Source organism: Paraburkholderia sp. RL18-085-BIA-A, from assembly GCF_046027075.1.
GTDB lineage: Bacteria > Pseudomonadota > Gammaproteobacteria > Burkholderiales > Burkholderiaceae > Paraburkholderia.
In genome coordinates this window covers 173015-230204 of the sequence record NZ_JARESU010000001.1, presented here as the reverse complement: position 1 = coordinate 230204, position 57190 = coordinate 173015, and the positions used below count along the sequence as shown (strand labels likewise).

At 64.1% G+C, this 57190-nt stretch carries 52 protein-coding genes and 1 pseudogene (2 of these 53 cut by a window edge); 40 read left to right on the top strand and 13 right to left on the bottom strand.

Annotated features, from left to right (window positions below; all coding sequences use genetic code 11):
• On the bottom strand, nucleotides 1–978 hold the start of the coding sequence (fixL, locus tag P0D89_RS01015) for an oxygen sensor histidine kinase FixL (RefSeq protein ID WP_408357856.1). Its footprint begins 1539 nt before the window's first position; the window shows 978 of its 2517 coding nt (coding positions 1–978); the start codon lies at nucleotides 976–978; the stop codon falls past the left edge of the window.
• Nucleotides 979–1253: 275 nt separating this feature from the next.
• Between fixL and aceE the strand changes: the two genes are divergently transcribed.
• The 3 genes from aceE to lpdA all read left to right on the top strand — a co-directional run bounded on the left by aceE (nucleotide 1254) and on the right by lpdA (nucleotide 7756).
• Entirely contained in the window at nucleotides 1254–3950 is a 2697-nt protein-coding gene (aceE, locus tag P0D89_RS01010) for a pyruvate dehydrogenase (acetyl-transferring), homodimeric type (protein WP_408357855.1), read from the top strand.
• A gap of 86 nt (nucleotides 3951–4036) precedes the next feature.
• Nucleotides 4037–5701 (top strand): dihydrolipoyllysine-residue acetyltransferase, encoded by a 1665-nt coding sequence (gene aceF / locus P0D89_RS01005; protein ID WP_408376033.1) that lies wholly within the window; start codon nucleotides 4037–4039, stop codon nucleotides 5699–5701.
• 279 nt (nucleotides 5702–5980) lie between these two features.
• Entirely contained in the window at nucleotides 5981–7756 is a 1776-nt protein-coding gene (lpdA, locus tag P0D89_RS01000; RefSeq protein ID WP_408376032.1) for a dihydrolipoyl dehydrogenase, read from the top strand.
• Between the two features lie 298 nt (nucleotides 7757–8054).
• On the opposite strand, the gene P0D89_RS00995 is transcribed toward lpdA, so the two are convergent.
• A complete protein-coding gene (locus P0D89_RS00995; RefSeq protein ID WP_095418901.1) occupies nucleotides 8055–8627 on the bottom strand; it encodes a phasin family protein in 573 nt (190 codons plus the stop codon).
• A gap of 774 nt (nucleotides 8628–9401) precedes the next feature.
• On the opposite strand from P0D89_RS00995, the gene pbpG reads away from it, so the two are divergent.
• Complete coding sequence (pbpG, locus tag P0D89_RS00990) at nucleotides 9402–10595, top strand: D-alanyl-D-alanine endopeptidase (RefSeq protein WP_408376031.1); 1194 nt, start codon at nucleotides 9402–9404, stop codon at nucleotides 10593–10595.
• Between the two features lie 108 nt (nucleotides 10596–10703).
• Here the strand turns inward: pbpG and P0D89_RS00985 are convergent, their stop codons facing one another.
• Complete coding sequence (locus P0D89_RS00985; RefSeq protein ID WP_408376030.1) at nucleotides 10704–11510, bottom strand: IclR family transcriptional regulator; 807 nt, start codon at nucleotides 11508–11510, stop codon at nucleotides 10704–10706.
• A gap of 179 nt (nucleotides 11511–11689) precedes the next feature.
• On the opposite strand from P0D89_RS00985, the gene P0D89_RS00980 reads away from it, so the two are divergent.
• Nucleotides 11690–12418 (top strand): (Fe-S)-binding protein, encoded by a 729-nt coding sequence (locus P0D89_RS00980; RefSeq protein ID WP_408376029.1) that lies wholly within the window; start codon nucleotides 11690–11692, stop codon nucleotides 12416–12418.
• A 122-nt stretch (nucleotides 12419–12540) separates the two neighbouring features.
• Nucleotides 12541–13955 (top strand): annotated as a pseudogene (locus P0D89_RS00975) (lactate utilization protein B).
• A 243-nt stretch (nucleotides 13956–14198) separates the two neighbouring features.
• Here P0D89_RS00975 and P0D89_RS00970 read toward each other — a convergent pair.
• Entirely contained in the window at nucleotides 14199–14732 is a 534-nt protein-coding gene (locus tag P0D89_RS00970) for a hypothetical protein (RefSeq protein ID WP_408376028.1), read from the bottom strand.
• Nucleotides 14733–14996: 264 nt separating this feature from the next.
• Between P0D89_RS00970 and P0D89_RS00965 the strand changes: the two genes are divergently transcribed.
• From P0D89_RS00965 to iscX, 10 genes are all read left to right on the top strand, one after another.
• Nucleotides 14997–15236: a hypothetical protein gene (locus P0D89_RS00965; protein ID WP_408376027.1), complete on the top strand. Its 240-nt coding sequence runs from the start codon at nucleotides 14997–14999 to the stop codon at nucleotides 15234–15236.
• Nucleotides 15237–15428: 192 nt separating this feature from the next.
• Nucleotides 15429–15962: a low molecular weight protein-tyrosine-phosphatase gene (locus tag P0D89_RS00960; RefSeq protein WP_408376026.1), complete on the top strand. Its 534-nt coding sequence runs from the start codon at nucleotides 15429–15431 to the stop codon at nucleotides 15960–15962.
• A gap of 95 nt (nucleotides 15963–16057) precedes the next feature.
• Nucleotides 16058–16588, top strand: coding sequence for a Fe-S cluster assembly transcriptional regulator IscR (iscR, locus tag P0D89_RS00955; RefSeq protein WP_149668166.1), 531 nt, complete (start codon nucleotides 16058–16060; stop codon nucleotides 16586–16588).
• A 74-nt stretch (nucleotides 16589–16662) separates the two neighbouring features.
• A complete protein-coding gene (locus P0D89_RS00950; protein WP_408376025.1) occupies nucleotides 16663–17886 on the top strand; it encodes an IscS subfamily cysteine desulfurase in 1224 nt (407 codons plus the stop codon).
• A 64-nt stretch (nucleotides 17887–17950) separates the two neighbouring features.
• Nucleotides 17951–18364, top strand: coding sequence for a Fe-S cluster assembly scaffold IscU (gene iscU, locus P0D89_RS00945; RefSeq protein WP_408376024.1), 414 nt, complete (start codon nucleotides 17951–17953; stop codon nucleotides 18362–18364).
• A gap of 150 nt (nucleotides 18365–18514) precedes the next feature.
• Entirely contained in the window at nucleotides 18515–18838 is a 324-nt protein-coding gene (iscA, locus tag P0D89_RS00940; protein ID WP_408376023.1) for an iron-sulfur cluster assembly protein IscA, read from the top strand.
• Between the two features lie 137 nt (nucleotides 18839–18975).
• Nucleotides 18976–19503, top strand: coding sequence for a Fe-S protein assembly co-chaperone HscB (gene hscB, locus P0D89_RS00935; RefSeq protein ID WP_408376042.1), 528 nt, complete (start codon nucleotides 18976–18978; stop codon nucleotides 19501–19503).
• Nucleotides 19504–19620: 117 nt separating this feature from the next.
• Complete coding sequence (gene hscA / locus P0D89_RS00930) at nucleotides 19621–21492, top strand: Fe-S protein assembly chaperone HscA (RefSeq protein ID WP_408376022.1); 1872 nt, start codon at nucleotides 19621–19623, stop codon at nucleotides 21490–21492.
• Between the two features lie 133 nt (nucleotides 21493–21625).
• Nucleotides 21626–21967 carry an ISC system 2Fe-2S type ferredoxin gene (fdx, locus tag P0D89_RS00925; RefSeq protein ID WP_408376021.1) on the top strand — a complete coding sequence of 114 codons (342 nt, stop codon included), beginning with the start codon at nucleotides 21626–21628 and terminating at the stop codon, nucleotides 21965–21967.
• Nucleotides 21968–21984: 17 nt separating this feature from the next.
• On the top strand, nucleotides 21985–22182 hold the full coding sequence (gene iscX / locus P0D89_RS00920; RefSeq protein ID WP_013588918.1) for a Fe-S cluster assembly protein IscX: 198 nt from the start codon (nucleotides 21985–21987) through the stop codon (nucleotides 22180–22182).
• A 136-nt stretch (nucleotides 22183–22318) separates the two neighbouring features.
• Here iscX and P0D89_RS00915 read toward each other — a convergent pair whose 3' ends face one another.
• The 5 genes from P0D89_RS00915 to P0D89_RS00895 form a co-directional block, all read right to left on the bottom strand.
• The gene (locus P0D89_RS00915; RefSeq protein ID WP_408376020.1) at nucleotides 22319–23059 is read right to left on the bottom strand and encodes a glycine zipper 2TM domain-containing protein; all 741 of its coding nucleotides are present in this window, start codon (nucleotides 23057–23059) and stop codon (nucleotides 22319–22321) included.
• 309 nt (nucleotides 23060–23368) lie between these two features.
• Nucleotides 23369–24925 (bottom strand): lysine--tRNA ligase, encoded by a 1557-nt coding sequence (gene lysS / locus P0D89_RS00910; RefSeq protein WP_408376019.1) that lies wholly within the window; start codon nucleotides 24923–24925, stop codon nucleotides 23369–23371.
• A gap of 140 nt (nucleotides 24926–25065) precedes the next feature.
• Nucleotides 25066–26170, bottom strand: a protein-coding gene (gene prfB, locus P0D89_RS00905; protein ID WP_408376018.1) for a peptide chain release factor 2 whose coding sequence is annotated in 2 segments (ribosomal slippage) — nucleotides 25066–26088 and nucleotides 26090–26170 — 1104 coding nt in all. Because the reading frame shifts where the segments join, the coding sequence is not laid out codon by codon here.
• Between the two features lie 160 nt (nucleotides 26171–26330).
• Entirely contained in the window at nucleotides 26331–28037 is a 1707-nt protein-coding gene (recJ, locus tag P0D89_RS00900; protein ID WP_408376017.1) for a single-stranded-DNA-specific exonuclease RecJ, read from the bottom strand.
• 28 nt (nucleotides 28038–28065) lie between these two features.
• A complete protein-coding gene (locus P0D89_RS00895) occupies nucleotides 28066–29199 on the bottom strand; it encodes a regulator (protein WP_408376016.1) in 1134 nt (377 codons plus the stop codon).
• 145 nt (nucleotides 29200–29344) lie between these two features.
• Between P0D89_RS00895 and P0D89_RS00890 the strand changes: the two genes are divergently transcribed.
• From P0D89_RS00890 to ftsB, 11 genes are all read left to right on the top strand, one after another.
• Nucleotides 29345–29590: a hypothetical protein gene (locus tag P0D89_RS00890; protein ID WP_408376015.1), complete on the top strand. Its 246-nt coding sequence runs from the start codon at nucleotides 29345–29347 to the stop codon at nucleotides 29588–29590.
• A 501-nt stretch (nucleotides 29591–30091) separates the two neighbouring features.
• Nucleotides 30092–31345: a lipoprotein-releasing ABC transporter permease subunit gene (locus tag P0D89_RS00885; protein ID WP_408376014.1), complete on the top strand. Its 1254-nt coding sequence runs from the start codon at nucleotides 30092–30094 to the stop codon at nucleotides 31343–31345.
• Entirely contained in the window at nucleotides 31338–32081 is a 744-nt protein-coding gene (gene lolD / locus P0D89_RS00880; RefSeq protein ID WP_408376013.1) for a lipoprotein-releasing ABC transporter ATP-binding protein LolD, read from the top strand. Before P0D89_RS00885 ends, lolD begins: the two co-directional genes overlap by 8 nt.
• A 50-nt stretch (nucleotides 32082–32131) precedes the next feature.
• Nucleotides 32132–32920, top strand: a complete 789-nt coding sequence (locus tag P0D89_RS00875; RefSeq protein ID WP_408376012.1) for a TatD family hydrolase — start codon at nucleotides 32132–32134, stop codon at nucleotides 32918–32920.
• A 112-nt stretch (nucleotides 32921–33032) separates the two neighbouring features.
• Nucleotides 33033–33182, top strand: coding sequence for a hypothetical protein (locus tag P0D89_RS00870; protein ID WP_408376011.1), 150 nt, complete (start codon nucleotides 33033–33035; stop codon nucleotides 33180–33182).
• Nucleotides 33183–33259: 77 nt separating this feature from the next.
• Complete coding sequence (locus tag P0D89_RS00865; RefSeq protein WP_408376041.1) at nucleotides 33260–36088, top strand: ComEC/Rec2 family competence protein; 2829 nt, start codon at nucleotides 33260–33262, stop codon at nucleotides 36086–36088.
• A 166-nt stretch (nucleotides 36089–36254) separates the two neighbouring features.
• Entirely contained in the window at nucleotides 36255–37058 is an 804-nt protein-coding gene (locus tag P0D89_RS00860; RefSeq protein WP_408376010.1) for an alpha/beta fold hydrolase, read from the top strand.
• Between the two features lie 292 nt (nucleotides 37059–37350).
• Nucleotides 37351–39030, top strand: a complete 1680-nt coding sequence (gene pyrG, locus P0D89_RS00855; protein WP_408376009.1) for a CTP synthase — start codon at nucleotides 37351–37353, stop codon at nucleotides 39028–39030.
• The gene (gene kdsA, locus P0D89_RS00850) at nucleotides 39027–39881 is read left to right on the top strand and encodes a 3-deoxy-8-phosphooctulonate synthase (protein WP_149668182.1); all 855 of its coding nucleotides are present in this window, start codon (nucleotides 39027–39029) and stop codon (nucleotides 39879–39881) included. Before pyrG ends, kdsA begins: the two co-directional genes overlap by 4 nt.
• A gap of 330 nt (nucleotides 39882–40211) precedes the next feature.
• Complete coding sequence (gene eno / locus P0D89_RS00845; RefSeq protein WP_121317352.1) at nucleotides 40212–41495, top strand: phosphopyruvate hydratase; 1284 nt, start codon at nucleotides 40212–40214, stop codon at nucleotides 41493–41495.
• A 115-nt stretch (nucleotides 41496–41610) separates the two neighbouring features.
• Entirely contained in the window at nucleotides 41611–42045 is a 435-nt protein-coding gene (ftsB, locus tag P0D89_RS00840; protein WP_408376008.1) for a cell division protein FtsB, read from the top strand.
• 104 nt (nucleotides 42046–42149) lie between these two features.
• Here the strand turns inward: ftsB and P0D89_RS00835 are convergent, their stop codons facing one another.
• The 3 genes from P0D89_RS00835 to P0D89_RS00825 form a co-directional block, all read right to left on the bottom strand.
• A complete protein-coding gene (locus tag P0D89_RS00835; protein ID WP_408376007.1) occupies nucleotides 42150–42533 on the bottom strand; it encodes a hypothetical protein in 384 nt (127 codons plus the stop codon).
• A 203-nt stretch (nucleotides 42534–42736) separates the two neighbouring features.
• Entirely contained in the window at nucleotides 42737–43687 is a 951-nt protein-coding gene (gene hslO / locus P0D89_RS00830; RefSeq protein WP_408376006.1) for an Hsp33 family molecular chaperone HslO, read from the bottom strand.
• A gap of 63 nt (nucleotides 43688–43750) precedes the next feature.
• Nucleotides 43751–44275: a gamma carbonic anhydrase family protein gene (locus P0D89_RS00825; RefSeq protein WP_408376005.1), complete on the bottom strand. Its 525-nt coding sequence runs from the start codon at nucleotides 44273–44275 to the stop codon at nucleotides 43751–43753.
• A 315-nt stretch (nucleotides 44276–44590) separates the two neighbouring features.
• On the opposite strand from P0D89_RS00825, the gene P0D89_RS00820 reads away from it, so the two are divergent.
• The 10 genes from P0D89_RS00820 (at nucleotide 44591) to P0D89_RS00775 (ending at nucleotide 53740) form a co-directional block, all read left to right on the top strand.
• Nucleotides 44591–45499 (top strand): ferritin-like domain-containing protein, encoded by a 909-nt coding sequence (locus P0D89_RS00820; RefSeq protein ID WP_408376004.1) that lies wholly within the window; start codon nucleotides 44591–44593, stop codon nucleotides 45497–45499.
• Between the two features lie 81 nt (nucleotides 45500–45580).
• A complete protein-coding gene (locus P0D89_RS00815) occupies nucleotides 45581–46465 on the top strand; it encodes an alpha/beta fold hydrolase (protein ID WP_408376003.1) in 885 nt (294 codons plus the stop codon).
• A gap of 100 nt (nucleotides 46466–46565) precedes the next feature.
• The gene (locus tag P0D89_RS00810; protein ID WP_408376002.1) at nucleotides 46566–47396 is read left to right on the top strand and encodes a 3',5'-nucleoside bisphosphate phosphatase; all 831 of its coding nucleotides are present in this window, start codon (nucleotides 46566–46568) and stop codon (nucleotides 47394–47396) included.
• 163 nt (nucleotides 47397–47559) lie between these two features.
• A complete protein-coding gene (locus P0D89_RS00805; RefSeq protein WP_408376001.1) occupies nucleotides 47560–48195 on the top strand; it encodes an L-threonylcarbamoyladenylate synthase in 636 nt (211 codons plus the stop codon).
• A 47-nt stretch (nucleotides 48196–48242) separates the two neighbouring features.
• Nucleotides 48243–48905 (top strand): site-2 protease family protein, encoded by a 663-nt coding sequence (locus P0D89_RS00800; RefSeq protein WP_408376000.1) that lies wholly within the window; start codon nucleotides 48243–48245, stop codon nucleotides 48903–48905.
• A 6-nt stretch (nucleotides 48906–48911) separates the two neighbouring features.
• Nucleotides 48912–50114, top strand: a complete 1203-nt coding sequence (locus tag P0D89_RS00795) for a tryptophan--tRNA ligase (RefSeq protein WP_408237113.1) — start codon at nucleotides 48912–48914, stop codon at nucleotides 50112–50114.
• A gap of 17 nt (nucleotides 50115–50131) precedes the next feature.
• A complete protein-coding gene (locus P0D89_RS00790; protein ID WP_408375999.1) occupies nucleotides 50132–50728 on the top strand; it encodes a class I SAM-dependent methyltransferase in 597 nt (198 codons plus the stop codon).
• Nucleotides 50729–50771: 43 nt separating this feature from the next.
• The gene (gene dapA / locus P0D89_RS00785; protein ID WP_408375998.1) at nucleotides 50772–51689 is read left to right on the top strand and encodes a 4-hydroxy-tetrahydrodipicolinate synthase; all 918 of its coding nucleotides are present in this window, start codon (nucleotides 50772–50774) and stop codon (nucleotides 51687–51689) included.
• 130 nt (nucleotides 51690–51819) lie between these two features.
• Nucleotides 51820–52959 carry an NlpB/DapX family lipoprotein gene (gene bamC / locus P0D89_RS00780; protein WP_408375997.1) on the top strand — a complete coding sequence of 380 codons (1140 nt, stop codon included), beginning with the start codon at nucleotides 51820–51822 and terminating at the stop codon, nucleotides 52957–52959.
• 7 nt (nucleotides 52960–52966) lie between these two features.
• Nucleotides 52967–53740 carry an MBL fold metallo-hydrolase gene (locus P0D89_RS00775; protein WP_408375996.1) on the top strand — a complete coding sequence of 258 codons (774 nt, stop codon included), beginning with the start codon at nucleotides 52967–52969 and terminating at the stop codon, nucleotides 53738–53740.
• A 139-nt stretch (nucleotides 53741–53879) separates the two neighbouring features.
• Here the strand turns inward: P0D89_RS00775 and P0D89_RS00770 are convergent, their stop codons facing one another.
• Entirely contained in the window at nucleotides 53880–54578 is a 699-nt protein-coding gene (locus P0D89_RS00770) for a Bax inhibitor-1/YccA family protein (protein WP_408375995.1), read from the bottom strand.
• Between the two features lie 287 nt (nucleotides 54579–54865).
• Here P0D89_RS00770 and ndk point away from each other — a divergent pair, with 287 nt between their 5' ends.
• The 3 genes from ndk to P0D89_RS00755 form a co-directional block, all read left to right on the top strand.
• Nucleotides 54866–55291 (top strand): nucleoside-diphosphate kinase, encoded by a 426-nt coding sequence (gene ndk / locus P0D89_RS00765; RefSeq protein WP_408375994.1) that lies wholly within the window; start codon nucleotides 54866–54868, stop codon nucleotides 55289–55291.
• 170 nt (nucleotides 55292–55461) lie between these two features.
• Nucleotides 55462–56613 (top strand): dual-specificity RNA methyltransferase RlmN, encoded by a 1152-nt coding sequence (gene rlmN, locus P0D89_RS00760; RefSeq protein ID WP_408375993.1) that lies wholly within the window; start codon nucleotides 55462–55464, stop codon nucleotides 56611–56613.
• A gap of 216 nt (nucleotides 56614–56829) precedes the next feature.
• A protein-coding gene (locus P0D89_RS00755) for a helix-turn-helix domain-containing protein (protein WP_408375992.1) crosses the window boundary here: on the top strand, nucleotides 56830–57190 show its beginning. Its footprint extends 746 nt past the window's final position; the window shows 361 of its 1107 coding nt (coding positions 1–361); its start codon is at nucleotides 56830–56832; the stop codon falls past the right edge of the window.

Below are 57190 nucleotides of genomic sequence, written 5' to 3'. Positions count from 1 at the left end.
TTCCATCGCGCGGCGGAAAAACGCTTCCGCATACAGCGCCTGTTGCGCCTCGAAACGTTGCCGCGTGTGCTTCCACAGACTCCACAGGCTCCACAGCACGAAACACGACAGGCCGGCCACCAGCCACACCAGTGTGTTGTTGGTGAAGTTGGTCATCTGCGGGAACGCGTAGACGCGCACCGAGATGCCCTGGCCGGGCGGATCGAGCGGCAGGTCGTAGAACATGTCGCGCGGCAGGCGCGGGCGGGTCGACGTGGTGGTCAACTCGCGGTTGTTCACGTCGATGATCGAGATCTTGTACTTGGCCGACAACTCAGGCGGAATGTCGCGCTTCAGGATGCCTTCCACCGAGAACACCGCGGCGATCGAGCCGAGAAATTCGCGGTCGCGGAACACGGGCGTTTGCAGCGTGATGTAGCCGTTGCCGAGGTCGTCGTAGATCAGCGGCGAGTACACCTGGCGGCGCGTGTTGCGCGCCTCGGCAAAGGCGGCCTTGACGGCTTCGTCCATCTGCGCGTCGTTGGGCCGCGCGAGGCGCTGGCCGAAGACCGGCAGGGCGGTGTTCGGCCAGCGCGGCTGTTGCGCGCTCGTGTACCAGTTCATGTAGAGGATCTCGGGATGCCCCTGCATGATGTCCGTGGTGGACACCTGGAACGAATGCGGATCGGAGTGGCCGGTGGCCAGATCGCGCGCGAGCGCCTGGATCTGCTCCTGCGCACCCGTCATGGACAGACGGATCTGCTGCTGCGCCCACGCGACGTTGCGATACAGCGTGTCTTCCTGCTGTTGCTGTTCGCGCCGGTTCAGACTCCACAGGATCAGGCTCATGACGACCAGAAACACCAGGATCGACAGGAGCGGCGTCAGCAAATAGGAATTCGACCACCATGGTCCATGGTGCCAGCGGGAGGACGGCGTCGAATCCGCCGGCGAACCGGCGGTGCGCGCCGAGCGAGTGAAAAGCCGTTCGGTCAACATGCGTGGCATTGTAGCGCAGCACGTCCCTGACAAAACGCGCAAAAAAGCACGGAAAGTGCCGTTAATCGGCGCAAACTAGCCGAGGTATTCGTCGAACGGCAGTCAAATCAGGTTGCGCCGCAGCAATTTTCCGCATTGTGAGAACTGATCTCGCAATTTGAAAATTTTGTTGCGCGGACGTCGGGACCCTTATTACAATCGGCCGAAGCTGCCGCGGTCGTGCCTCGCCCGCGCCGTGTGTTCAAAGAGCGTTCCTCTACATCCAGGAGACGAGCATGTCCGCTGTACCCGACGAAGTCATGAAATATGTCGCCGCCGAAAAAGACGACGATCCCCAGGAAACCGGCGAATGGCTGGAAGCGCTGGATGGCGTGATTTCTGCTGTGGGCCCAGACCGCGCCCACTACCTGATCGAGAAACAGATCGAATTCGCGCGCGTGCATGGCGAACATCTGCCGTTCTCGGCCAACACCCCGTACATCAACACGATTCCGGTCGCGCGCCAGGCGAAGATCCCCGGCGACCAGGACCTCGAACACCGCATCCGCTCGTATACCCGCTGGAACGCCATCGCGATGGTGCTGCGCGCCGGCAAGGAAACCAACGTCGGCGGTCACATCGCGTCGTTCGCTTCGGCGGCCACGCTGTACGACGTCGGCTACAACCATTTCTGGCATGCGCCGTCGGCCGAACATGGCGGCGATCTCGTGTTCGTGCAGGGCCACTCGTCGCCGGGCGTCTACTCGCGCGCGTTCCTGCTCGGCCGCCTGACCGAAAACCAGCTCGACAACTTCCGTCAGGAAGTAGGCGGCGAGGGCATTTCGTCGTACCCGCACCCGTGGCTGATGCCGGACTTCTGGCAGTTCCCGACCGTGTCGATGGGCCTCGGCCCGATCATGGCGATTTACCAGGCGCGCTTCATGAAGTACATGCAGGCGCGCGGCGTCGCGAAGACCGACGGCCGCAAGGTCTGGGCCTTCCTCGGCGACGGTGAAACGGACGAGCCGGAATCGCTCGGCGCGATCGGCATGGCCGGCCGCGAACGCCTCGACAACCTGGTATTCGTGATCAACTGCAACCTGCAGCGTCTCGACGGCCCGGTGCGGGGCAACGGCAAGATCATCCAGGAGCTGGAAAGCGAATTCCGCGGCGCAGGCTGGAACGTGATCAAGGTCATCTGGGGCAGCCGCTGGGATGCCCTGTTCCAACGCGACAAGTCGGGCGCGCTGATGCGCCGGATGATGGACGTCGTCGACGGCGAATACCAGACGTACAAGTCGGAGTCGGGCGCCTTTGTGCGCGAGCACTTCTTCAATACGCCGGAGCTGAAGGCGCTGGTCGCCGAATGGTCCGACGACGAAATCTGGAATCTGAATCGCGGCGGCCACGATCCGCACAAGATCTACGCAGCGTTCCAGGAAGCGTCGAATTCGAAGGGCCAGCCGACCGTCATTCTCGCGAAGACGATCAAGGGCTACGGCATGGGCGAAGCCGGCCAGGCCATGAACATCACCCACCAGCAGAAGAAGATGCAGGTGGAGCAGCTGAAGAAATTCCGCGACCAGTTCCGTCTGCCGATCGCCGACGAAGATCTCGTCAACGTGCCGTACCTCAAGTTCGAAGAAGGTTCGAAGGAACTCGAGTACATGCGCGCCCGCCGCCAGGACCTCGGCGGCTATCTGCCGGCGCGTCGCCAGAAGGCCGAGTCGCTCCCGGTGCCGGAACTGTCGGCATTCGAGCCGCTGTTGAAGGGCACGGGCGAAGGCCGCGAGATCTCCACGACGATGGCGTTCGTGCGGATCCTGAACATCCTGCTGAAGGACAAGGCGTTGGGCAAGCGCGTCGTGCCGATCGTGCCGGACGAATCGCGTACCTTCGGCATGGAAGGCCTGTTCCGCCAGATCGGCATCTGGAATCAGGACGGCCAGAAGTACGTGCCGGAAGATTCCGACCAGCTGATGTTCTACCGTGAGTCGGAAACCGGTCAGATCCTCCAGGAAGGCATCAACGAAGCCGGCGGCATGGCCGACTGGATCGCAGCCGCGACGTCGTACTCGACGCACGGCGAAATCATGATCCCGTTCTACATCTTCTACTCGATGTTCGGCTTCCAGCGTATCGGCGACCTCGCATGGGCGGCGGGCGACATGCGCTCGCGCGGCTTCCTGCTGGGCGGCACGGCGGGCCGCACGACGCTGAACGGCGAAGGTCTGCAACACGAAGACGGCCACTCGCTGCTATGGGCCGCTTCGGTGCCGAACTGCATCAGCTACGACCCGACGTTCGGTTACGAACTGGCGGTCATCATGCAGGACGGTCTGCGCCGCATGGTGGCCGACCAGGAAGACGTGTACTACTACATCACGGTGATGAACGAGAACTACGAGCACCCGGCGATGCCGCAGGGCGATGCTGTAGCGGCCGACATCATCAAGGGCATGTACGCGTTCCGCAAGGCCGAGGCCGACAAGAAGGCGCCGCGCGTTCAACTGATGGGTGCAGGCACGATCTTCAACGAAGTGATCGCCGCCGCCGACCTGCTGAAGAACGACTGGGGCGTCGCCGCCGACCTGTGGAGCGTGCCGAGCTTCACCGAACTCGCGCGCGAAGGCCACGAAGTGCAGCGCTGGAACCTGCTGCACCCGGCCGAAGAAAAGAAGCTCTCGCACGTCGAGAAGCTGCTCAAGGACGCACAAGGTCCGGTCATCGCATCGACCGACTACGTGCGCGCGCTGACCGAGCAGATCCGCGCGTTCGTGCCGCAGAAGTTCGTCGTGCTGGGCACGGACGGCTATGGCCGTTCGGACACCCGCGAGAAGCTGCGCCACTTCTTCGAAGTCGACCGCTACTGGGTCACGGTTGCCGCGTTGAATGCACTGGCAGACGAGGGCGCGATCGAACGCAAGGTCGTCGCCGAGGCGCTCAAGAAATACAACCTTGATCCCGCCAAACCCAACCCGATGACCGTCTAAGGCATCATTCCCCGTGTGCCATGGCGTGCGCGCCCGCCTCTGATCGACAGAGGCCGGGCGCGTGCGCGGCCCAGGAGACACTAACAATGAGTCAAGCGATCGAAGTCAAGGTGCCGGACATCGGCGATTACAAGGACATCCCTGTGATCGAGGTGCTGGTGAAGGCGGGTGACACCGTCGAGAAAGAGCAATCGCTCGTCACGCTGGAATCCGACAAGGCGACCATGGACGTGCCGAGCTCGGCCGCCGGCGTCGTCAAGGAAGTGAAGGTCAAGGTCGGCGACAACGTGTCGGAAGGTTCGCTGATCGTCGTGCTGGATGGCGCTGCAGATGGCGCGGCCGCTGCGGCGCCTGCAGCCGCGCCGGCGCCCGCGCCTGCTGCTGCGCCGGCTCCCGCCGCTGCGCCGGCACCCGCTGCGGCTGCGGCGCCCGCTGCTAGCGGCGGCCTGCAGGAAGTCAAGGTGCCGGATATCGGCGACTACAAAGACATTCCCGTGATCGAAGTCGCGGTGAAGGTCGGCGATCGCGTCGAGAAAGAGCAGTCGCTGGTGACGCTCGAATCCGACAAGGCGACCATGGACGTGCCGAGCTCGGCCGCCGGCGTCGTCAAGGAAGTGAAGGTCAAGGTCGGCGATACGGTCTCGGAAGGTTCGGTGATCGTGGTGGTGGAAGCCGAAGGCGGCGCGGCCGCTGCGGCGCCCGCACCCGCCGCGAAGCAGGCGTCGGCCGAAAAGCCGTCCGACGCGCCGGCGACGCCATCGCCCGCACCGGCGGCTCCGTCAGCGCTCGCGCAAGCGCCGCTGATTCCGGCAGGCGAGGGCGGCACACGTCGCGCGAGCCATGCGTCGCCGTCAGTGCGTAAGTTCGCGCGCGAACTCGGCGTCGACGTGACGCAAGTGCAGGGCACGGGTCCGAAGGGCCGTATCACGCAAGCCGACGTGACCGCCTTCATCAAGGGCGTGATGACCGGCCAGCGTGCTGCGCCCGCAGGTGCACCCGCAGCCGCAGGCGGCGGCGAGCTGAATCTGCTGCCGTGGCCGAAGATCGACTTCACGAAGTTCGGTCCGATCGATCCGAAGCCGCTGTCGCGCATCAAGAAGATTTCGGGCGCGAATCTGCATCGCAACTGGGTCATGATCCCGCACGTCACGAACAACGACGAAGCGGACATCACCGAACTCGAAGCGCTGCGCGTGCAGTTGAACAAGGAAAACGAAAAGGCCGGCGTGAAGATCACGATGCTGGCGTTCGTGATCAAGGCCGTGGTGTCGGCCCTGAAGAAATTCCCAACCTTCAACGCAAGCCTCGACGGCGACAACCTCGTGTTCAAGCAGTACTACCACGTGGGTTTTGCCGCCGACACGCCGAACGGTCTGGTGGTTCCGGTGATTCGCGACGCGGACAAGAAGGGCCTCGTCGAGATCGCGAAGGAAATGACCGATCTGTCGAAGGCCGCACGCGAAGGCAAGCTGAAGCCGGATCAGATGCAAGGCGGCTGCTTCTCGATTTCGTCGCTGGGCGGGATCGGCGGCACGAACTTCACGCCGATCATCAATGCGCCTGAAGTCGCGATTCTCGGCCTGTCGCGCGGTGCGATGAAGCCGGTGTGGGACGGCAAGCAATTCGTGCCGCGCCTGACGCTGCCGCTGTCGCTGTCGTATGACCATCGCGTGATCGACGGGGCGGAAGCGGCGCGCTTCAATGCTTACCTGAGTGCGATTCTTGCCGATTTCCGGCGTGTGATTCTTTGATTTGATGACCTCGCGGTAACGCTGGGAGCGTGGGTTTTGTCGGTGATCCACGTTCCCCATTGAACTTGTTTTCATGGCGGTCCACTAGCGTCGCCCCTGTGCGGGGCGGCACCTGCTTTTCTTTGTCCTCCAAAGAAAAGCAGGCAAAAGAAAGGCGCGTCCCGGCCGGACAGCAAAGGCTGATTCTGTCCTGTGCGCTGCCAGCTTTTGCGCTGAGTGAGGCTGCCTTGCCCTGTTCACGCTGCCTCATCGTCACGATCAACAAGAGAAGGGGACACCATGAGTCTCGTCGAAGTAAAAGTGCCGGACATCGGTGACTTCAAGGACGTCGATGTCATCGAAGTCAACATCAAGCCGGGCGATGCGATCGAAAAAGAACAGTCGCTGCTGACGCTCGAATCCGATAAGGCTTCCATGGAAGTGCCGAGCGATACCGCCGGCACCGTCAAGGAAATCCGCATCAAGGCCGGCGACAAGGTTTCGCAAGGCACGGTCATCGCGCTCGTCGAAACGTCGGCGGACGCGGCGCCCGCGAAGGACGCGCCCAAGGAAGCCGAGAAAGCGCCGGCGCAAGCTGCCGCTCCCGCCGCCGCGCCCAAGGCGGCGGCGCCCGCGCCACAAGCCGGCAGTTTTTCCGGTAGTGCGGATATCGAGTGCGACATGCTCGTGCTCGGGTCGGGCCCGGGCGGTTATTCGGCCGCGTTCCGCTCGGCCGATCTCGGCATGAAGACGGTGCTGGTCGAGCGTTATTCGACACTCGGCGGCGTCTGTCTGAACGTCGGCTGTATTCCGTCGAAGGCGCTCTTGCACACCGCGCTCGTGATCGACGAAGCCGAAGAACTCGGCGCGCACGGCATCACGTTCGGGAAGCCGCAGATCGATCTCGACAAGCTGCGTGATTTCAAGTCGGGCGTCGTCAAGAAGCTGACCGGCGGTCTCGCCGGCATGGCCAAGGCGCGCAAGGTCGAAGTGGTGACGGGCACCGGCGCGTTTGTCGATCCGAACCACATGGAAGTGCAGACCGAAGGCGGCAAGAAAGTCGTCAAGTTCAAGCAGGCGATCATCGCCGCCGGCTCCGAAGCGGTGAAGCTGCCGTTCATTCCGGAAGATCCGCGGGTGGTCGATTCAACCGGCGCGCTCGAATTGCGGCAGATTCCGCAGCGCATGCTGGTGATCGGCGGCGGCATTATCGGTCTGGAAATGGCGACTGTGTACGCGACGCTCGGCGCGAAAATCGACGTGGTCGAAATGCTCGACATCCTGATGGCCGGCGCGGACCGCGACCTGGTCAAGGTCTGGGACAAGTACAACAGCAAGCGTTTCGCAAACGTCATGCTGAAGACCAAGACCACCGCGGCCGAAGCGAAGGACGACGGCATCTACGTGTCGTTCAAAGGCGAGCAGGCGCCGGCCGAAGCGCAGCGCTATGACCTCGTGCTGGTCGCGGTCGGCCGTACGCCGAATGGCAAGAGGATCGGCGCGGACAAGGCCGGCGTCGCGGTGACGGATCGTGGCTTCATCGACGTCGACAAGCAGATGCGCACCAACGTGCCGCACATCTTCGCGATTGGCGATATCGTCGGACAGCCGATGCTCGCGCACAAGGCGGTGCACGAAGGCCACGTCGCCGCGGAAGCCGCGCATGGCGAGAAGGCGTACTTCGACGCGCTGCAGATTCCGTCGGTGGCCTACACCGATCCGGAAGTGGCTTGGGCCGGCAAGACGGAAGACCAGTTGAAGGCCGAGGGCGTCAAGTACGGCAAGGCGGTGTTCCCGTGGGCCGCTTCGGGCCGCGCGATCGCCAATGGCCGCGACGAAGGCTTCACGAAGCTGCTGTTCGACGAGGAAACGCACCGTGTGATCGGCGGCGGGATCGTCGGTCTGAATGCTGGCGACCTGATCAGCGAAGTTTGTCTCGCGATCGAAATGGGTGCGGATGCAACGGATATCGGCAAGACGATTCATCCGCATCCGACGCTCGGCGAATCGATCGGCATGGCCGCCGAGTTGTATGAAGGCGTCTGTACCGACCTGCCGCCGCAAAAGAAGAAGTAACGCCGCTCGTTTGGGGGCCGTCCGCTTGCGGGCGGGCCCGGCGAAGCAAAGAAAAAACGGCGCGTCCTGTGAAGGACGCGCCGTTTTTTTGACCCCGGACAGGGCAGAGCAAGCACGAAGACCGGCAAAAAAATCCCGGCCTTACGCCGGGCAAACGATACGCTGTTCAACGTATCGGAGCGTTCGGCCAATCGAACCGTGTGAGCGGCAACGGCGCGACGCTGTTGTTTGCGATAACGCCGGCCCAGCGAGTGCGCTGGGCCGGCGTGGGGTGCTGCGTCAAAGCGAAGGCTGAAGCTTAGACTGCCTTCTTGGCCGAGCGCGATGCTTGTGCGGCGGCTTGCGAAGCTGCCTTCGATGCGGCCGTAGCGGCTGCATTGAAGTTGCTTTCTGCGATCTCGACGGCTTGCTTGGTTGCCTTGTGGACCGTTTCGTACGTGGTGTTGGCGGCGGTGATCGCCGACTTCATCACGGCAACTGCGGTTTCCGAACCGGCCGGTGCGTTCTTCGCGACGTTTTCGACGAGCGACTGAACCTTGCGGTTTTGTTCTTCGAACTGGGCTTCAGCGACGCGGGTGAATTCACCTTGCGTTGCCGAGACGATTTCATACACGTGGCGGCCGTACGACAGCGCCTTTTCAGCCACCGGCTGCGCGAGGCTTGCCTGCAGCGCCAGCAATTCCTGCGCGTCCTTCACCGACAACGCGCGTTGGGCATTTTCCTGGCTTTCCGCGAGGGTCGACTTCACGACTTGCAGGTTCAGCTCAACCAGCTTTTCGACGCCTTCAAATGCTTTGGTCGTCAGACCGAACAGCGTTTCGAAGTTGGCTTTCTGGGCTGCGGCGAATTGCTCGGGGGTCAGCAGAGTCATGGTTTACGCTCCTGGGTAGCGGTCTGTCTGTGCGGACCGCATTGGGTGGGTGGCGAGACGCGTTAGGTCGTCTCACCGGACCGCGATGTATTGTGCATCGCAGCAATGGTTCCCATTTTAAGATAGGCGCAACGAATGTCAAGTACTTTTTGTGCGTCGCACAATATTAAGAAATTGTTGATAAAACAATACCTTATGCAGTAAGCATGACATTCAGATGACGGCGGTCGATTCGTCGGCGCACTGCACTGGTGCGGCAAAAAAGCGGCTACTGTTATCGATTTGTCAGCTAATTTCCGCAGGAATGTCGCGGTGGATCGCTTGGTGGTAACGTCTTGCATCTTGAAAAATCTGGGCATTTGCCAGCTTCCGTGTAAACCGCAAACTGTCACGGAACGTTAATGACCTAAGCCGGTCGAACGCGCGTCGGATGATCTCCAGCAGGCGTTTAAGAGTTTGGACGCGAGGCCCCGACGACGTTCAACGGCATTGGCGCCGCCGCATCTGCCAGTGCCGACCGTATTTCCCCTGATCAAGGTTGTCTCGAACTTGCCGTTATGCTGCAAGAATCCCCTCGATTCGCGCTGAGACGGCAATGGTGAGACGCGGTGCGCCTCGATCGTTTTTTTCGATCGAGGCCCGGCACTTATTCGTGTTTTTGCGATCGGAGCTTAGAAGCCGGTTTAAGGAGTGCTCATAAGTGCTTCAAATTGCTAATTTTTCGTTGTTTTACTACACTTGCGGAAACCTCTCGCCGCTCCCTATAGAACACCCATGAAAACCGACATGTTTTCGTCGCTAAAAGTGATCCACGGCGCGGCCCGCAGCACCGCTCTGTCGGTGGCCGTCTCCCTGGTCGTCGCAGCGGCGTTCGCCGCGCCCGTCAGCACTTTTGCCGCCACGCCTGCTGAAACTACAAAAACCTCCAAACACGCAAAAGCCGCGAAGAAGCCGGCCGCCGCCACTGCCGCCGCGAAGGAGTCGGGCAAGTCGGCGAAGGCCGGCAAAGGCGCGGCTGCGAAGACCGTGGCCGCCGCGGACGACGATGCGCCGCGCGCCAGCGTCAAGCGCAAGCGCGTGAGCTTCACGTCGAACGGCCGTCATCACTCGGTGGTGCGCCGCGTCGCGTACGAGCCACGCCAGCCGACCGTCGGGCAGGCTTTCGGTCTGCACGAAACGCCGGACGCGCTGATGCTGCGCTCGAGCGTGGCGTATGTGATCGACCAGAATACCGGCGAGTCGCTGTTCGACAAGAACTCGCGCGCCGTGGTGCCGATCGCGTCGATCACCAAGCTGATGACGGCGATGGTGGTGCTCGATTCGAAAGAGCCGATGACCGACCAGATCGAAGTCACCGACGAAGACCGCGACTACGAGAAGAACACTGGCTCGCGCCTGTCGGTGGGCTCGGTGCTGTCGCGAGAGGACATGCTGCACATCGCGCTGATGGCCTCGGAAAACCGTGCCGCCGCGGCGCTGTCGCGTTACTTCCCGGGCGGCCGCCCGGCGTTCCTCGCGGCGATGAACGCCAAGGCGAAGCAACTCGGCATGACCGACACGCATTTCGAAAATCCGACGGGTTTGACGAGCCAGAACGTGTCGAGCGCGCGTGACCTCGTGAAGATGGTCAACGCGGCGTACCAGTATCCGGTGATTCGCCGGTTCTCGACCGACCACAGCTACGACGTGTACACCGGCAAGCGCACGCTGGCGTACAACAGCACCAATGCGCTGGTGCGTAACCCGACGTGGGACATCGGCCTGCAGAAGACCGGTTTCATCAACGAAGCGGGCGAGTGCCTCGTGATGCAGGCCACCATTCATGGTCGTCCGATGATCATGGTGCTGCTCGATTCGTCGGGTAAGTACTCGCGTTTCGCGGACGCCTCGCGTTTGCGCACCTGGCTGGATAACGGCGGCGATCAGGCGCGCATTACCAGCGCGGACGCTGGCGGTCCGGGCACCTGACTGGGTGCGGCGGCCGACCGGCTTTTCCGGATCGGCCGGTTCGAAAAAAAAGCCTCGCGAATGCGGGGCTTTTTTGTGCCGAATGCCGACGGAAAAGTTGCCGTGGCCCTAGCTGTGCTGACCGCGCGAATGGTCGTGCGGCGCTTGCGGCCGATAGCCGAGCGATTCGGAAATCATCAGCGCCGTCTGGCTGAGCTGCCCCAGCCAGGAGTCCTGCAAGCGGTCCGCCGGCGCCGACAACGACAGGCCCGCGACCAGCTTGCCGGTGTCATCGTAGATTCCTGCTGCAATACAACGAACACCGAGTTCCAGTTCCTCGTTGTCGCGCGCGCAAGCCTGCTGCCGCACGTGCGACAGTTCGCGCTCCAGCTTGGTCAGGTCGGTGATGCTGTTCTGCGTGTGCCCCGACAGCCCGGTGCGCGTCGCGTAAGCCCGCACGCGGGTCGATTCGTCGGCGGCGAGGAACAGCTTGCCCACCGAGGTCAGGTGCAACGGCGCCCGCCCGCCGATGGCCCGCACCACCTGCATGCCGGAGCGTTCGGAGTACGCGCGTTCGATATACACGATCTCGTCGCCCTGGCGCACCGACAGATTCACGGTCTGGCCCGTCTGGCGGTGCAGGTCGCGCATTGGCGTGAGCGCCGCGTCGCGTACCGAGAGGCGCGCCTTCACCAGATTGCCCAGTTCGAGCAGGCGCATGCCGAGACGGTAAGTGCCGGGGTCCGAGCGGTCGACCAGCCGGCACATCACCATATCGTTCAGGATGCGGTGCGCGGTGGACGGATGCAGCTCCGTGCGGATAGCGAGTTCTTTCAGGCTGACCGGGTCGCTATGCGCCGCGAGTGCATCGAGCAATCGCATCATGCGTTCGATCACCTGGATCGAAGTTTTGGGATCCGGGTTCGTATCGCTCATGGGAGGAATCGGGTGGCGCGTCAAACAGCGGAAATTGATTGTATCTCGTATTGTGAAAAAAGCGAACGCGCTTCGAAGGGCTGCTCCGATTTCGTCCCACGTTCGTCCTATGCCTTCTGGCCGTTGGTATTGTGCGCCAAACAGCGGATAATCAGGGACGTTTTCCCGAAGGAGGGCTCATGCGAGTCGGATTGTTCGTCACCTGCCTGATCGACCTGATGCGTCCCGAAATCGGTTTTTCGGTCATCAAACTGATCGAAGGCGCCGGTTTCGAGGTGGTGGTGCCCCCCGCGCAGACCTGTTGCGGTCAGCCCGCGTACAACTCGGGAGAGCGGCGCATCGCACGCGATCTCGCCGAAAAAACCTTGCGCGAGTTCGAACAGTTCGATTACGTGGTGGTGCCGTCGGGGTCGTGCGGCGGCATGATCCGCGCGCACTATGGCGACCTGTTCGCGGACGATCCCGAGCTGATGAACCGCTTCGGGCGGTTGCGCGCGAAGGTGTTCGAGCTGACCGATTTCCTGGTCAATGTCGCCAAGGTGCAATTGCGGCCGGGCGAGTTGGCGGGCCAGGGTCAGGTGACGTATCACGACTCCTGCTCGGGCTTGCGCGAACTCGGCGTCAAGAGCCAGCCGCGCGCGTTGCTCGCGCAAGTCGGCGTGGCGGTGAAGGAGATGAAGGACTGCGAGCATTGCTGCGGGTTCGGCGGCATGTTCGCAGTCAAGTACGGCGATATTTCGACGGCGATCGTCGACGAGAAATGCGCGAATATCAGCGCGAGCGGCACTGGGACTGTGGTGCTCGGCGATCTTGGCTGCATGCTCAATATCGAAGGCCGTCTGCGGCGGACCGGAGACTACACGACGCGGGTGCTGCACATCGCGCAGGTGCTGGCCGGCGACGTATGAGGGCATCGCCCGTTCGCCACGCGCCATCTCGCACCACCCGCGCCACCCGCGCCATTCATTTCACGCTAGTCGTTCCGCGCGTATGTTCTGCGCGTTTCGCTTCGATTCCGCCTAAGGCCGTCATGCAAGTTCAATCGATGCAGTTCAAGGCTCGCGCTGGTCAGAAGCTCGCCGACCAGCGTTTGCAGCAGAACCTGACCAAGCTGTCCACCAAGTTCGTGTCGGCCCGCGCCAGGCGATGACTGCGATCGACTTTCCGGCGACCCGCGCCGCGCTCAAGGAGCGCCGTAATCGCGCGCTGGAGAATCTCGACGTGTGGCTGGAGAGCTTCGAGCGCGAGGCGACCCGGCGCGGCGTGACGGTGCTGTTCGCCGAGACGACCCAGGAGGCCGCGCGGATCGTCGGCGATATCGCGCGCAAGCACGGCGTGAAGAAGGTGATCAAGACCAAGTCGATGGTCACCGAGGAAATGCGCCTGAACGAAGTGCTCGGGCAGATGGGCGTGCAGTCGATCGAAACCGATCTCGGCGAGTACATTTTGCAGATCAACGACAACGAGCCGCCGAGCCACATCATCGCGCCGGTCGTCCATAAGGATAAGGACGAGATCGCCGACCTGTTCGCGAAAATACACGGCCGGCCGCGTCTGACCGAGATTCCCGAGATGACGCGCGAAGCGCGCGAGATGCTGCGGCCGCATTTTCTGAGCGCGGACATGGGTGTGACGGGCGGCAACTTCGTCGTTGCGGAAACGGGCTCGGTCGCACTCGTCACGAACGAGGGCAACGAAGGCATGTGCACGGTAATGCCGCGCGTTCATGTTGCCGTGACCGGCATCGAGAAGGTGCTGCCGACGCTGGAGGATCTCGCGACGGCGATGCGTCTGTTGCCGCGCTCGGCGACCGGTCAGGCCACGTCGAATTATTTTTCCGTGTTGACCGGACCGCGCGGCGCGGGCGATCAGGATGGTCCCGAACATATGTATGTGGTGCTGGTCGACGGCGGGCGCACGGGGCTGATCGGCGGCGATTTCCAGGAGATGCTCAGGTGCATCCGCTGTGGTGCGTGCATGAACCATTGCCCGGTTTATCAGAAGGTGGGCGGCCATGCGTATGGGTGGGTATATCCGGGACCTATGGGCTCTGTGTTGACGCCGAGCTATGTCGGGATCGACAAGGCGCTGGATTTGCCGCAAGCCGCGACGCTGTGCGGCGAGTGCAATAGCGTTTGCCCGGTGGGAATTCCGCTCTCCGATCTGTTGCGCAAGCTGCGCGAAAAACAGGTGGAGCGGCGTCTGCGGCCCTGGAAGGAGCGCGTGGGTCTTGCCGTGTGGGGTTTTCTGGCGCTGCATCCTGATGCTTATGCGCTCTTTACCAAACTGGCCGTGCGGGTGCTTGAGCGCATGGGCGGGCGCAACCGTTCGATCGCCAAACTGCCAATGGGTGGCGCTGGCTGGACCAATACGCGCGAGATGCCGGCGCCGGTCGGCCGGACGTTCAGGGAGTTGTATGCCGCCCAGCGCAGCCATATCGGCTGAGATGCACGGCATCGACTAAAGGCGCTTCGGTGCTGGTGGGGACGCGAGCTGCCAACCTTGTATCGCGTCGTCGGGCAAATGAGGCTTACGCGCAGTCATGCAACCCGTGTTATCGCGCCGCCGCGCTGACGGTGCGGTGCCTCTGCATTTCCGTGCGTGATGCAACTAGACGCCGGATGAAGCCATGAAGCGACGCGAGGCGGAGAAGGCCTCGAAACAAGCGGCCCCCTCGAAACACATCGCCTAATGATTAGTCGGCTGTCCAGGCTCACGGCCGTTGGAGCCTCTCGATTGCCCGCCACCACCGCCATTACCGCGTCCGCCTCCATTGCCGGCTTGCTGCTGTGGCGACGCCGGCGGCGGACCTCCCGCGCCGGGGTGCGGCCCGCTTGACCCGCTGGGGCCGCGCGGCCCGCCGACCGCGCCCTGAGGCGGTGGCCCACCGTTCGGCGGTCCATGTCGGCCACCGTTGTCGCCGTGGTTGTCATGGTTACCGTCATTGCCGTTGTGCGGGCGGTCGCGGTCGGGGTAGCCCCGATAACCCGGCCCCGGCCCGTAATAGCGGCCCGGGGCACCGTAATAGCCCGGACCGGAATAATTGCTGTACCCCATATAGACGTTGGTTTGCGGCATGGCCGGGCCGCCGGCGGCGTAGCCGTCATAACCTTCATAGGCGCCGTAACCGTTGCCGTACATCGGCGTACCGTCCGGGTAGACTGCGCAGCCGGCAAGCAGGGCAGCGACGACGAGGCCGGCGAGTGGTGCAAAACGTTTCATTTCAACGACCAGTGCGTGAGGATTACTTTTGTAAGACCGCCATTATCCCCATCCGTTAGTTCGCGTTTGTATATGTTTGTAAGGATTTCTTTTTCATGCCAGCACGCTGGTGCGTGAAGCAGCGAAACTGTCTGGTGACTGTTCCACTTGGAGCAACGCTGTATCTCGTGGCAGTGGGTTTTCCCCGATTGTGAATTCCTATAGGATTTGTGCCGGGCATAGTGGGTCACAAGCTCATGCGTCCCCTAATCGGAAAACGACATCATGAAAAAGACAATATCGGTGTACTGGCCCCTCGCCATTGTTGTGCCGCTCGCAGCGCTCGCTTTTTTGCACATTAGCGGCAATGCCGCTTCGCGCGCGCCGCAGGCTCCCCTCGATGCGGATCAACTGACCGCCGAACTGGCGCGCGCGGTTTCGTACGGCATGATCGATGCCGCGGCGGCGCTGCCGGCTAAACCGATCCGCGCGGCTGCCGCGATGCCGCTCGCCGAAGCATCCTAAGGGTGCCAGGCGCGAGGCGGAATACGGCGGAGCGGCCAGCGCGCGCCGGCTACACATCGCGCCCGCTGGCTCCGTCGTAGCGCTTGACCCCGCCGGAGCGGCCTCGGGCGAAATTCTGCCTCGCTTTGTATAATCGCGGCACCGTTTGCTAACTGTCGGTCTTACCCTCGCGCGAAAGCGCCCGAACCCCAGATGAAAACCGTGTCCGTCTGTTTCGTGTGCCTCGGGAACATCTGCCGTTCGCCCACTGCGGAGGGCGTGATGCGTCATCTGGTCGAAGAAGCGAAGCTTGCGGAGCGCATTCTGATCGACTCCGCCGGCACGGGTGACTGGCACATCGGTAGCGCGCCCGACGAACGCGCGCAGCATGCGGCCGGACAGCGGGGCTACAAGCTGGCCGCGTTGCGCGGCCGGCAGATCAGCGCAGCTGACTTCGAGCGCTTCGACCTGCTGATCGCGATGGACGACAAGAACGTCGCCGCGCTCCGGCAGATCTGCCCGCCCCGGATGCGCGACAAGATCCGCCTGCTGATGGAGTTCGTGCCGGAAGCGGACAGCCGTTGGGGCGGCACCCGCGAAGTCGCCGATCCGTACTTCGGCGGCGCGGAAGGTTTCGAGCAGGTGCTGGATCAGTGCGAAGCCGCCTGCCGCGGCCTGATCGCCGCCTTGCGTCCGCAATTGCTAACGGTTTCAGCCGGCAAAGCACCGGGCGGCGGCAGCAATTAAGCAAAGGACACAAAATTGAAGGGGGTATACTTGACTAAATCGCTCATGTATTTATACTTGACCAAACTTGTCGAGAATAGCGGTTCCCACACCATATGAGACTCACCACGAAAGGCCGTTTCGCCGTCACGGCGATGATTGACCTGGCGCTGCGCCAGGAGCAGGGCCCGGTGACGCTTGCGGGTATCAGCCAGCGCCAACATATCTCCCTGTCCTATCTCGAGCAGCTGTTTGGCAAGCTGCGTCGTCACGAAATCGTCGAGTCCGTGCGCGGCCCCGGCGGCGGCTACAATCTGGCCCGCCGCGCCGAAGACGTCACGGTGGCCGACATCATCATCGCGGTCGACGAGCCGCTCGACGCCACCCAGTGCGGCGGCAAGGGCTCGTGCGAGGGCACCAAGCAGCACGACGGCCACTGCATGACGCATGAATTGTGGTCGACGCTGAACCAGAAAATGGTCGAGTACCTCGATTCGGTGTCCCTGAAGGATCTGGTCGATCAGCAGCGTTCGCGCGAAGGCGCGCCGACGGTGTTGCGCGACAGGCGCAACGAAGCGCCGCCGGTCGAGCCGGTCCGCGTCGCGCCGAAAGGTCCCAATTCCGTTTTCAACATGGCCGGTTCCTGAGGCGCGGTATCGACTACGCCGCAGCCTGACAAAGAACCCAGAAGCCAGAGCACATGACGTCCCCGGAGCAATTGATGAACAACGACTCTCTCCATCTGCCCATCTACATGGACTACAGCGCCACGACCCCGGTCGATCCGCGCGTGGTGGACAAGATGATTCCGTATCTGCGCGAGCAGTTCGGCAACCCCGCATCGCGCAGCCACTCGTATGGCTGGGACGCGGAGCGCGCAGTCGAAGAAGCGCGTGAGAACGTCGCCGCGCTGGTGAACGCCGACCCGCGCGAAATCATCTGGACCTCGGGCGCAACGGAGTCGGACAACCTTGCGATCAAGGGTGCGGCGCACTTCTACAAGAGCAAGGGCAAGCACATCGTCACGGTGAAGACCGAGCACAAGGCCGTGCTCGACACCTGCCGCGAACTCGAACGCGAAGGCTTCGAAGTCACGTATCTGGACGTCAAGGACGACGGCCTGATCGACCTCGAGAAGTTCAAGGCCGCGCTGCGTCCGGACACGATCCTGGTGTCGGTGATGTCGGTGAACAACGAAATCGGCGTGGTCCAGGACATCGAGGCGATCGGCGAAATCACCCGGGAGAAGGGCATCATTTTCCACGTCGACGCAGCGCAAGCCACCGGCAAGATCGCGATCGACCTGCAAAAGCAGAAGGTCGACCTGATGTCGTTCTCGGCGCACAAGACCTACGGTCCGAAGGGCATCGGTGCGCTGTACGTGCGTCGCAAGCCGCGTATCCGCATCGAGGCGCAGATGCACGGCGGCGGTCACGAGCGCGGCATGCGCTCGGGCACGCTGGCCACGCACCAGATCGTGGGCATGGGCGAAGCGTTCCGTATCGCGCGCGAAGAAATGGCGACGGAAAACGAGCGCGTGCGCATGCTGCGCGACCGTCTGCTGGCTGGTCTGTCGGAAATGGAAGAAGTGTATGTGAACGGCGACATGGAAAAGCGTGTGCCGCACAACCTGAACATCAGCTTCAACTTCGTTGAAGGCGAGTCGCTGATCATGGCGGTGAAGGACGTCGCGGTGTCGTCGGGCTCGGCCTGTACATCAGCGTCGCTGGAGCCGTCGTACGTGCTGCGCGCACTGGGCCGCAACGACGAGCTCGCGCACAGCTCGATCCGCTTCACGGTGGGCCGCTTCACGACCGAGCAGGATGTCGACTACGTGATCAACCTGCTGAAGGGCAAGATTTCCAAGCTGCGCGACCTGTCGCCGCTGTGGGAAATGCACCAGGACGGGATAGATATTTCGACCATCCAGTGGGCAGCGCACTGACGCGCCGTGTGGACGACGTCGAATTCATCGAATTGCAGGTTGAAACGAATCAAGGAGTGTAATCATGGCTTATAGCGACAAGGTTCTGGACCACTACGAAAACCCGCGCAACGTCGGTTCCTTCGCGAAGGACGACGATGCGGTCGGCACTGGCATGGTCGGCGCGCCGGCCTGCGGCGACGTGATGAAGCTGCAGATCCGCGTGGGCGCGGACGGCGTGATCGAAGACGCGAAGTTCAAGACGTATGGCTGCGGTTCGGCGATCGCGTCGAGTTCGCTCGTCACCGAATGGGTGAAGGGCAAGACACTCGACGAGGCAATGTCGATCAAAAACACGCAGATCGCCGAAGAACTGGCGCTGCCGCCGGTGAAGATCCACTGCTCGATCCTCGCGGAAGACGCGATCAAGGCAGCGGTCGCCGACTACAAGCAGCGTCACGGCGAAGCGGTGGTCGAAGGCGACCAGCAGCACGCCTGAGCAGCGAGTGAATGGAAGCGGACGGCGCGCGGTATCAAAGCGCCGCCCAGCATGAGCGATATTTGATGCAGGCAGGGTAGCAGCGCACAAGCAGTCACATGGGTGATCGACACCCGGGTGACGGCCACGCACTGCGCAATGAGAAACGCTATGGCAATTACGTTGACCGAAAAGGCAGCACAACACGTCCAGAAGTATCTGACCCGTCGCGGCAAAGGCGTCGGACTGCGTGTCGGCGTGCGCACCACCGGTTGCTCCGGCTTGGCCTACAAGCTCGAGTACGTGGATGACCTCGCGCCCGAAGATGAAGTGTTCGAATGCAACGGCGTGAAGATCATTGTGGACCCGAAGAGCCTCGCCTATATCGACGGCACGGAACTCGACTTCGCGCGTGAAGGGCTGAACGAAGGCTTCAAGTTCAACAACCCGAACGTGAAGGATGAATGTGGCTGCGGCGAATCGTTCCGCGTGTAGATTCGAGGCTTTTCCGCGTGCAGCGGATCAAAGGCGGCGCGGGCCGCCTTTTTAGTTTGATCCGCGTTTTCGAGTTTCGCGCCGCGTTTATAGACCAGCACTCCGGTGCGCTTTCCTGAATGGACTCCTTCTATCCGATGGCCTCGCTGAAAGACAGCCACTTCGACCTGTTCGATCTGCCGGCGCAATTCGCGCTCGACGCGGCAACGCTCGATCACGCCTACCGCACGGTGCAGGCGCAAGTGCATCCGGACCGCTTCGCGGCAGCCGGCGATGCGCAAAAGCGCGTTGCCATGCAATGGGCGACGCGCGCCAACGAGGCGTATCAGACGCTGCGGGATCCGCTCAGACGCGCGCGGTATCTGCTGTTGCTGCGCGGCATCGACGTCGGCGTGGAGAACAATACGGCGATGGAGCCGGCGTTCCTGATGCAGCAGATGGAGTGGCGCGAGAGCATCGAAGACGCCGCCGCGGCGAAGAACGTCGACGCGCTCGACGCGTTGCTCACCGAACTGCGCAACGAGGAGCGCATGCGTTTCGACAAGCTCGGCGCATCGCTCGACAGCGGCGCGAATCAGGCGGGGGGCGAGGCGGTGCGGCAGTTGATGTTCATCGAGCGGGTGGCGTCGGAAATCGGCGCGCAGATCGAGCGGCTCGAGAACTAGCGTTTTAGCGCGGCGCGTCGTCGGCATGAGGCGAGGAGCCAACAGCCAGCAGCCGTAGCATTACATCCAGCAACGCGAAAATTCAGGACGGGGCACAGCGGCCCCGAGAAGATCCAGATGGCCTTACTGCAAATCTCCGAACCCGGCATGGCGCCGGCGCCTCACCAGCGGCGTCTGGCGGTCGGCATAGATCTCGGCACCACCAACTCCCTCGTCGCCGCCGTGCGCAGCGGCGTGCCCGACGTGCTGCCCGACGCGGACGGCCACGTGCTGCTGCCGTCGGTGGTGCGCTACCTGGAAAAAGGCGGCCGCCGCATCGGCCGCAAGGCGAAGGCCGAAGCGGTGAGCGATCCGCGCAACACGATCGTCTCGGTCAAGCGCTTCATGGGCCGCGGCAAGGCGGAAGTGGAGGGCGCCGAAAACGCGCCGTACGAATTCATCGACGCGCCCGGCATGGTGCAGATCCGCACGGTCGACGGCGTGAAGAGTCCGGTCGAAGTGTCGGCCGAAATTCTCGCGACGTTGCGCCAGCGCGCCGAAGACACGCTCGGTGACGAGCTGGTCGGCGCGGTCATCACGGTGCCCGCGTATTTCGACGAAGCCCAGCGCCAGGCGACCAAGGACGCCGCGCGTCTGGCCGGCCTGAACGTGCTGCGGCTGCTGAACGAACCGACCGCGGCGGCGATCGCCTACGGCCTCGACAACGGCTCCGAAGGGCTGTACGCGGTGTACGACCTCGGCGGCGGCACCTTCGACCTGTCGATTCTCAAGCTCACCAAGGGCGTGTTCGAAGTGCTCGCGGCGGGCGGCGATTCCGCGCTCGGCGGCGACGATTTCGATCACGCGCTGTATCGCCACGTGCTGGAGCAGGCGGGCATCGCGCGGCAATCGCTCGCAGCCGAAGACGTGCGCCTGCTGCTCGACAGCGTGCGCGAGGCCAAGGAGGCGTTGTCCGATGCGCCTGAGGCTACCCTTGCGGCGACGCTGTCGAACGGCACCAGGCTCGATCTGGCGATCACTGAGGCCACTTTCGAGGCGATCACTCAGGCGCTGGTCCAGCGCACGCTCGGCCCGACCAAAAAGGCGCTGCGCGACGCCAAAGTGACGACGAAGGAAATCAAAGGTGTAGTGCTGGTCGGCGGCGCGACGCGCATGCCGGTGATCCGCCGCGCGGTCGAGGCGTTTTTCGGCCAGCCGCCGCTCGTCAACCTCGACCCGGATCAGGTCGTCGCGCTCGGCGCGGCGATCCAGGCCGATCTGCTCGCGGGCAACCGTAGTGCGGACGGCGACGACTGGCTGTTGCTCGACGTGATCCCGCTGTCGCTCGGGGTCGAGACGATGGGCGGGCTCACCGAGAAGATCATCCCGCGCAACTCGACCATCCCGGTTGCCCGCGCGCAGGATTTCACGACCTTCAAGGACGGCCAGACCGCGATGGCGATCCACGTCGTGCAAGGCGAGCGCGAGCTCGTCAGCGACTGCCGTTCGCTCGCTCGTTTCGAGCTGCGCGGCATTCCGCCGATGGCCGCCGGCGCGGCGCGCATCCGCGTGACCTATCAGGTGGACGCCGACGGCCTGCTGTCGGTGTTCGCGCGTGAGCAGGGCTCGGGCGTGGAAGCGTCGGTGGTGGTCAAGCCGTCGTACGGTCTCGCCGACGACGACATCGCCCGCATGCTCGAAGACAGCTTCTCGACCGCCGAAGTCGACATGCGCGCGCGTGCGCTGCGCGAGGCGCAGGTCGAAGCGCGGCGTCTGGTGGAAGCCACCGACGCGGCGCTCGCCGCCGACGCTGAACTGCTCGACGACAGCGAGCGTGCCGCGCTCGACGCGCTGCTCACCGCGCTGCGCAGCATCGCACAAAGCGACGCCGCCGATGCGATCGAAGCCGCGACCAAGGCGCTCGCCGAAGGCACCGACGAATTTGCCGCTCGCCGCATGAACAAGGGCATTCGCCGCGCGCTCGCCGGCCGCAAGCTCGACGAGATCTGAGTGTGGCGGGCCGGCCGGTGCGCCGGCCATAAACTCGAGCGCGCCGTGCGGACTTAAAAAGTCCCCACGGCGCCAGTAAAATGGTGCGGAGCCCGTTGGCGGCCGCCGCACCTCAGACCGAAACGGAAAATGTATGCCTCAAATCGTTGTGCTGCCCCACGTCGAACTGTGCCCGGAAGGCGCGGTGATCGACGCCGTGCCCGGCAAGAGCATTTGCGACAACCTGCTCGATAACGGCATCGAAATCGAGCATGCGTGCGAGAAGTCCTGCGCGTGCACGACCTGTCACGTGATCGTGCGTGAGGGTTTCGCCGCCTTGACGCCTTCCGAGGAAGACGAGGACGATCTGCTGGACAAGGCATGGGGGCTCGAACCAGCCTCGCGTCTGTCGTGCCAGGCATTGGCGCCGGCAGAGCAGGATCTGGTCGTCGAAATTCCGCGTTATTCGATCAATCACGCGAAGGAAAACCACTAACAAAGGAGGATGCAGCCATGAAGTGGACCGACACGCAAGACATTGCGATGGCTCTGACTGACAAGCATCAGGACGTCGATCCGCAGCAGGTGCGCTTCACCGACCTGCACCGCTGGGTCACCGAACTCGAAGGGTTCGACGACGATCCCAACCGTTCCAACGAAAAGATCCTCGAAGCGATTCAGGCTGCATGGATTGAAGACGCGGATTACTGAAACGCGTTCTCCTGTGCGCCCGTTGTTCGTTCGCCGGCTGCATCGCGACAAAGAAAAAGGCGATTCCATCGGAATCGCTTTTTTAACGCCCGCGCAAAGCCGCGCTGCCTCCCTGGGTCTTCGCGTTTGCGTCGGCCTAGCCAGCGACCAGTGTGCCGTTTTCGACCCGCACGTGCTGGCCTTGCTGGAACGGCGGCGCTTCGTGGTACGTGAAGTAGCGCGTCTTGCCGTTTTCCATCCGCACGCGCACTGAATACGACGTCGAGCTGCGGATATGCTTTTCGACCGAGTTGCCGGCCAGACCGCCGCCGAGCGCGCCGAGCAGCGTCATCGCCGTGCGGCCGCCGCCGGAGCCGAACTGATTGCCGACCACGCCCCCGGCCACCGCGCCGCCGACCGCGCCGATCCCAGTGCCGTGACCTTCCTGATGCACCGCCGAGATCGCGACGACCGTGCCGCAAGTCGAGCAGTACGCAGGTTGAGGCGCCGGCTGTTGCGCGTACTGCGGCGCGGGCTGCGCTTGCTGCTGCTGGGTGAGTTGTTGCTGCTGCGGTGCCGGTGCTGGTGGTGCCGGCGCTGGCTCGGGCGGCGCGGCTTGCTGAACTTGCTGCGGCTGCTGCTGCGCGAGCTGTTGCTGCTGTGCCGCGCCATTGGCAGGTGCCGCCGAATCGATGACGGGTGGTTGGCCCTGTTGCTGGGCGGTCACTTGCGCGGCCTGGGTCTGATCGGTCTGCGCACCTGTGCCCGACGCCTTCGAAAACAGACCCGTAACTGCCGCGGTCCCGGCGAGACTCGCGATGATCACTGCGCCCGCCGCGGTCGCGATCAGCGGATGAAGCCGGCGTGGCTGTGTGATTCGGTTATCGGGATTGTCCATGTTGACCTCCGTCTCTGGCAGAGTCGACTGTATTGAGACTGAGTGTCCGGGAATTCGATCCCGGCGGCGTTTCATTTTGTAACCGCTCGCGGGCAGCCCCACGCAGCGATGCCGCGGCAACCTGCGCGCAGCGGCTTGGTCTTTGCAACGTTCGAAAAAGTTGCTCAGCACGACAGCGCGACCGCGTTTTGCTCAGCTTTTACCGATGGTTACAAACGTCGTCCGACGCCAACGCTATCTTGCATGCGCCGCAAGAAAAAACGCCCGGCTACGACCCGGGCGTTTGCTTAGATGCGAACCGCGTAACGATCAGTCTTCGCGGCGCAGATGCGGGAACAGAATTACGTCGCGAATGCTTGGGCTGTCGGTCAGCATCATCACCAGACGGTCGATGCCGATTCCGCAACCGCCGGCGGGCGGCATCCCGTATTCGAGCGCGCGGATGTAGTCGGCGTCATAGAACATCGCTTCCTCGTCGCCGGCGTCTTTCTGGTCGACCTGCTTCTTGAAGCGGGCCGCCTGATCTTCCGGATCGTTCAGCTCCGAGAAGCCGTTGGCGATTTCACGACCCGTGATGAACAGCTCGAAACGCTCGGTGATGCCGTTGACCTTGTCCGACGCGCGCGCGAGCGGCGACACCTCGATCGGGTAGTCGATGATGTAAGTCGGCTCCCACAATTGCGACTCGGCGGTCTCTTCGAACAGCGCCAGCTGCAGCGAGCCCACGCCCGCATTCAGGAACTGCGGTTGCGACGCGTCGATGCCGAACTTCTTCAGCTCGGTGCGCAGGAACCCGCTGTCCGCCAGTTGTTCGTTCGTGTACTGCGGCGCGTACTTCTGGATCGCCTGGGTGATGGTCAGCCGATGGAACGGCTTGGCCAGATCGAGTTCGCGGCCCTGATACGTGATCGTGGCCGTGCCCAATGCGTCGATCGCGGCCTGGCGGATCAACTGCTCGGTGAAATCCATCACCCACTTGTAATCGGTGTACGCAGCGTAGAACTCGATCATCGTGAATTCCGGATTGTGGCGCACGGACACGCCCTCATTGCGGAAGTTACGGTTGATCTCGAACACACGCTCGAAGCCGCCGACCACCAGCCGCTTCAGATACAGTTCCGGCGCGATGCGCAGGAACATCTGCATGTCGAGCGCGTTGTGATGCGTGGTGAACGGCTTGGCCGCCGCGCCGCCCGGAATCGGGTGCAGCATCGGCGTTTCGACTTCCATGAAGGCGGCGTCGGCCATGAACTTGCGGATCGACGAAATGGCCTTGGTGCGCGCGACGAAAGTCTTGCGCGTTTCCGGCGTGACAATCAGATCGACGTAGCGCTGGCGATACTTCATCTCCTGGTCCGACAGACCATGGAACTTGTCCGGCAGCGGACGCAGCGACTTCGACAGCAGACGCAATTCGGTGCAGCGCACCGACAGCTCGCCCTTGTTGGTGCGGAACAGCACGCCACGCGCCGCCACGATGTCGCCCATGTCCCACTTCTTGAACGCGTCGTACGTTTCCTGACCGACGTCGGCCGGCGTGATGAAGAACTGGATCTGACCCGAGCCGTCACGCACGGTCGCGAAGCTCGCCTTGCCCATCACGCGCTTGAGCATCATGCGGCCGGCGATCGCGACTTCGAGCGGATTCGCTTCGAGCGCTTCCTTGTCGGCATGCTCGTACTGTTCCTGCAGATCTTCGGCGTGGTGCGTGGGACGGAAGTCGTTCGGATAGGCGATGCCTTGTTCACGCAACTCGCGCAGCTTTTCGCGGCGCTCGGCGATGATCTTGTTGTCGTCCACTTCGGGCGCGACATTCGGCTGGGCCGCATTAGGCTGGGCCGCATTCGGCTGGGTCGGTTCAGTCATGATGATTTGGTATTCGGTGGGCCGCCGCGGAGTGCCCCGCAGGCGGGAGGCCAGTCAGTGTAAAAACCTCAGGCGGTATAAAGAAACAGCGAAGCAACAGCGAAGATGCCGCGCGGCCTGGCTGGCCGCGCCGGCTGCGCTTAAACGCCCTGTTTCAGGCTGGCGCTGATGAACGGATCGAGGTCGCCGTCGAGCACGCTCTTGGTGTTACTGATTTCGACGTTGGTGCGCAGATCCTTGATACGGCTATTGTCCAGCACGTACGAGCGGATCTGATGACCCCAGCCCACATCGGTCTTGCCGGCTTCGAGCTTGTCCTGCTCGGCCTGACGCTTGCGGATTTCCGCTTCGTACAGGCGCGATTTCAGCATCGCCATGGCTTCGGCGCGGTTGCGGTGCTGCGAACGGTCGTTCTGACACTGCACGACGATGCCCGACGGCATGTGCGTGATACGCACCGCGGAGTCGGTCTTGTTGATGTGCTGACCGCCCGCGCCGGACGCGCGGTACGTGTCGATACGCAAATCGGCCGGATTGATGTCCACTTCGATCGAGTCGTCGATTTCCGGGTACACGAACACCGACGAGAACGACGTATGACGGCCGCCCGACGAGTCGAACGGCGACTTGCGCACGAGCCGGTGCACGCCGGTTTCGGTGCGCAGGAAGCCGTAAGCGTATTCGCCTTCGATCTTGAGCGTGGCGTTCTTGATGCCCGCGACGTCGCCGTCGGTTTGCTCCAGCACTTCGGTCTTGAAGCCCTTGCGCTCGCAGTAGCGCAGATACTGACGCAGCAGCATCGACGCCCAGTCGCACGCCTCGGTGCCGCCGGCGCCGGCCTGGATGTCGAGGAACGCGTTGTTCGGGTCGGCCGGGTTCGCGAACATCCGGCGGAATTCCATGTCGGCCACGCGCGCTTCGAGCGCTTGCGCATCGGTTTCGCAGGCGATCAGCGTTTCGTCGTCACCTTCTTCACGGGCCATCTCGAACAGGTCCTGGGCGTCGCGCAGGTCGTTGTGCAGCGACGTGAGCTTGCCGACCGTGTCGTCGAGCAGCTTCTTTTCCCGGCCGAGCGCCTGGGCATGCTTCGAGTCGTTCCAGATGTCCGGATCTTCGAGTTCCCGGTTGACTTCGATTAGACGCAGTGCTTTGTCGTCGTAGTCAAAGATACCCCCGTAGGTCGGCCGCGCGCGTGCGCAGGTCCGCCAGAGAGGCTTCGATCGCGTTGAGACGTTCCGCTTCCATGTCGATCTTTTATAGCTTCGTAAAAAGGGGAAATTATAGCCGATCGGCGCGGCGCGCCGGAGGCTCTTGAGCGCTCCGGCGCGTGTTTGGACTTGATTTTGTGGAGATTTTCAGCGATTGACGGGCGCGACGCGACGGCTCGCCAGCCCAGCCGACCGGTTCAGCTCACCGCATGCTCGACGATCAGTTGCACGCGCGACACGCCGTTCCACGTGTCGCTCGCCAGCCGGTAAGCGACGGTGGTGTGCGCGGGCAGCGTGTCGGTGTGATTGAACCAGATCGCGTTGAAGCGCTGGCGGCCGCGCACGAGCTGCAGCTTCAGGTGCTTGTCCTTGACCAGCGCCTGCGACGCGATGTCGAATTCGCCCGAAAACACCGGCGCTGGAAAGCCCTGGCCCCATACGGCCGCATCGAGCATTTCGACGAATTGCGGCGTGAAGTATGCGTCCTCGAGTTCGCCGTCGGTTTCCACGGTGCGCGACAGCGCGTCCGCGGACAGCCACTCGCGGCCGACCGCTTCGAACGCGGCGCTGAAACGCGGCACGTCGGCGGCGGCGAGCGTCAGGCCCGCGGCCATCGCGTGGCCGCCGAACTTGGCGATCAGGTTGGGTTCGCGCTTCGAGATCAGATCGAGCGCGTCGCGCAGATGGAAGCCCGCGATCGAGCGGCCCGAGCCTTTGACGGTCTGGCCGCTGTCGTCGGCGAGCGCGAAGGTGAACGAGGGCCGGTGGAATTTTTCCTTCAGCCGGCCGGCGACGATCCCGATCACGCCCTGATGCCAGCCCGGATTGAACAGCGTGATGGTGGTCGCGCCGTCGGGGTCGATCGTCGAGAGGTCGTCGAGCGCTTGTTGCTGCATGCCGGCTTCGATCTCGCGGCGTTCGCGGTTCATCGTGTCGAGCTGCTGCGCAAGCTCCCACGCGCGGCCGACGTCGTCGGTGGTCAGACATTCGATCCCGAGTGACATGTCCGACAGCCGCCCGGCCGCATTCAGCCGGGGCCCAAGCGCGAAGCCGAGGTCGAAGCCCGACGCGCTGCGGGCGTCGCGCGCGGCGGCGCGAAAGAGGGCGGCGATGCCCGGCTGCATCCGGCCTTTGCGGATGCGCTGCAAACCCTGCGCGACCAGCACGCGGTTGTTGCCGTCGAGCTTGACCACGTCGGCAACCGTGCCAAGCGCGACCAGGTCGAGCAGGCCGTCCAGACGCGGTTCGGGCAACGCGTCACCGAACGCGCCGCGGCGGCGCAATTCCGCGCGCAACGCGAGCAGCACATAAAACATCACGCCGACCCCCGCGATGCACTTGCTCGGAAACGTGCAGCCCGGCTGGTTCGGATTGACGATCGCGCGGGCGGCGGGCAATTCGTCGCCCGGCAGGTGGTGATCGGTCACCAGCACGTCGATGCCGAGCGCGTTGGCCGCCGCGACCCCGTCGACGCTGGCGATGCCGTTATCTACCGTGATCAGCAGGTCCGGCTTGCCCGACGCGCCGCGCGCGGCCAGTGCGACGATCTCCGGCGTGAGACCGTAGCCGTACTCGAAGCGGTTCGGCACCAGGTAGTCGATCCGGGCGCCGAACATGCGCAGCCCGCGCACCGCGACCGCGCAGGCGGTGGCGCCGTCGCAGTCGTAGTCGGCGACCACCAGCACGCGGCGCTTGTGCTGGATCGCATCGGCGAGCAACGCGGCGGCGTCTTCGCAGCCTTTGAGCCCGGCGGGCGGTACGAGCCGCGCGAGGCCGGTTTCGATTTCATCGGGCAGGCACACACCGCGCGCCGCGTACAGACGCGCGAGCACCGGATGCAGGCCGTGGCGGGTGAGGATTTCGGCGTCGACCGGGGAGCAGGTGCGCGTAACGATTCGAGTCATTCGGAGAGGCCGTGGATCAGGCGATGAGTCATTCGATCAGAAGCGAGGCCAGCACGCGCCGCCGCCAGAATTTGCGCAGGTCGCCGCGCGTGACGGTGAGCGTCACCGAGCCGGTGTCGCCGCACAGGGTCAGGCCGAGTTCGTCGAGCCGGCCGGATTGCAGCGCGGCCAGCGCGGGTTCGAACCAGTCGGTTTGCACGGTGGCGAACGCGTGGTTCCAGCGCGCCCAGTCCTGCTCGATGTAGGGTGCGGAGAACGGGTCGAGTTCGACCAGCGTGCCGGTTGCATTGGCGCTCGCGGTTGCAGCGGATGAATTTCCATTTGCGTCGCCAGCTCGGCTTGCCAGCGCGCCGAACGACGCCGGCGGCGCGCCGGTTTCGACGCCGGCGCTCATTGCGAGGCCACGCGTCGCGGCGGCGTCGGAGAACACTCGCGCAAACGGGCTGCGCACCGGCTGCGCCGCGCCTTGCGCGTGAAACCAGATCGAGTTGACGGCCGGCAGCCCGCGCGCCTCGCGCGCTTCGTTGACTGGATGCTCGAACCACGCCATCTGCACTTCGTTCTGCAGCTTCATCCACGCGCGCGAACGCTCGCCGGAATGCGCTTCGTGCGGCAGCCAGATTTCGATGTTGCGGCCGCTCGCGCGCAACGGCGACGCGCCCGCCAGCATGCCGAAGCCGTCGCCCGACAGATACCAGCGCGCGGGCTTGGGCGCCTCGATGCGCACGCCGAGTTCCTCGATCAGCGGCCGGGCGACCGCTAGCAGCGCGCGGGCTTCGTCGTCGGACAGTTCGAGCGACGCGGGATCGATCAGCACCAGGTGATCATGCGCGATGCGCACATGCACCGGCTGCACGCAGCCCCACGTCGCGCTGCCGGGCTCGCCACCGTCGGCGCGCAGCATGTAGGGGGCGAGCGGCGCTTCGTCGGCGGCCGCCGCGCCGACCGGCAGCGCGCCGAACTGCCGGGCCACCCAGCGCTCGTGCGGCAGCGTGCGCTGAAAATCCTCGCCGACCACCCGTTCGACCAGCGTCGCGCGCGCGATCAACCGGTCGAGGGCCGGGCTCTGGATGTCGTGAAGGGCGGTGGAGGCGTCCGCTGCGGCGGGCAGCGCGAAGGGCAGGAGCAGATGGATACGGTTGGCGAGCATGATGCTGCGCATTGTAGGGCAAAGAGTGCGAGTATTCCGACCACAAGCTTCCCGCTCGACGACTCGCGGCGACGCCCGGCCCACCGGTTGGCCGCCGGCCGCGCGGACGTCGCAGCAGCCGCGCGCGGCGGCACCGCGCGTCACGATGGAGACCGGCATGTCGCGTGAACTCAAAACCGAGCGGGAACTGCTCGAACTGGTCGTGCAGGCGCTTGATGCGAACCCGGTTACGGCCGGCTGGATTCCGACCGGTTTCCACGAGACGGTCGAGGACGAGGACGGCTGCAACTGGGACATCAGCCATCTGCACCGCGACCGCAAGGATGCGGATGCGCGCGAGGAGGCGAGCAGGGCTGCCGCAGGGGTTATTAATGAGCTGCGCGGGCGTTATAACTTGCGTTAGCGGTGTTGGATGCGGATTGCGGCACGCCGGATGCCGAACGAAGCGCGGCCCGGCGACCCGACGACGACTACGCTTCGAACCCGTCGCCGCGGAGCGAACGCGTGCCCGTATGGCCAGCTTTTGCGCTAGCGGATCGGGCCCGGCCCAGGACCGCCGGGCCTGCTTCCCCGGTCCTTTCCTGTACGGCCTTTGCGCGAGCCGGCGGCATTGTATGGCAAACTTCGCGCTTGATCGGCGGTGGCGCCGGCGGTTGCTGCGGTGACAACAACGGCGGCGCGGCTCCCAAAGCGCACAGTGGATCGCAGCGGCGCGCGTCTTGCCATCACAAACGCCACACAGCGAACGCCCCACGGCGCGGCGCCACCGGAACCATCGGCGCCGCCGCGACACCAATGATCACGACGCTCGGGCCGCGCGACAGACGTTTCACGTCCTTCGCGCGCAGCATAAAGGTGAAGCGCAGCCGAACGGCCGGGCCGAACAACGCAGAAAAGGATTCGCTTGAAATTTCCCTACGAATGGCAGATTGGCTGGCGCTACACGCGCGCCGGCAAACGCACGACCGGCAACGGCTTCATTTCTTTCATCGCGCTGGTGTCGATGTCGGGCATCGCGCTCGGCGTCGCGGCGCTGATCGTCGTGTTGTCGGTGATGAACGGCTTTCAGAAAGAGGTGCGCGACCGGATGCTGTCGGTGCTCGCGCATGTTGAAATCTTTTCACCGACCGGGTCGATGCCCAACTGGCAACTGACCGCCCAGGAAGCGCGCCAGAACAAGGAGGTGATCGGCGCGGCGCCGTACGTCGAAGCGCAGGCGCTCCTCACGCGCCAGGACGCTGTGAGCGGCGTCGCGCTGCGCGGCGTCGAGCCGACGCTCGAGCCTGAAGTGTCCGACATCGGCAAGGAAATGAAAGGCGGCAGGCTGGCCGATCTCGTGCCGGGCGACTTCGGCATCGTGCTGGGCGCGGACCTCGCCACCAATCTCGGCGTGCAGCTGAACGACAAGATCACGCTGGTCGCGCCCGAAGGCACGATCACGCCGGCCGGCATGCTGCCGCGCCTGAAGCAGTTCACGGTGGTGGGCATCTTCGAGTCGGGGCATTACGAGTACGACAGCACGCTCGCGCTGATCAACATCAAGGACGCGCAGGCGCTGTTCCGCCTGCCCGCGCCGACCGGCGTGCGGCTGCGTCTGACCGACATGCAGCGCGCGCCGGAAGTCGCGCATCAGCTTGCGCGCAGCCTGTCGGGCGATCTCTACATCCGCGACTGGACTCAGCAGAACAAGACCTGGTTCTCGGCGGTGCAGATCGAAAAGCGCATGATGTTCATCATCCTCACGCTGATCATCGCGGTGGCCGCGTTCAATCTCGTCTCCTCGCTGGTAATGACGGTGACCAACAAGCAGGCCGACATCGCGATCCTGCGCACGCTCGGCGCGCAGCCCGGCTCGATCATGAAGATCTTCGTCGTGCAGGGCGTGACGATCGGCTTCATCGGTACGGCGACCGGCGTCGCGCTCGGCTGCCTGATCGCGTGGAGCATTCCCTGGCTCGTGCCGATGATCGAGCATCTGCTCGGCGTGCAGTTCTTGCCGCCGTCGGTGTACTTCATCAGCGAGCTGCCGTCGGAGCTGATTCCAGCCGACGTCGCGCGCATCGGCATCATCGCGTTCCTGATGTCGGCGGTGGCGACCCTTTACCCGAGCTGGCGCGGCGCGAAAGTCCGTCCGGCGGAGGCGCTGCGCTATGAATGACCGTTCCGCCAACTTATCCATGCCCACTCAGGACACCGCGCAGCATCCGTACGTGCTCGAAGCCACCGGCATTTCCAAATCGTTCGTGCAGGGCGGTCTGAACGTGCAGGTGCTCAACAATACCGAACTGAACGTGCGGCGCGGCGAGAAGCTGGCGATCGTCGGCGCGTCGGGCTCCGGCAAGAGCACGCTGCTGCACGTGCTCGGCGGCCTCGACGATCCGAGCGCCGGTCATGTGTCGGTGATGGGCAAGCCGTTCACGCAGCTCTCCGAGCGCGAACGCAACGACTTGCGCAATCGCGCGCTCGGTTTCGTCTACCAGTTCCATCATCTGCTGCCGGAGTTTTCCGCGCTCGACAACGTCGCGATGCCGCTGCGGATTCGCCGCATGACGACCGAAGCCGCGCGCCGCGAAGCGCTCCAGGTGCTGGAGCGGGTCGGCATGGGGCATCGCGCGAAGCATCGTCCGGGTGAGCTTTCGGGCGGCGAGCGTCAGCGCGTGGCGATCGCGCGGGCACTGGTCACCAGGCCGGCGTGCGTGCTCGCCGACGAACCCACCGGCAACCTCGACGGCGGCACCGCCGATACCGTGTTCAACCTGATGCTCGAACTGTCGCAAACGCTCGAAACGAGTTTCGTGATCGTCACGCACGACCCGGAACTGGCCGGCCGCTGCGACCGCATCATGCGGCTGCGCGACGGCGTGCTGCACGAAGAGCCGCCGGTGCCGGTCTGACGGCAGGCCACTTGCCGTGAGCCGCTGCCGTTAGTCTGACGAGGTCTGTCATGTGGATCGATACGCACTGCCATCTCGACGCTGCGGAGTTCGACGCCGACCGCGACGCGGTCGCGGCGGCGGCACGCGGCGCGGGTGTCACGCGCATTGTGATTCCGGCGATCGGCAAGCAGAATTTCGCCGCGGTGCGCGAGCTTGCGCGTCGGGTCGACGGCGGCGCCTATGCGCTCGGGATTCATCCGCTCTTCACGCCGGGCGCCGACGAGCGCGATCTCGACCTGCTGCGCATGGAGATCGAGGCGAGTCTCGACGATCCGCTGTTCGTCGGCATTGGCGAGATCGGGCTCGACTATTTCGTCGACGGTCTCGACGATGCGCGCCAGCAATTCTTCTACAACGGTCAACTGCAGCTTGCGCGCGAATTCGACCTGCCGGTGATCTGCCATGTGCGCAAATCGCAGGATCAGGTGATCAAGGGACTGCGGCGGCATCAGATCCATCGCGGCATCGCGCACGCGTTCAACGGTAGTTTCCAGCAGGCCCAGGCCTACATCGATCAGGGCATGCATCTGGGCTTCGGCGGCAACCTGACGTTCGAGCGCGCACGGCAAATCCGTCGTCTTGCCGAGCAGTTGCCGTTCGACGCGCTGGTCGTCGAAACCGATGCGCCGGACATTGCCCCTTCGTGGATGTACAAGCAGCGCAACTCGCCGGAGCAGATCCCGGGCATCGGAGCGGGCCTCGCGCAACTGCGCGGCATGAGCGCCGACGAAACCGCCCTAGGCACAACGGCTAACGCGCTCGCCGCGCTGCCTCGGCTCGCACTTTCCTCTGCATAATCGAACTCGTTGGTCTGAGTGGTTCGCGCCGGGCGATACCCACGCCCGGCGGGCTCGCTGACGCCCGTTCGCCGGATGTTGTGTCGTTCGGCGTTTGCTGGACGGAGGGCGAATGCGGGCAGGGTGGTGCGGGTTTGCGTTAGGGGTGATCTGGCTGCAACGGCAGGCGGCGTTGCCGGATTGGGCGGGCTGGTGCGGATTGATTGTGCTGGGCGGGGTGGCGCTTGCCTTCGCGGTTTGGGGGGGCGTGCTGATGCGATGATGGTCGCGCATTGGCGGACGACGGCTGCAGCGGATGCGACGGTGCGGCGCTTACGGCTCGATAGGCATGTGCGGTTGCTGATCGGCTGGGCTGCGATTTCGAGCGCGCTGGCCAGGCGCTTGCGGTGCGATGCGCGTGTGCGGTCGTTCATCGGGTGGACCGCGCTGTGGTGTGCGACAGCGTGCGCGGGCTTCGGCTACGCCGCCGTGCGCGCGGAATTGCGGCTCGCGGCGAGCTTGCCTTCTGCATGGGAGGGGCGCGACATCGAGGTCGTCGGCAGCATCAAGGGCCTGCCGTCACGCGACGACAACGGTGTGCGGTTTTTGTTCGAAGTTGAAGCAGCCACGGCGCCCGTTGTTGCACTTGCAACTGCGGCTGTCGCTGCGCCGTCCGTTCGTTTTCCGCGCGTAATCCAACTGTCCTGGATCGATGCCGACGCCTCCGCGCCACGGCTTGAACCGGGTGATCGCTGGCGGTTGACCGTGCGGCTCAAACGCCCGCACGGCAACGCGAACTTCGGCGTGCGCGATGCTGAAGCAAATCTGCTCGCGCGCAATGTGCGGGCCACCGGTTACGTGAGCGGCCCGGTTCGCGCGCTGCGTTTGCCAGGCCGGGCGCGGGGCCTGAGCGTGCTCATGGACCGCTGGCGGGCCGCGCTGCGCGCGCGGATCGACGCGGTGTTGGCGGACGCGCCGCATCGCGGGATTGTCGTCGCGCTGGCGATCGGCGCTCAGGACGAAGTCAGCGCCGCCGACTGGCTGCTGATGCGCGCCACCGGCACGAGTCATCTGGTGGCGATTTCGGGCTTGCATATCGGCTTCGTCGCGGGGGTGGCCGGATGGCTGGCGGGCGCGGTGTGGCGGCGTTCCGGATGGATTGGGCGCAACTGGCCGTTGCGGTTGCCCGCGCAAATCGTCGCGGTGACGGCGGGCGCCGGCTTCGCCGCGCTGCATGCCGCGCTGGCCGGCTTCAATGTGCCGGCGCAGCGCGCGCTGTGGATGGCGGGCGTCGTCGCGCTGGCGTTCGTCAGCGGGCGCGATCTGGCGCGCTCGGTGGTGCTGGCGTGGGCGCTGGGGCTCGTGCTGTTGGTCGATCCGTGGGCGGTGGTGTCGGCGGGATTCTGGCTGTCGTTCTGCGCGGTGGCTGCGATTCTGTTCGCGGTGGCGGGGCGGCCGCGGGTGCGGGGTCGCTGGCAAGGTCGCGATGGCGAGGATGGCGACCGTGGCGATGGCGAGGACGGCGAGCGTGAAGGTGAAGGTGACGGCGAGGACGAGGACGAGCGAGGCGGGAGAGGCGGGAGAGGCGGGAGAGGCGGGAGAGGCGGGAGAGGCGGGAGAGGCGGGCCGGGCAGAACGGGCGGGACGGGCGACAGTACCGGAAGCGGCGGAAGCGGCAAAAGCAGCAAGAGTGGCACCAGTAGAGGCGAGCCTCGCCGAATCCCGAAGCTGTGCGCCGCCCTATGCCGCCGTATCCGCGCCCTCGCCGAACGGCTGCACAGCGCCGCGCATGTGCAGATCGCGGTAACGCTCGCCCTCGCGCCGCTGACCGTCTACTGGTTTGCGCAGATTCCGCTGATTGGTCCGCTCGCGAACGCGTTCGCGATTCCGTGGGTCAGTCTGCTGGTCACGCCGGCGGTGTTGGCCGGCGTGGCATTGCCCGCGCCGCTCGATGCATGGCTGTGGCACACCGCGCATGCGCTGCTCGATCTGCTGGCCGTCGGCTTGCACATGTTGTCCGGTCCCGCCTGGGCGCTCTGGCGGCTGCCGCAACCGGACGCATGGACGCTTGCCGCGGCCGCGCTCGGCGTGTTCTGGTGTCTCGCGCCGCGTGGCTGGCCGTTGCGCTGGGCCGCACCGCTCACGTGGCTGCCGCTGCTGATGCCGGCGCCGCCTGGTCCGCCGCCCGGCAGTTTCCGTCTGACCGCGCTGGACGTTGGGCAGGGCAGCTCGGTGCTGGTCGAAACCGCGCATCACGCATTGCTGTTCGATGCGGGACCGGGCCCGGAGTCGACCCATGCGGGCGAGCGAGTGGTCGTGCCGTTCCTGCAGGCACATGGCGTCGCGGCACTCGACACGCTGATCATCAGCCACGCCGACTCCGACCATTCGGGTGGCGCGCCCGCCGTACTCGACGCGATCGACGTGCATCAGTTGGTGGCGGCACTGGCGCCGGACAACACGCTGTGGCCGAGCGCGCGGCAGCACGGCGCCCAGACGGTGCCATGTGCGGCGGGACAGCGCTGGCAGTGGGACGGCGTCGAGTTCGCGATGCTGTGGCCGGATGCCGGCCCGTTGCAGGGCAAGCCGAACTCGCATTGCTGCGTGTTGCGGGTCAGCACGATGCCAGGCGCCGCGAGCGGGGCAGGAGCGCTTTCTAAAACGGCGACGTCTGCGCAAACGGGAGCCCATCGGCAAGCGGCAGCGTCTCTTGAAACCGCACCGCTACCGCAAACGGCACCGCAAACGCTACCTCAACCAGCACCGCCGTCGCAAACGGCAGCGCTTCCGCAAATGGAATCGCCTGCTCAACCAGCATCGCCGCGCGTCGCAGCCTTGCTGACCGCGGGCATCGAGGCACCGGCCGAACGCGTGCTGCTAGCGCGCGATCGCGGCGCATTGCGCGCGCAGGTGCTGGTCGTGCCGCATCACGGCAGCAAGACCTCGTCGACTGAGCCGTTCCTCGACTCTATCGAGCCGTCCATCGCGTTATTTCAGGTAGGCTATCGCAACCGCTTCCAGCATCCGAACGCAGGGGTGTTCGAGCGCTACAAGGCGCGCCGTATCGAGCTGGGGCGCAGCGATACGGACGGGGCGGTGCGGGTCGACGTGAGCCCGGGCCCGCAAGGCACCACGCTGACACTCGAGCGCTATCGCGATACGCAGCGCCGCTACTGGATGGATCGCTGACGGCCCGGCGAATGGATCGCCGCCTGTACATGCAACACGCAGAAGAAACGCGCGACCACGCCGCAGTGGCTGCATGAGGGCATGCGCGAAGCACTCACGAAAAAGCAATTGCGAAAAAGCGCACGCGCAAATCCGCGCGCAAAAATCAGAACGGAGATAGCCGCAGTTGAAAAACATCATTCATTTTTCGCACGCCAACGGCTTCCCAGCGTCGACCTATCGGACCATCTTTGCCGAACTCGCCGACGACTACGACCTGCGCTCGATCGAGCGGATCGGCCACGACGCCCGTTTCCCGGTGACACAGGACTGGCCGCATCTGGTCGAACAGCTGCTCGACGACATCGGCCGCGCTTACGAGCATCCGGTCTGGCTGCTCGGGCATTCGCTCGGCGGTTATCTATCGCTGATGGCGGCGCTGAAAAAGCCGCAATGGGTGAGGGGCGTGGTGATGCTCGATTCGCCGGTGATCGCCGGCTGGCGCAGCAGCATGCTGCGCGTGTCGCAATGGACCGGGCTCGACGAGCGCCTCTCGCCCGCGGCCGCCACGCGCACGCGCCGCACCCACTGGGCGAGCCGCGACGAAGCGTGGCGCCACTTTCATTCGAAGCCGGCGTTCGCGCGCTGGGACGAGCGCATGCTGTCCGACTATATCGACTTCGGCATTCCGCAGAGTTCGCCCGACGGCGGCCGCTCCCTCGCCTTCGACCGCCGCATCGAATATCAGATCTACAGGACTCTGCCGCACACGCTCGGCGCGCGGCTCGCCCGCGGCGCGCCGGTGCCGGTCGGGTTCATCGCCGGCACGCGCTCGAAGGAAATCCGCCAGGCCGGACTCGATGCCACCCGTCGCGCCACCGGCGGCCATCTGGAATGGATCGAGGGCAGTCATCTTTATCCGATGGAAAAGCCGCTCGAAACCGCGCGCGCGGTGCAGCGGATGTTGAACGAACTGGAGCGGCGCACCTGACGCCGCGCGGCGGGAGGCGGCGCATCGGATAGAGCGCCGCCCGGCGAAGGCAGCCGTCACTTTCGGCTGATGTCCCGGCGCGCGCGGCCAGGGTTGCGGCAGTTGGCGGCGGGGTGTGCAACCGCACTCGCAACTGCGCATGACAACAGAACCGCGTCACGAAAAACAGCGTATGACTGATGCGCCGCGACTGCCGCCACCACGACAGACGAGCGTGCAGGTGTCGGTCGGATTTTGCTGGGTCGGGCCCTTGCTTTACGGTATAATCCGTTTTTCCCGCGAGCATCCAGCGATGACCAAATATGTTTTCGTCACCGGCGGCGTAGTATCTTCCCTCGGCAAGGGTATTGCCGCCGCTTCCCTCGCCGCGATCCTCGAATCGCGCGGTCTTAAAGTCACCCTCCTCAAGCTCGATCCGTACATCAACGTCGACCCCGGCACGATGAGCCCGTTCCAACACGGCGAAGTGTTCGTGACGGAAGACGGAGCTGAAACCGACCTCGACCTCGGCCACTATGAGCGCTTCATCAGCACGAAGATGCGCAAGGCCAACAACTTCACCACGGGCCAGATTTACGAATCGGTGATCCGCAAGGAACGCCGTGGCGATTATCTCGGCAAGACGGTGCAGGTCATCCCGCACATCACGAACGAAATTCAGGCATTCATCGAGCGCGGCGCAGCTTCCGCGACGTGCGGCGAGCCGGATGTCGCGATCGTCGAAGTGGGCGGCACGGTGGGCGATATCGAATCGCTGCCGTTCCTCGAAGCCGCGCGTCAGATGAGCCTGCGCATGGGCCGTAACAGCGCGTGCTTCGTGCACCTCACGCTGGTGCCGTGGGTTGCCACGGCCGGCGAACTCAAGACCAAGCCTACCCAGCACAGCGTGCAGAAGCTGCGCGAAATCGGTATCTCGCCGCACGTGCTGCTGTGCCGCGCCGACCGCCGCATTCCGGACGACGAGCGCGCGAAGATCTCGATGTTCTCGAACGTGCCGGAAGACGCGGTGATCTCCGTGTGGGACGCGGACAGCATCTACAAGATTCCGCAGATGCTGCACGACCAGGATCTGGACGCGATCATCTGCGAAGAGCTCAAGCTCACGCCGAAGCCCGCCGATCTGTCGATGTGGTCGGACCTCGTCGAGAAGCTCCAGCATCCGAAGCACGAAGTGACGATCGGCATGGTCGGCAAATACGTCGATCTGACCGAGTCGTACAAGTCGCTGATCGAAGCGCTGCGCCATGCGTCGATGCATACGGCGACCCGCGTCAACATCGAATACATCGACTCCGAAGAGGTCGAGACGCAAGGCGTCGAAAGCCTCAAGCATCTCGACGCTGTGCTCGTGCCGGGTGGCTTCGGCCGTCGCGGCACCGAAGGCAAGATCGCCGCGATCCGCTATGCGCGTGAAGCGAAGGTGCCGTATCTCGGCATCTGCCTCGGCATGCAACTGGCCGTGATCGAATTCGCCCGCGACGTGGTTGGCCTGAAGGATGCGAACAGCACCGAGTTCGATCAGGAAACCGAAAACCGCGTGGTCGCGCTGATTACCGAGTGGTATGACCGCGAAGGCCGTGTCGAGAAGCGCACCGAAGAATCGGATCTGGGCGGCACGATGCGCCTCGGTTCGCAACGTTGCCCGATCAAGCCCGGCACGATGGCTGAGGAGATCTACGGCAAGGACGTGAACGAACGCCATCGCCACCGTTATGAAGTCAATAACCGCTTCGTGCCCCAGCTCGAAGCCGGTGGCCTTATCATCAGCGCCCGTACCCCGAGTGAAGATCTGCCGGAAATGATGGAGTTGCCGCGCAGCATGCACCCGTGGTTCGTCGGCGTGCAGTTCCACCCGGAATTCACGTCCACACCGCGCGACGGCCATCCGCTGTTCAAGTCGTTCGTCGAAGCGGCGCTCGCGCATCACCAGTCGCGCACGGCAACGGCAACCGAAGTCGGGGAGAAAGCATGAAACTGGGCGATTTCGAAATCGGGCTCGACAAGCCGTTTTTCCTGATCGCGGGCACCTGCGTCGTCGAATCCGAGCAGATGACGATCGACACCGCGGGCCGTCTGAAGGAAATCTGCGCGAAGCTGAACATTCCATTCATCTACAAATCGTCGTACGACAAGGCCAATCGCAGCAGCGGCAAGTCGTTCCGCGGTCTGGGCATGGACGAAGGTTTGCGCATCCTGTCGGAAGTGAAGCGTCAGCTCGGTCTGCCGGTGCTGACCGACGTTCATGCCGAGCACGAAATCGAACAGGTCGCCTCGGTGGTCGACGTGCTGCAAACGCCGGCTTTCCTGTGCCGTCAAACCGACTTCATCCACGCTTGCGCGCGTTCGGGCAAACCGGTCAACATCAAGAAGGGCCAGTTTCTCGCGCCGCACGACATGAAGAACGTGATCGACAAGGCGCGTGACGCGGCCCGCGAAGCGGGTCTGTCGGAAGACCGGTTCATGGCGTGCGAGCGCGGCGTGTCGTTCGGCTATAACAACCTCGTGTCGGACATGCGCTCGCTGGCGATCATGCGCGAAACCAACGCGCCGGTCGTGTTCGACGCCACGCACTCGGTGCAGTTGCCGGGCGGCCAGGGCACGAGCTCGGGCGGTCAGCGCGAATTCGTGCCGGTGCTCGCGCGTGCCGCGGTCGCGGTCGGCGTCGCCGGCCTCTTCATGGAAACGCATCCGAATCCGGCGCAGGCCAAATCGGACGGCCCGAACGCGGTGCCGCTGAACCGCATGGCCGATCTGCTCGAGACGCTGTTGACGCTCGACCAGGCCGTCAAGCGCGCGCCGTTCCTCGAGAGCGATTTCAACTGATTCAGGCGTTCGCCGCGTGTCACGATTGGCTTGCATAATGCGCACAATCAGCGGCGTGCGGCGGATGCACGCAATGGTCGTCGAACGTATCGGCGCGCGAGCTGTCTGTCGGGGAGGCCAGTGCGCTGCATGGGACCGGAGTAAGCGCTGAAGCACTAACTCCGGATCGACATGCGCTGCATGGGACCGGAGTAAGCGCTGAAGCACTAACTCCGGATCGACATGCGCTGCATGGGACCGGAGTAAGCGCTAAAGCGCTAACTCCGGATCGACACAGGCGCCTGGTACAGTGTCACGGTAAAGAATTCAACGTCATTTCTTGAGGAAACCATGAGTGCTATCGTAGATATCATCGGTCGAGAGATTCTCGATTCGCGAGGCAACCCCACTGTCGAATGCGACGTGCTGCTCGAGTCGGGCACGATGGGCCGCGCCGCGGTGCCGTCGGGTGCGTCGACGGGTTCGCGTGAAGCCATTGAACTGCGCGATGGCGAAGCCGGCCGTTACGGCGGCAAGGGCGTGCTGAAGGCCGTCGAGCACATCAACACGGAAATCTCCGAAGCGATCATGGGCCTCGACGCTTCCGAGCAGGCCTTCCTCGACAAGACCCTGCTGGAACTCGACGGCACCGACAACAAGTCGCGCCTCGGCGCGAACGCGATGCTGGCCGTGTCGATGGCCGTCGCGAAAGCCGCCGCTGAAGAAGCAGGCCTCCCGCTGTACCGCTACTTCGGTGGCTCGGGCGCGATGCAACTGCCGGTGCCGATGATGAACATCGTCAACGGCGGCGCGCACGCGAACAACAGCCTGGATATCCAGGAATTCATGATCGTGCCGGTCAGCCAGCCGACCTTCCGCGAAGCACTGCGCTGCGGCGCCGAAGTGTTCCACGCGTTGAAGAAGATCCTGTCGGATCGCGGCATGAGCACGGCGGTGGGCGACGAAGGCGGCTTCGCACCGAACTTCGGCAGCAACGACGAGTGCCTGTCGACCATCCTGCAAGCCATCGAGAAAGCAGGCTACCGCGCCGGTGAAGACGTGCTGCTCGCACTCGACTGCGCAGCCAGCGAGTTCTACCACGACGGCAAGTACCAGCTGGCCGGCGAAGGCCTGCAACTGTCGTCGACGGAATTCGCGGACTACCTCGCGAACCTCGCCGACAAGTTCCCGATCGTGTCGATTGAAGACGGCATGCACGAAAGCGACTGGGCAGGCTGGAAGACGCTGACCGAGAAGCTCGGCAAGAAGGTCCAGCTGGTCGGCGACGACCTGTTCGTCACCAACACGCGCATCTTGAAGGAAGGCATCGAGAAGGGCATCGCTAACTCGATCCTGATCAAGATCAACCAGATCGGCACGCTGACGGAAACCTTCGCGGCAATCGAAATGGCCAAGCGCGCCGGCTACACGGCCGTGATCTCGCACCGCTCGGGCGAAACCGAAGATTCGACGATCGCGGATATCGCTGTCGGCCTGAACGCCGGTCAGATCAAGACGGGTTCGCTGTCGCGTTCGGACCGCATCTCGAAGTACAACCAGTTGCTGCGCATCGAAGAAGATCTCGGTGATATCGCCAGCTACCCGGGCAAGTCGGCGTTCTACAATCTGCGCTAAGGTCGTCGTGGCCAGTTTGTTAGCGCTGACCGATGAGCCGGTCATCCTTCGTTTCTGATTGACCTCGCCGCCCTGCGTACAGCGCAGGGCGGCGCGTATTTATTGTGCTTACTTCATGCGGCTTGTCACTGCTGTCCTGATCGTTCTGCTGGTGTTGATCCAGTACCCGCTCTGGTGGGGCCATGGAGGCTGGTTGCGCGTGCATGAGTTGCAGCAGCAACTGGCGCAGCAGGTGCAGAAGAATGCCGATTCGAAGCTGCGCAACGAGCGTATTCAGGGCGAAGTGCAGGACTTGCAGAACGGCACTGCCGCAGTCGAAGAGCGCGCGCGCTACGAGATGGGCATGGTGAAGGACGGCGAAGTGTTCGTGCAGTTCGTCTCGCCGAATGCACCGTTGCCGACCGCGAACGCGCCTTCGGTGACCACCTCGACACGTGGCGAAGTGTCGGCGGCGCCGTTGCATGTGGTGCCGAATCCGGAGTCGCGCGCGAAGCCAGATCGCAAGCATGGCGGGAAGGCGGTGGCCAAGGAGAAGAAGGCCACGCATTGAGGTTTGCCGGTTAGCGTTGGTTTGGTAAGAAGCATGCAAAAAAAGCGCGGTTCATTTCTGAACCGCGCTTTTTTTTTGCGCTTGCATTGGGGCTGCGGCCGGGACTACCAGCCCCAGTTCGGCCCGAAGCCGACGCCGATACCCGTCCCCCAGCCACGCCCCCAGCCGCCGGTGGAGTAGCTGCCAAACACACGGACGGGCGGCGAATAGTAACGCGACCATGCCTGCGCGGCGTTTTCGGCGGCAATGGTCTGATCCTGCTCGAACATCACCTGACGGTCGATCGCGTCGTAGCGCGCGCGCTCTTCAGGTGTCAGCGATGGGGCGGTATTGGGCGCGCCCGATTGATCGGCTGGCAGGCGGCTCAAGATCTGCGACTGGCCGCCCGGCGGGTTCATCGCGCAGCCGGTCAGAGCCGCGCTGCCCGCGACGACAGCCAGCAGGGTGAGCGTGCACGCGTTGCATAGCGGCGAAACAGGGCGTGTCATGTTCGAACTCCATCGGTCGGACCCCTAAGCAAAACGTGCGCGGCGTGCAATGCCAATGATTCAACGCAATGATCGAAGATACTGCGCCGCCCCGGCCGTGGAGACAATGGGCGGCGCGGTAGTGACTGCCGTTGTGCAAGCGCGCTGCGGCGCCCCTCAGCCGGCGTCGCGCCCGCCCCGGCGAAAGCCGTTTCAGTGCGGCATCAATGCCGCTGGTCGGCAGCGGGCGTCACGCCTTGTGAGAGTGCACTGGCGACGAAAAGTTGCGCCACGTCGACCGGATCGAATTCATACCGTTGATTGCAGAACTCGCAATGGATTTCGACGTGGCCACGCTCTTCGACCACGCCGTCCACTTCCTCGCGGCCGAGCATCTTCAGCATGCCGCCGACTTTTTCGCGCGAACACGTGCACTCGAAACGCGCGGTGGCCGGTTCGAAATGCTGCACGTTCTCCTGCCAGAACAGGCGGCGGAACACCGTTTCCGGTTCTTCCTTCAACAACTCCTCCTGCGACAGGGTGCCGCCCAGCGTGCACACGCGCTCCCACGTATCCGCGTCCAGCTCGCCCGGATGCGGAACGATCCCGCCGTCGCCCGGCAGCTTCTGCAACAGCATGCCGACCGCGCGCTCGGTGTTCGCGGCAAGCCACAGCCGAGTGTCGAGCTGCTCCGAGTGATGCATGTAGTGTTCGAGCACTTCGGCCATCGACTTGAGCGGTCCGTCCAGGCCCGACAGCGGCACGATACTTTGATACGGCTGCTGGCCGGGCTGCTTGTCGGCCGGGTCGAGCGTGATCACGCAGCGGCCGTGGCCGCTCGCGTTCAACAGTTCGATCATCGAGGTCGTGTCGTCGATCGTGTCGCCCGTGTTGCCGGACAGCTTGGCGGTGGCGCGCATCGACAGATCGGAGCTGCACTGGACCACCAGCATCTTGATCGGGCCGTCGCCGAAAATCTGCATGACGAGCGTGCCGTCGAACTTGAGGTTCGCCGACAGCAACGCGCACGCGGCCATCATTTCGCCCAGAATCGTCCGCACGGGCGCCGGATAATCACGGCGCGTCAGCACTTCCTGCCACGTATTGCGCAGCGAAACGATCTCGCCGCGCACCGGCGCCGCGCTGAACATGAATTTTTGCAACTGGTCGCTCACAACTTTTCCTCGGTGGAATGGCGCGGCGTGATGCCACACCGTGCGCGCCGCGCACGCCGGCTTTTAGCCGATGCGTACGAGTTGCGCCTTGAAATATTCGCGGCGCTCGGCATAGCTCGCCGTGCCGCGCTGCATATTGGCGATATCCGTCTCGGTCAGTTCGCGCACCACCTTGGCGGGCGCGCCGAGAATCAGCGAATTGTCGGGAAACACCTTGCCTTCGGTGACGATGGCGCCCGCTCCAACCAGACAGTTGCGGCCGATTACCGCGCCATTCAAGACCACGGCCTGAATTCCGATCAGCGAGCCTTCCTTGATCGTGCAGCCGTGCAGCATGACCTGGTGGCCGACCGTCACATTGGGCTCGATCGTCAGCGGGAAGCCGGGGTCGGTGTGCAGCACGGCGTTTTCCTGCACGTTGCTGCCGGCGCCGATCGTGATCGGCTCGTTGTCGCCGCGGATCGTCGCGCCGAACCAGACGCTCGCGTTTTCCTCGAGCGTCACGTTGCCGACGATGTTCGCAGAATCGGCGACGAACACGCTTTCATGGATGGTTGGGGCGGCTTCGCCAAGCTTGTAAATCGTCACAGTGTCTCCTCTTGATCCGCTTGATCGGTTAAGGCGCACGCGGGGTGAGCCAGTGAACCTTCCGACGCGTGCTACCTGAGCGGGGTGTGCCGCATAGCCGGCGCGACGGGCGCACCGGATGGTCGAATCGAGTATTGTAAACGCTTGTGTGCGTGGGCCGCCTCGCACGGCAGCGGGAAAGTTCGCCAAGCTGTCGTTCGGGCTGGTGGGCCGATTGCGCCACCATCGGTCCCGCTTTGGGACCTTTCTTTTGCCGCGTATGCTATCGCGTCCTTTGCCGCTTTCTTCGCTGTTTCCTTCGCCGATCCGCCTGCCATGATGTCCGCCGCTTCGCCAGTGTCAACCACCTCAGCCGCAGCCGCTCCGTCCGTCCCGCACCCGCAAGCCCAGCCGGATTGCGCGCGAACCGCAGCGCTAGCCGCATTGCGCGAAAGCGATCCGTCCGCGAAGGCAGCCGCGGCCCGCGCGCTGTACGCCGCCGTGCTCGATGGCCGCGCCGCCTGCGCAGCCGGCCTCGAACTCGACGAGCCGGCCGGCTTGCCAGGCCGCCCCGTGCGGCCCGAGCTGGTCGAGCCGCGCAAGCTCGGGCGGCGCAGCATGCAATCGGCACAGGGCCGCGCGGTCCTGCTGCACGCGCTGGCGCACATCGAATTCAACGCGATCAATCTCGCGCTCGACGCCGCCTGGCGCTTCGCCGCCATGCCCGCTGCGTTCTACGTCGACTGGCTCAAGGTCGCCGCCGAAGAGGCCTATCACTTCTCGCTGCTGGCCGCGCGCCTCACGGAATACGGCCACGCATACGGCGATTTTCCCGCGCACGACGGCCTGTGGGACATGTGCGAGCGCACCCGCGGCGACGTGCTGGCGCGTATGGCGTTGGTGCCGCGCACGCTCGAAGCGCGCGGCCTCGACGCGTCGCCGCCGATCCGCGCGCGCCTGCAACAGGCGGGCGACCAGACATCCGCGGCGATTCTCGACGTGATCCTGCGCGACGAAATCGGCCATGTGCTGATCGGCAACCGCTGGTTCCGACACTTGTGCGACGCGAGCGGCCTCGATCCGCACGAGACGTACACGCGACTCGCCGACCAGTATCACGCACCGAAATTACGTGGTCCGTTCAATTTCGAAGCGCGCCGCGATGCGGGGTTCGACGAAGCGGAACTCGCCGCGCTGGTGCATCTCGACGCCCAGCAGCCGGCCCCGCCGGCCACGCTCGACTGAGTGTCTTCTCAATAATGTGGCTCCCACGTCTCGCCAGCCGTCTCTATAATCGAACGATCATTCTTTTTTGGCGCGCCGTTCATGAATAATTCCCGATCCGAGTTTGTCGCCGTACGCGGCGTCCGTCTGCATGTGCGGCGTTGGGGCAATCCCGAAGCGCCCACGCTCTTCATGCTGCACGGCTGGATGGACGTGGCGGCGTCGTTCCAGTTCGTCGTCGATGCGCTGGGCGGCGACTGGCAGGTGATCGCGCCGGACATGCGCGGCTTCGGCCTGTCGGACTGGCCGGTGGCCGAGCGCGGTGGCGGCAACTACTGGATCCAGGACTACGTCGCCGATCTCGACGCGCTGCTCGACCACTACGCGCCGGCCGGCGAAGTAAATCTGGTCGGCCATAGCATGGGCGCGAACATCGCCTGCCTGTATGCGGGTGTGCGGCCGGAGCGGGTGCGGCGGGTGGTCGACCTGGAGGGCTTCGGGCTCGCGCCGTCGCACTCGGCGCAAGCACCCAGGCGCCTGCGCAACTGGCTCGACGAACTGCGCGATCCGCCACAGCTGAAGCGCTACGCGTCGCTCGACGACGTTGCCGCCCGCCTGACCAAAACCAATCCGCGACTCGACCCGGCGCGCGCGAAGTATCTCGCGCAGCACTGGTCGAAGCCGGACGGCGAAGGGTGCTTCATGCTGCTCGCCGATCCGGCGCACAAGCTGCGCGGGCCGACGCTCTATCGGCTCGACGAAGTGATGGCGGTATGGCGCAAGGTGAGCGCGAAGGTTCTGCACGTCGAGGCCGCCAACTCGCCGACGCTCGCGCAGATCGCCGGCGAGATTCCGCTTGATGAATTCAAGGCGCGCTTCCAAGCGTTCCCGGACTGGCGCGAGAAGATCATCGACGCAGCGGGGCACATGGTGCACCACGACCAGCCGGAGCAGGTGGCCGCGCTGATCGAGGGATTTTGCGCCTGAACACCGCAAATATCGGCACACGTCGGCGTCCGCGCGAGATAGCTCTGCGCCCATTTACTGCGTTGCAGTAAAATGGATGTACAACTTTTCCCGGACCACGATGAACGCCGATCTCCACTGCCACTCCACCGTTTCCGACGGCCAGTTCGCGCCCGCCGACGTCGCGCGCCGTGCGCACGCGGGCGGCGTGACGCTGTGGGCGCTGACCGACCACGACGAAGTGGGCGGCCAGCAGGAAGCGCGCGCCGTCGCCGAGGCGCTCGGCATGGGCTATGTGAGCGGTGTCGAAATTTCGGTGACGTGGGCGTCGCGCACCGTGCATATCGTCGGCTTGGGCGTTGATCCGACGAGTTCGATTCTGATCGAGGGCCTGGCGCGTACTCGCGATGGCCGCGCGGCGCGCGCCGAAGCCATGGGCGAGCAGCTGGACGGGCTCGGCATTCCCGGCGCGTATCAGGGCGCGCTCAAATACGTGTCGAACCCGGACATGATTTCGCGCACGCATTTCGCGCGCTTCATGGTCGAGAGCGGCTACGCCAGCTCCACGCAAGACGTGTTCAACCGCTATCTCGGCGACGGCAAGCCGGGTTACGTCGCGCATCGCTGGGCCAAACTGGCCGACGCGGTCGGCTGGATCCAGGCCGCAGGCGGCGAGGCGATCATCGCGCATCCGGGCCGTTACGCGTACACGCCGGTCGAATTCGACGCGTTTTTCGCCGAATTCATCGATCTCGGCGGCAAGGCGATCGAAGTAGTGACCGGCAGCCACACCCCCGACCAATACCGTGAATACGCCGACGTCGCGCGCCGGTTCGGTTTCGAGGCGTCGCGCGGCTCCGACTTCCACGCGTCCGGCGAAGGCCGCATCGAACTCGGCGCGTTGCCGCAATTGCCTTCCGATCTCAAGCCTGTCTGGGAACGCTGGCTGTGATCGCGCGCCGTGCCATGCGGCACGTCACGCGAGATCACGGCTGGTGCCGGCCGCATGCGGCGCATGTCCGCGTCCGGTATTCCGGCCGCCGCTCATCAGCAGTTCAGCCGCAGCTGAGTTGTCGCCATCAGCCGCCGTTCACCTGTCGTCATCGTTAGTCGCCATGTCCCAATATTTTCGGCTTCACCCTGACAACCCGCAGCCGCGCCTCGTCAAACAGGCCGTGCAGATCATCAAGGACGGCGGCGTGGTCGCGTTGCCGACCGACTCGAGCTATGCGCTCGCCTGTCAGCTCGACGACAAGGACGCGGCCGAGCGTCTGCGGCGGATTCGCGGGCTCGACGAAAAGCAGTTGCTGTCGCTGCTGGTGCGCGATCTGTCGGAGCTGGCGAACTTCGCGATGGTGGACAACCGGCAGTACCGGTTGATCAAGTCGGTGACGCCGGGCCCGTACGTATTCGTGCTGCAGGCCACCAAGGAAGTGCCGCGGCGCCTGTCGCACCCATCGCGCAAGACTATCGGCCTGCGGGTGCCTGACCACGCGATCACGCTGGCGATTCTCGATGAGCTCGGCGAGCCGCTCCTCGGCTCGACGCTGATCATGCCGGGCGAAACCGGGCCGCTGAACGACCCGGAAGAAATCCGCACGCGTCTCGAAAAGCAGCTGGATCTGGTGATCGACGGCGGCGCCTGCGTGTGCGAGCCGTCGACCGTGATCGACCTGACCGGCGCGGAGCCCGTGCTGGTGCGTGCGGGGCGCGGCTCTCTCGCGCCCTTCGGTCTCGAAGAGACGGCATGAGTGAAAGCGGACAGACGCACGCAATCGCGTTGTTACAATAGCGAGTTATGGATTCTTCCCTGATACAAACCATTGCGGTGTACGCGTTGCCGGTTATTTTCGCGATAACGCTGCACGAAGCCGCCCATGGCTACGTCGCGCGCTGGCTCGGCGACAACACCGCATACGTGCTCGGGCGCGTTTCGATCAATCCGATGCGGCACATCGATCCGCTCGGCACGATCGCGATCCCTTTGCTGTTGTATTTCGCGACGAGCGGCGCGTTCATGTTCGGGTACGCGAAGCCCGTGCCGGTCGCATTCGGCAACCTGCGCAATCCGCGCTGGGGTAGCCTGTGGGTCGCGGCGGCGGGCCCTGCGTGCAATTTCATCCAGGCGCTGATCTGGGGCCTGTTCGGCGTCGGGTTGGCGGTGTTGAATGTCGACGAACCGTTCTTCACGCGCATGGCAGGCGCGGGTGTCGGTGTGAATCTCGTGCTCGGCGTGCTGAACCTGTTTCCGCTGCCGCCGCTCGACGGCGGCCGCGTGTTGATGGCGCTGCTGCCGCCGCGCCAGTCGATCGGGCTGGCGCGGCTCGAACCGTACGGTTTTTTCATCGTCATGGCGCTGGTCATGACCGGCACGCTGACGCGCTACTGGCTGAACCCGCTCGTTACGCTCGGCTACAGTGCGATTACCGCAATTCTGACTCCACTTGTTTCGTTTTTCTAAATAACCATGTTCCCAGACCGTATCTTCTCCGGCATGCGGCCCACCGGGTCGCTGCACCTCGGCCACTATCACGGCGTGCTGAAAAACTGGGTGCGGCTGCAGTCCGAATACCCGTGTTTCTTCTGCGTGGTCGACTGGCACGCGCTGACGACGCACTACGAAACGCCCGAAGTGATCGAAAAGAACGTGTGGGACGTGCTGACCGACTGGCTCGCGTCCGGCATCGATCCGGCGCAGGCTACGCTGTTCATCCAGAGCAAGGTGCCCGAGCATGCGGAGCTGGCGCTGCTGCTCGGCATGAGCACGCCGCTCGGCTGGCTCGAACGCGTGCCGACCTACAAGGAGCAGCAGGAGAAGCTGAAGGACAAGGACCTGTCCACCTACGGCTTCCTCGGCTACCCGGTGCTGATGGCGGCCGACATTCTGCTGTATCGCGGCTCGCTCGTGCCGGTCGGTGAAGATCAGGTGCCGCACGTCGAAATGACGCGTGAGATCGCGCGCCGGTTCAACTACCTGTACGGCCGTGAGCCGGGCTTCGAGCAGAAGGCCAACGAAGCCGCGAAGAAGCTCGGTGGCAAGCGTTCCAAGCTTTATCACGAACTGCGCAATGCCTATCAGCAGGAAGGCGACGACGAAGCGCTCGAGCAGGCGCGCGCGATGTTGCAGGAGTCGCAAAGCCTGTCGATGAGCGATCGCGAGCGCCTGTTCGGCTACCTCGAAGGTTCGCGGAAGATCATTCTGGTCGAGCCGCAGGCGATGCTGACCGAAGCGTCGCGGATGCCGGGTCTGGATGGCCAGAAGATGTCGAAGTCGTACGGCAACACGATCGGCCTGCGTGAAGACGCGGAAACCATCACGAAGAAAGTCCGTACCATGCCGACCGATCCGGCCCGCGTGCGCCGCACCGATCCGGGCGATCCGGACAAGTGCCCGGTCTGGCAACTGCACCAGGTCTACACGGACGAAGCGACGCACGAGTGGGTGCAGAAGGGTTGCCGCAGCGCGGGCATTGGTTGTCTCGACTGCAAGCAACCGGTGATCGAAGGCATTCTGCGCGAGCAGCAGCCGATGCTCGAGCGCGCGCAGAAATACATGGACGATCCGTCGCTGTTGCGCGCAATCGTCGCAGACGGCTGCGACAAGGCCCGCAAGTTCGCCACGGAAACCATGCGCGACGTCCGCGAGGCCATGGGCCTGTCGTACAGCTGAGCCTAGGCGCTGCAGCGATGTGCACGTCCGCCGCCGTCCACGGATTGGGTGAGCCGTCGCGCTGGGTGTGCGATTGGGCGCATCTGGTCGCCGCGGGCGGCACGGTGCTCGACGTGGCGTCGGGAGCGGGGCGGCACGCGCGGTTCTTCGCGGCGCTGGGGCATCCGGTGACCGCGATCGACCGCGATGCGGCCGCGCTCGGCACGTTGCGCGACGAGCCGCTCGTCACCGCGCTCACGGCCGACCTCGAAGGCGCCGCGTGGCCGCTGTCCGCCGATGCGAAATTCGCCGCCGTCGTGGTGACGAACTATTTGCACCGGCCGCTCTTTCCGCATCTTTTGCGCTCGCTCGCGCCGGGCGGCGTACTGGTTTACGAGACCTTCGCGCAAGGAAATGAAAGCGTCGGCAAGCCCTCCAATCCGGCGTTTCTGCTCGCGCCCGGCGAGCTTCTCGACAGGGTGCGCGGCCAGCTCCGGGTGGTCGCGTTTCAGGACGGTTTTCTCGCGCAGCCGCGCCCGGCCTACGTCCAGCGCATCTGCGCGATTCTCGAAGCAACGCGCCCAGATGATCCGGCGCAGGCGGCACCGCCGCGTTGTTACGAGTTGGCTGGCTAATCCGCTACAATCGCGGTTTACCTGATCAAATTCATGGCGTTTCATGACTAACGGCAACCAGAGCGGCAACCAGAGCAGCGTTCAGATCCTCGGCAGCATTCCTGCCATCATCACCCCCATGCTGGAAGACGGCAGCCTCGATCTGCCGGCGTTTCGCAAACTGATCGACTGGCACATCGCGGAAGGCACCGACGGACTCGTCGTGGTCGGCACGAGCGGCGAGTCGGCCACGCTGTCGGTCGAAGAGCACGTGCTGATGGTCAAGACCGCGGTCGAGCACACGGCGGGCCGGATTCCGGTGATCGCCGGCTCGGGCGGCAACTCCACCACCGAAGCAATCGAACTCACGCAACAGGCGAAAGACGTCGGCGCGGACGCGACGCTGCAGGTCGTGCCGTACTACAACAAGCCGACTCAGGAAGGCATCTACCGCCATTTCGCGAAGATCGCCGAAACGGTCGATCTGCCGGTGATCCTGTACAACGTGCCGGGTCGCACCGTCGCGGACATGAGCAACGAGACCATCCTGCGATGCGCGCAGGTTCCAGGCATCGTCGGCGTGAAGGAAGCGACCGGCAACATCGACCGCGCCGCGCATCTGATCAAATCCGCGCCCGCGCACTTCGGCATCTACAGCGGCGACGATCCCACCGCGATCGCGCTGATGCTGCTCGGCGGCCACGGCAATATCTCGGTTACCGCCAACGTCGCACCGCGCGCGATGAGCGAACTGTGCAAGGCCGCACTCGCGGCCGACGCGAAAACCGCGCGTGAAATTCATTTGAAACTCCTGTCGCTGCATAAGAACCTGTTCGTCGAGTCGAATCCGATTCCGGCCAAATGGGCATTGCAACAACTGGGTCGTGTGCAGGGCGGAATCCGCCTGCCGCTCACGCCGCTCGACGCGCAGTACCACGAAGTGGTGCGCGGCGCGCTGCGCGAAGCGGGCCTGCTGGGCTAAGCGGGGCGACCGCGGCATCCAGTAGCGCTAACGAAAGACCGCCACCGGCATTCCCTTAACCGACGTCGATCCAGCCCACGTTCCCGGCACACAGAACCAGGCACCGCGTTCCAGCATCACGAAGGACCTCATGAAACGTTCCGCACTTTCCCTCCACGCAACCCGCATGGCGGCGCTGGCGCTTGCCCTGACGACGCTCGCCGGCTGTGACACGCTGAACGACTGGTTCGCTTCCGACCGCGTCAACTACAAGGGCGCGGCGAGCGCGCCGCCACTGGCCGTTCCGAACGACCTGAGCACCTCGCCGACCGACCAGCGCTACGTCGCGCCGCCGGCCAATCTGGCGCTGGGCGGCGCGCCCACGCGCGCGGTCACGGCTGCCGGCAACGCGACCGAAGGCCAGCCGAATGCGCAAGACCCGCTCGGCATGCATATCGAGCGTGACGGCGATCGCCGGTGGCTGGTGGTCGACGGCCGCTCGCCGGAACAACTGTGGCCGCAATTGCAGGAGTTCTGGCAGGAAAACGGTTTTGTCCTGAAAACGGACGCGCCGGCCACCGGCATCATGACGACCGACTGGGCTGAAAACCGCGCGAATATTCCGGACGACTGGTTCCGCCGGACGGTCGGCAAGGTGATCGACTTCGCGTACTCGTCGGGTACTCGCGACAGCTTCCGCACACTGGTGTCGCGCGGAGCGGCCGACACCACCGATATTTCGATCACGCACAGCGCGATGGAAGAAGTGATGACGGGCCAGGACAAGACATCGTCGCGCTGGGAAGAGCGTCCGCGCGATCCGGCGCTTGAAGCGCTGTTCCTTAGCAAGCTGATGGAGAAGTTCGGTCTGACCGAAGCGCAATCGAAGCAGCTGCTGACCGACGCGCGCCCGGCCACCGCGCCGACCACGATCGACCAGAGTGCGGGCGCCTCGACGCTCGATCTGCAGGAATCGTTCGACCGCGCGTGGCTGCGCGTGGGCCTCGCGCTCGACCGCACCAACTTCACGGTCGACAACCGTGACCGCGCCAAGGGCATCTACTACGTGCGTTACGCGGACTCGATGCAGGAACTGAAGCGCGAAGGGCTGTTCGGCAAGCTGTTCTACAGCGGCAATTCGTCGAAGAAGCCGGGTCAGGAATTCCTCGTCAATGTGCGCTCGAAGGGTGACACGGTGACGCAGGTGGCGGTGCTCGATGCGAACGGGCAGATCGACACGTCGTCTGACGCGCAGCGCATCGTGACGCTGCTGCACGCGCAACTGAACTAAGCGGGCCGTGCGCTTCGCGAGTCTCGGCAGCGGCAGTGAAGGCAATGCGCTGCTGGTGGAAGCGCACAGCGGCGTGACCACCACGCGCGTGCTGCTGGACTGCGGCTTTTCCGCGCGGGAAGTCGAGCGGCGTCTGACGCGGATCGGCGCGAGCGTCGAAGGTCTCGACGCTATTCTGATTACGCATGAGCATAGCGATCACATCGGCGGCGCGCTGACGCTGGCGCGCAAGTGGTCGATTCCGCTGTACATGAGCTGGGGCACCGCCCGCGCGGTGGGTGCCGACGAAGCCGATGTCGACCTGCAGGTGCTGTGGGGCGACGAAGCGGTAGCGATCGGCGACCTCAGCGTCCTCCCTTATACCGTCCCTCACGACGCGCGCGAGCCGCTGCAATACGTGTTCTCGAATGGCGCGAGCCGGCTCGGCGTACTGACCGATGTCGGCACGTCGACGCCGCATATCAGCGCGGTGCTGAGCGGCTGCGACGCGCTGGTGCTCGAATGCAATCACGACCTGCGGATGCTGGCGGGCAGCCGCTATCCGCAGTCGTTGAAAGCGCGGATCGGCGGCAACCATGGGCATTTGAACAACGACGCGGCGGCGGAGATTCTCGCATCGCTCGACCGCTCGCGGCTGCGTCATCTGGTTGCTGCGCATTTGAGTCAGCAGAACAATCTGCCGGAACTGGCGCAGGCCGCGATGGCCGGCGCGCTGGGCGCGGCGCCTGCCGAAGTGGTGGTCGCTTCCCAGGAAGATGGGTTCGCGTGGCTGAGCGTGTGATGCTTGCTTTGAGCGCTGTTGCAGTCGCTGGCGGTAGGCGCCTGGCGACACCCATGAGGAAAGCCCATAACGATTGCTCGTTATGGGCTTTTCGCTTTTGATGGCGGGCGTTTGTAGAACGCCTCGCCCCGAATAAGGCTTAGTTGCGGTTGCCGCCGAAGATGCCGAGCAACGCGAGCAGATTGACGAACACGTTGTAAAGATCCAGGTAGATCGCGAGCGTGGCCGTGATGTAGTTCGTCTCGCCACCGTTCACGACGCGCTGCACGTCGAACAGCATGTAAGCCGAGAAGATCACGATCGCCATCACCGAGACGGTCAGCATCAGCGCCGACAGTTGCAGGAACACGTTCGCGACCGAAGCCAGCAGCAGCACGATCACGCCCATGAACAGCCACTTGCCGAGACCCGAAAAGTCACGCTTGCTGACCGTGGCGATGGTCGCCATTGCGGTGAAGATCACACCAGTGCCACCGAAGGCGAGCATGATCAGCGACGGGCCGTTCGAAAAACCGAGCACGAAGCTCAGGATGCGCGACAGCATCAGGCCCATGAAGAACGTGAAGCCGAGTAGCACGAACACGCCAACCGAACTGTCTTTGGTTTTCTGAATCGCGAACATGAAGCCGAAGGCGATCGCGAAGAAGGCCAGCATGCTCATCGCCGGGCTGGTGGCGGCGAACAGCGAGAAGCCGGTGGCGAGACCCACCCACGCGCCGAGCACGGTCGGAATCATGGACAGCGCCAGCAGCCAGTAGGTGTTCCGTAGCACGCGGTTGCGCGTTTCGGCCGTGCTGACGGTGCCATTGCGGCCAAAGCTATACGGATGTTCGTTCATGGTCTCTCCTTACCTCAGAAGCGTGTTTCGTGGTGGTGGTGCCGCGGGTTGTGCCGCGCTGGCCGGATCGCCTGTCGCCAGGCGCAGTGTGTTCACCCCTAAGATTAGCGCGGAAGCGGGGAGTTTCAATAGTTTGAAAATGCCCTCAAGGCCTACGCTACCAGTATTTTGGAACTCCTGCTGAGACCCTTTCAGTATTGTAAGGGTTCAATCGCAATCATACACGGGAACATGCTACAATAGCGGATTCATTTGAATCTGTAACCTCTTAATTTTTTGGAGTTTTTATGGCGATCGAACGCACCCTGTCCATTATCAAGCCGGACGCAGTGGCCAAGAACGTGATCGGTCAGATCTACACCCGTTTCGAAAACGCTGGTCTGAAGATCGTGGCATCGCGCATGGTTCACCTGTCGCGCGCCGACGCCGAGAAGTTCTACGCCGTGCATGCTGCACGTCCGTTCTTCAAGGACCTGGTCGAATTCATGATCTCGGGTCCGGTGGTCGTGCAAGCGCTGGAAGGCGAAAACGCAATCCTGAAGCACCGCGACCTGATGGGCGCAACCGACCCCAAGAAGGCGGAAAAGGGCACGATCCGCGCCGACTTCGCCGACAGCATCGACGCTAACGCGGTGCACGGTTCGGACGCGGCAGAAACCGCAGCGGTTGAAATCGCGTTCTTCTTCCCGGAAGTGAACGTCTACTCGCGTTAAGCGACCCAGGCGAAATTTGTCGCGCGCGATCCGGGTAGCCGATCTGATTTATCGCACGAATCGCCCGGCAAAGTAGTAAGGTAAAAGCAGCAGGAATGGGCGCGAACGGCATTGCGTTCATGCAGCTTGTTGCATGAACGTAGTCTCGCACTGAAATGGCAGGATTCGATATGACGAGCAGTCCCACCGTCAACCTTCTCGACCTCGACGCCCAAGGGCTTGTCGCCTACTGCGACAGCCTGGGCGAGAAGCCGTTTCGCGCCAAGCAATTGCAGCGTTGGATTCACCAGTACAACGCCGCCGACTTCGACGGCATGACCGATCTGGCGAAGTCCTTGCGCGAAAAGCTCAAGGGTCGCGCCGCGATCACGATGCCCGGCATCGTCAGCGACCATATTTCCAGCGACGGCACACGCAAGTGGCTGATCGACGTCGGCAACGGCAATGCGGTTGAAACTGTGTACATCCCCGAAGAAACCCGCGGCACGCTGTGTGTGTCGTCGCAGGCGGGGTGTGCGGTCAACTGCCGTTTCTGTTCGACTGGCAAGCAGGGTTTTTCCCGCAATCTCACCAGCGGCGAAATCATCGGCCAGTTGCGCATGGCCGAGTTCGCGCTGCGCGCGTCGCGAGGCGTGGCCGGCGGCCGTGCCACGGGTGGCGACGGCAAGGGTGAGCGCGTGGTCACGAACGTCGTGATGATGGGCATGGGCGAGCCACTGCTCAATTACGACGCGGTGGTGCCGGCCATGCGCCTGATGCTCGACGACAACGCGTACGGCCTGTCGCGCCGACGCGTCACGTTGTCCACCTCGGGTGTCGTGCCGATGATGGACCGGCTCGGCGCCGATCTGCCGGTGGCGCTCGCGGTCTCGTTGCATGCGCCTAGCGATCCGTTGCGCGACATGCTGGTGCCGCTGAACAAGAAGTATCCGTTGCGCGAACTGATGGCGGCTTGCCAGCGCTATCTGAAAGTCGCGCCGCGCGATTTCATTACGTTCGAATACTGCATGCTCGACGGCGTGAACGACAGCGAAGCGCAAGCGCGCGAACTGCTCGCGGTCACGCGCGACGTGCCGTGCAAGTTCAATCTGATTCCGTTTAATCCGTTCCCCGAATCGGGCCTCGTGCGCTCGAAGCCGGAGCAGATCAAGCGATTTGCACAAGTGTTGATGGACGCGGGCGTCGTCACCACGGTGCGCAAAACACGCGGCGATGACATCGACGCTGCCTGCGGTCAGCTGGCCGGTGCGGTGCAGGACCGCACGCGCCTTGCTGAGCGCACCGGGAAGGCGGCCAAGGTTATCGAGGTTCGCGCCGTGTAATCGAGCGGCATGGCAGGCGTCGGCGTTCGCTAAAGAGTTCGGCGAGTGCGCGAAAGTCCTTCATGACGCGGTCGATTGAAAAGAAAGTTTGCAGAAGCGATCGGAAGCGGCACATAAGGCCGCGCATTTTGTTATAAACGGTCTGCGATTCGGGCGCGAGGCTTTGGCCTGTCCGGGTTGCACAAGTGAAAAAGAATCGACGCGAAAGGATTTGGGATGAGTGAGCCGCAGCACCCGCAGCCGCACGACACAGACACAAACGAAAGCCATCCGGCGCCGGTCGCTCGGGCGGTGGTGCAACCTGTTGTGCAGCAGGGCCTGGATTCGTTGGCGGCGGTTGGCGCGCGCTTGACCCAATTGCGTGAATCGAAGGGCTGGTCGATCGAAGACGTGTCGGCCCGTCTAAAAGTATCCGTCGTCAAGTTGCGCGCGCTCGAAGCGGGCGACATCAGCCATTTGCCGGACACGACTTTCGCGCTCGGCGTGGTGCGCAGCTACGCGAAGATGCTCGACGCCGATCCCGCACCGTTCACGCAGGCGTTGCGCCGCGAGAAGGGTGTGCCGGCGCCGGATCTGT

Coding starts and splice junctions, on each gene's coding strand:
- hscB (WP_408376042.1), top strand. CDS start 18,976: ATGGCCTCGCTGAAAGACAGCCACTTCGACCTGTTCGATCTGCCGGCG.
- dapA (WP_408375998.1), top strand. CDS start 50,772: ATGACTAACGGCAACCAGAGCGGCAACCAGAGCAGCGTTCAGATCCTC.
- iscX (WP_013588918.1), top strand. CDS start 21,985: ATGAAGTGGACCGACACGCAAGACATTGCGATGGCTCTGACTGACAAG.
- aceF (WP_408376033.1), top strand. CDS start 4,037: ATGAGTCAAGCGATCGAAGTCAAGGTGCCGGACATCGGCGATTACAAG.
- P0D89_RS00810 (WP_408376002.1), top strand. CDS start 46,566: ATGAACGCCGATCTCCACTGCCACTCCACCGTTTCCGACGGCCAGTTC.
- lysS (WP_408376019.1), bottom strand. CDS start 24,925: ATGACTGAACCGACCCAGCCGAATGCGGCCCAGCCTAATGCGGCCCAG.
- fdx (WP_408376021.1), top strand. CDS start 21,626: ATGCCTCAAATCGTTGTGCTGCCCCACGTCGAACTGTGCCCGGAAGGC.
- P0D89_RS00815 (WP_408376003.1), top strand. CDS start 45,581: ATGAATAATTCCCGATCCGAGTTTGTCGCCGTACGCGGCGTCCGTCTG.
- P0D89_RS00820 (WP_408376004.1), top strand. CDS start 44,591: ATGATGTCCGCCGCTTCGCCAGTGTCAACCACCTCAGCCGCAGCCGCT.
- rlmN (WP_408375993.1), top strand. CDS start 55,462: ATGACGAGCAGTCCCACCGTCAACCTTCTCGACCTCGACGCCCAAGGG.
- P0D89_RS00800 (WP_408376000.1), top strand. CDS start 48,243: ATGGATTCTTCCCTGATACAAACCATTGCGGTGTACGCGTTGCCGGTT.
- bamC (WP_408375997.1), top strand. CDS start 51,820: ATGAAACGTTCCGCACTTTCCCTCCACGCAACCCGCATGGCGGCGCTG.
- P0D89_RS00960 (WP_408376026.1), top strand. CDS start 15,429: ATGAAAACCGTGTCCGTCTGTTTCGTGTGCCTCGGGAACATCTGCCGT.
- P0D89_RS00805 (WP_408376001.1), top strand. CDS start 47,560: ATGTCCCAATATTTTCGGCTTCACCCTGACAACCCGCAGCCGCGCCTC.
- hscA (WP_408376022.1), top strand. CDS start 19,621: ATGGCCTTACTGCAAATCTCCGAACCCGGCATGGCGCCGGCGCCTCAC.
- eno (WP_121317352.1), top strand. CDS start 40,212: ATGAGTGCTATCGTAGATATCATCGGTCGAGAGATTCTCGATTCGCGA.
- P0D89_RS00970 (WP_408376028.1), bottom strand. CDS start 14,732: ATGAAACGTTTTGCACCACTCGCCGGCCTCGTCGTCGCTGCCCTGCTT.
- P0D89_RS00890 (WP_408376015.1), top strand. CDS start 29,345: ATGTCGCGTGAACTCAAAACCGAGCGGGAACTGCTCGAACTGGTCGTG.
- P0D89_RS00895 (WP_408376016.1), bottom strand. CDS start 29,199: ATGCGCAGCATCATGCTCGCCAACCGTATCCATCTGCTCCTGCCCTTC.
- ndk (WP_408375994.1), top strand. CDS start 54,866: ATGGCGATCGAACGCACCCTGTCCATTATCAAGCCGGACGCAGTGGCC.
- lpdA (WP_408376032.1), top strand. CDS start 5,981: ATGAGTCTCGTCGAAGTAAAAGTGCCGGACATCGGTGACTTCAAGGAC.
- P0D89_RS00835 (WP_408376007.1), bottom strand. CDS start 42,533: ATGACACGCCCTGTTTCGCCGCTATGCAACGCGTGCACGCTCACCCTG.
- pyrG (WP_408376009.1), top strand. CDS start 37,351: ATGACCAAATATGTTTTCGTCACCGGCGGCGTAGTATCTTCCCTCGGC.
- P0D89_RS00950 (WP_408376025.1), top strand. CDS start 16,663: ATGAACAACGACTCTCTCCATCTGCCCATCTACATGGACTACAGCGCC.
- P0D89_RS00795 (WP_408237113.1), top strand. CDS start 48,912: ATGTTCCCAGACCGTATCTTCTCCGGCATGCGGCCCACCGGGTCGCTG.
- iscU (WP_408376024.1), top strand. CDS start 17,951: ATGGCTTATAGCGACAAGGTTCTGGACCACTACGAAAACCCGCGCAAC.
- recJ (WP_408376017.1), bottom strand. CDS start 28,037: ATGACTCGAATCGTTACGCGCACCTGCTCCCCGGTCGACGCCGAAATC.
- lolD (WP_408376013.1), top strand. CDS start 31,338: ATGAATGACCGTTCCGCCAACTTATCCATGCCCACTCAGGACACCGCG.
- aceE (WP_408357855.1), top strand. CDS start 1,254: ATGTCCGCTGTACCCGACGAAGTCATGAAATATGTCGCCGCCGAAAAA.
- iscA (WP_408376023.1), top strand. CDS start 18,515: ATGGCAATTACGTTGACCGAAAAGGCAGCACAACACGTCCAGAAGTAT.
- iscR (WP_149668166.1), top strand. CDS start 16,058: ATGAGACTCACCACGAAAGGCCGTTTCGCCGTCACGGCGATGATTGAC.
- pbpG (WP_408376031.1), top strand. CDS start 9,402: ATGAAAACCGACATGTTTTCGTCGCTAAAAGTGATCCACGGCGCGGCC.
- P0D89_RS00870 (WP_408376011.1), top strand. CDS start 33,033: ATGCGGGCAGGGTGGTGCGGGTTTGCGTTAGGGGTGATCTGGCTGCAA.
- ftsB (WP_408376008.1), top strand. CDS start 41,611: ATGCGGCTTGTCACTGCTGTCCTGATCGTTCTGCTGGTGTTGATCCAG.
- P0D89_RS00995 (WP_095418901.1), bottom strand. CDS start 8,627: ATGACTCTGCTGACCCCCGAGCAATTCGCCGCAGCCCAGAAAGCCAAC.
- kdsA (WP_149668182.1), top strand. CDS start 39,027: ATGAAACTGGGCGATTTCGAAATCGGGCTCGACAAGCCGTTTTTCCTG.
- P0D89_RS00915 (WP_408376020.1), bottom strand. CDS start 23,059: ATGGACAATCCCGATAACCGAATCACACAGCCACGCCGGCTTCATCCG.
- P0D89_RS00965 (WP_408376027.1), top strand. CDS start 14,997: ATGAAAAAGACAATATCGGTGTACTGGCCCCTCGCCATTGTTGTGCCG.
- P0D89_RS00770 (WP_408375995.1), bottom strand. CDS start 54,578: ATGAACGAACATCCGTATAGCTTTGGCCGCAATGGCACCGTCAGCACG.
- P0D89_RS00980 (WP_408376029.1), top strand. CDS start 11,690: ATGCGAGTCGGATTGTTCGTCACCTGCCTGATCGACCTGATGCGTCCC.
- P0D89_RS00985 (WP_408376030.1), bottom strand. CDS start 11,510: ATGAGCGATACGAACCCGGATCCCAAAACTTCGATCCAGGTGATCGAA.
- P0D89_RS00875 (WP_408376012.1), top strand. CDS start 32,132: ATGTGGATCGATACGCACTGCCATCTCGACGCTGCGGAGTTCGACGCC.
- P0D89_RS00790 (WP_408375999.1), top strand. CDS start 50,132: ATGTGCACGTCCGCCGCCGTCCACGGATTGGGTGAGCCGTCGCGCTGG.